This window comes from Mesorhizobium sp. USDA 4413, from assembly GCF_056280365.1.
In genome coordinates, this window is the sequence record NZ_JBVPRP010000001.1 from 4,768,137 (window position 1) to 4,823,396 (window position 55,260).

General features: G+C 62.8%; 54 protein-coding genes (2 of these 54 running past the window's edge). 24 read left to right on the forward strand and 30 right to left on the reverse strand.

Annotated elements, in window-relative coordinates; genetic code table 11:
• From ACVMIM_RS23490 to ACVMIM_RS23520, 7 genes are all read right to left on the reverse strand, one after another.
• Positions 1-1,592, reverse strand: partial view of a hypothetical protein gene (locus ACVMIM_RS23490; RefSeq protein WP_476114840.1) — the 5' portion only. Its footprint begins 223 nt before the window's first position; only the first 1,592 of its 1,815 coding nucleotides appear in the window; it begins with the start codon at positions 1,590-1,592; its stop codon lies off the left edge, out of view.
• A 2-nt stretch (positions 1,593-1,594) separates the two neighbouring features.
• The gene (locus ACVMIM_RS23495) at positions 1,595-3,493 is read right to left on the reverse strand and encodes a hypothetical protein (protein ID WP_476114841.1); all 1,899 of its coding nucleotides are present in this window, start codon (positions 3,491-3,493) and stop codon (positions 1,595-1,597) included.
• 1 nt (position 3,494) lies between these two features.
• Positions 3,495-3,686 (reverse strand): hypothetical protein, encoded by a 192-nt coding sequence (locus ACVMIM_RS23500; RefSeq protein ID WP_476114843.1) that lies wholly within the window; start codon positions 3,684-3,686, stop codon positions 3,495-3,497.
• Positions 3,687-3,688: 2 nt separating this feature from the next.
• The gene (locus tag ACVMIM_RS23505; protein WP_476114844.1) at positions 3,689-4,078 is read right to left on the reverse strand and encodes a hypothetical protein; all 390 of its coding nucleotides are present in this window, start codon (positions 4,076-4,078) and stop codon (positions 3,689-3,691) included.
• 201 nt (positions 4,079-4,279) lie between these two features.
• Positions 4,280-4,786 carry a hypothetical protein gene (locus tag ACVMIM_RS23510; RefSeq protein WP_476114846.1) on the reverse strand — a complete coding sequence of 169 codons (507 nt, stop codon included), beginning with the start codon at positions 4,784-4,786 and terminating at the stop codon, positions 4,280-4,282.
• 332 nt (positions 4,787-5,118) lie between these two features.
• The gene (locus ACVMIM_RS23515) at positions 5,119-5,673 is read right to left on the reverse strand and encodes a hypothetical protein (RefSeq protein ID WP_476114847.1); all 555 of its coding nucleotides are present in this window, start codon (positions 5,671-5,673) and stop codon (positions 5,119-5,121) included.
• A 2-nt stretch (positions 5,674-5,675) separates the two neighbouring features.
• Positions 5,676-6,515: a hypothetical protein gene (locus tag ACVMIM_RS23520; RefSeq protein WP_476114849.1), complete on the reverse strand. Its 840-nt coding sequence runs from the start codon at positions 6,513-6,515 to the stop codon at positions 5,676-5,678.
• A gap of 127 nt (positions 6,516-6,642) precedes the next feature.
• Here ACVMIM_RS23520 and ACVMIM_RS23525 point away from each other — a divergent pair, with 127 nt between their 5' ends.
• Positions 6,643-6,822 (forward strand): hypothetical protein, encoded by a 180-nt coding sequence (locus ACVMIM_RS23525; protein ID WP_476114850.1) that lies wholly within the window; start codon positions 6,643-6,645, stop codon positions 6,820-6,822.
• A 226-nt stretch (positions 6,823-7,048) separates the two neighbouring features.
• Here ACVMIM_RS23525 and ACVMIM_RS23530 read toward each other — a convergent pair whose 3' ends face one another.
• The 5 genes from ACVMIM_RS23530 to ACVMIM_RS23550 form a co-directional block, all read right to left on the reverse strand.
• A complete protein-coding gene (locus ACVMIM_RS23530; RefSeq protein WP_476114851.1) occupies positions 7,049-7,573 on the reverse strand; it encodes a hypothetical protein in 525 nt (174 codons plus the stop codon).
• A gap of 543 nt (positions 7,574-8,116) precedes the next feature.
• The gene (locus ACVMIM_RS23535; RefSeq protein WP_476114852.1) at positions 8,117-8,416 is read right to left on the reverse strand and encodes a helix-turn-helix transcriptional regulator; all 300 of its coding nucleotides are present in this window, start codon (positions 8,414-8,416) and stop codon (positions 8,117-8,119) included.
• 116 nt (positions 8,417-8,532) lie between these two features.
• Positions 8,533-8,985, reverse strand: coding sequence for a hypothetical protein (locus ACVMIM_RS23540; RefSeq protein WP_476114853.1), 453 nt, complete (start codon positions 8,983-8,985; stop codon positions 8,533-8,535).
• On the reverse strand, positions 8,982-10,172 hold the full coding sequence (locus ACVMIM_RS23545) for a tyrosine-type recombinase/integrase (RefSeq protein WP_476114855.1): 1,191 nt from the start codon (positions 10,170-10,172) through the stop codon (positions 8,982-8,984). Before ACVMIM_RS23545 ends, ACVMIM_RS23540 begins: the two co-directional genes overlap by 4 nt.
• A gap of 314 nt (positions 10,173-10,486) precedes the next feature.
• Positions 10,487-11,065 (reverse strand): NUDIX domain-containing protein, encoded by a 579-nt coding sequence (locus tag ACVMIM_RS23550; RefSeq protein ID WP_476114857.1) that lies wholly within the window; start codon positions 11,063-11,065, stop codon positions 10,487-10,489.
• Between the two features lie 185 nt (positions 11,066-11,250).
• Between ACVMIM_RS23550 and ACVMIM_RS23555 the strand changes: the two genes are divergently transcribed.
• The 3 genes from ACVMIM_RS23555 to ACVMIM_RS23565 all read left to right on the forward strand — a co-directional run bounded on the left by ACVMIM_RS23555 (position 11,251) and on the right by ACVMIM_RS23565 (position 13,062).
• Entirely contained in the window at positions 11,251-12,354 is a 1,104-nt protein-coding gene (locus ACVMIM_RS23555) for an NADH:flavin oxidoreductase/NADH oxidase (RefSeq protein WP_476114859.1), read from the forward strand.
• A gap of 164 nt (positions 12,355-12,518) precedes the next feature.
• Complete coding sequence (locus tag ACVMIM_RS23560) at positions 12,519-12,797, forward strand: DUF982 domain-containing protein (protein ID WP_476114861.1); 279 nt, start codon at positions 12,519-12,521, stop codon at positions 12,795-12,797.
• Between the two features lie 25 nt (positions 12,798-12,822).
• Entirely contained in the window at positions 12,823-13,062 is a 240-nt protein-coding gene (locus tag ACVMIM_RS23565) for a DUF2188 domain-containing protein (RefSeq protein WP_040995552.1), read from the forward strand.
• 189 nt (positions 13,063-13,251) lie between these two features.
• Here the strand turns inward: ACVMIM_RS23565 and ACVMIM_RS23570 are convergent, their stop codons facing one another.
• Both ACVMIM_RS23570 and ACVMIM_RS23575 read right to left on the reverse strand, forming a co-directional pair.
• Positions 13,252-13,524, reverse strand: coding sequence for a hypothetical protein (locus tag ACVMIM_RS23570; protein ID WP_476114862.1), 273 nt, complete (start codon positions 13,522-13,524; stop codon positions 13,252-13,254).
• 183 nt (positions 13,525-13,707) lie between these two features.
• The gene (locus ACVMIM_RS23575) at positions 13,708-14,682 is read right to left on the reverse strand and encodes an alpha/beta fold hydrolase (protein ID WP_476114863.1); all 975 of its coding nucleotides are present in this window, start codon (positions 14,680-14,682) and stop codon (positions 13,708-13,710) included.
• A 138-nt stretch (positions 14,683-14,820) separates the two neighbouring features.
• On the opposite strand from ACVMIM_RS23575, the gene ACVMIM_RS23580 reads away from it, so the two are divergent.
• From ACVMIM_RS23580 to ACVMIM_RS23595, 4 genes are all read left to right on the forward strand, one after another.
• Positions 14,821-15,561 (forward strand): competence/damage-inducible protein A, encoded by a 741-nt coding sequence (locus ACVMIM_RS23580; protein WP_476114865.1) that lies wholly within the window; start codon positions 14,821-14,823, stop codon positions 15,559-15,561.
• An 84-nt stretch (positions 15,562-15,645) separates the two neighbouring features.
• Positions 15,646-16,479: a universal stress protein gene (locus tag ACVMIM_RS23585; RefSeq protein ID WP_040995557.1), complete on the forward strand. Its 834-nt coding sequence runs from the start codon at positions 15,646-15,648 to the stop codon at positions 16,477-16,479.
• 207 nt (positions 16,480-16,686) lie between these two features.
• Positions 16,687-17,187 carry a xanthine phosphoribosyltransferase gene (gene gpt / locus ACVMIM_RS23590; protein WP_040995559.1) on the forward strand — a complete coding sequence of 167 codons (501 nt, stop codon included), beginning with the start codon at positions 16,687-16,689 and terminating at the stop codon, positions 17,185-17,187.
• 199 nt (positions 17,188-17,386) lie between these two features.
• Positions 17,387-17,875, forward strand: coding sequence for an NUDIX hydrolase (locus ACVMIM_RS23595; RefSeq protein ID WP_476114867.1), 489 nt, complete (start codon positions 17,387-17,389; stop codon positions 17,873-17,875).
• A gap of 432 nt (positions 17,876-18,307) precedes the next feature.
• Here ACVMIM_RS23595 and ACVMIM_RS23600 read toward each other — a convergent pair whose 3' ends face one another.
• The 5 genes from ACVMIM_RS23600 to ACVMIM_RS23620 form a co-directional block, all read right to left on the reverse strand.
• Positions 18,308-19,474 (reverse strand): hypothetical protein, encoded by a 1,167-nt coding sequence (locus ACVMIM_RS23600; protein WP_476114868.1) that lies wholly within the window; start codon positions 19,472-19,474, stop codon positions 18,308-18,310.
• 386 nt (positions 19,475-19,860) lie between these two features.
• A complete protein-coding gene (locus ACVMIM_RS23605) occupies positions 19,861-21,666 on the reverse strand; it encodes an ABC transporter ATP-binding protein (protein ID WP_476114870.1) in 1,806 nt (601 codons plus the stop codon).
• Between the two features lie 375 nt (positions 21,667-22,041).
• Positions 22,042-22,449 carry a GNAT family N-acetyltransferase gene (locus ACVMIM_RS23610; RefSeq protein ID WP_476114872.1) on the reverse strand — a complete coding sequence of 136 codons (408 nt, stop codon included), beginning with the start codon at positions 22,447-22,449 and terminating at the stop codon, positions 22,042-22,044.
• Positions 22,450-22,456: 7 nt separating this feature from the next.
• Complete coding sequence (locus ACVMIM_RS23615) at positions 22,457-24,136, reverse strand: NAD+ synthase (RefSeq protein ID WP_476114874.1); 1,680 nt, start codon at positions 24,134-24,136, stop codon at positions 22,457-22,459.
• Between the two features lie 113 nt (positions 24,137-24,249).
• Positions 24,250-24,963 carry a DNA-3-methyladenine glycosylase I gene (locus ACVMIM_RS23620; protein WP_476117341.1) on the reverse strand — a complete coding sequence of 238 codons (714 nt, stop codon included), beginning with the start codon at positions 24,961-24,963 and terminating at the stop codon, positions 24,250-24,252.
• Between the two features lie 92 nt (positions 24,964-25,055).
• Here ACVMIM_RS23620 and ACVMIM_RS23625 point away from each other — a divergent pair, with 92 nt between their 5' ends.
• Together ACVMIM_RS23625 and ACVMIM_RS23630 are read left to right on the forward strand one after the other, a co-directional pair.
• Positions 25,056-25,619, forward strand: a complete 564-nt coding sequence (locus ACVMIM_RS23625) for a DUF1003 domain-containing protein (protein ID WP_476114875.1) — start codon at positions 25,056-25,058, stop codon at positions 25,617-25,619.
• Positions 25,616-26,215 (forward strand): DedA family protein, encoded by a 600-nt coding sequence (locus ACVMIM_RS23630; protein WP_278048976.1) that lies wholly within the window; start codon positions 25,616-25,618, stop codon positions 26,213-26,215. The genes ACVMIM_RS23625 and ACVMIM_RS23630 overlap by 4 nt, the downstream gene beginning before the upstream one ends.
• A gap of 12 nt (positions 26,216-26,227) precedes the next feature.
• Here ACVMIM_RS23630 and ACVMIM_RS23635 read toward each other — a convergent pair whose 3' ends face one another.
• Both ACVMIM_RS23635 and ACVMIM_RS23640 read right to left on the reverse strand, forming a co-directional pair.
• A complete protein-coding gene (locus ACVMIM_RS23635; protein WP_040995573.1) occupies positions 26,228-26,587 on the reverse strand; it encodes a diacylglycerol kinase in 360 nt (119 codons plus the stop codon).
• A gap of 77 nt (positions 26,588-26,664) precedes the next feature.
• Positions 26,665-27,084 carry a GFA family protein gene (locus ACVMIM_RS23640; protein WP_476114877.1) on the reverse strand — a complete coding sequence of 140 codons (420 nt, stop codon included), beginning with the start codon at positions 27,082-27,084 and terminating at the stop codon, positions 26,665-26,667.
• Positions 27,085-27,404: 320 nt separating this feature from the next.
• Between ACVMIM_RS23640 and ACVMIM_RS23645 the strand changes: the two genes are divergently transcribed.
• The 3 genes from ACVMIM_RS23645 (at position 27,405) to ACVMIM_RS23655 (ending at position 29,643) form a co-directional block, all read left to right on the forward strand.
• On the forward strand, positions 27,405-28,475 hold the full coding sequence (locus ACVMIM_RS23645; RefSeq protein ID WP_040995577.1) for a GGDEF domain-containing protein: 1,071 nt from the start codon (positions 27,405-27,407) through the stop codon (positions 28,473-28,475).
• Positions 28,476-28,538: 63 nt separating this feature from the next.
• Complete coding sequence (locus tag ACVMIM_RS23650) at positions 28,539-28,916, forward strand: antitoxin Xre/MbcA/ParS toxin-binding domain-containing protein (protein WP_476114878.1); 378 nt, start codon at positions 28,539-28,541, stop codon at positions 28,914-28,916.
• Complete coding sequence (locus ACVMIM_RS23655) at positions 28,876-29,643, forward strand: RES family NAD+ phosphorylase (protein WP_476114880.1); 768 nt, start codon at positions 28,876-28,878, stop codon at positions 29,641-29,643. The genes ACVMIM_RS23650 and ACVMIM_RS23655 overlap by 41 nt, the downstream gene beginning before the upstream one ends.
• A 149-nt stretch (positions 29,644-29,792) precedes the next feature.
• Here the strand turns inward: ACVMIM_RS23655 and ACVMIM_RS23660 are convergent, their stop codons facing one another.
• Entirely contained in the window at positions 29,793-30,497 is a 705-nt protein-coding gene (locus ACVMIM_RS23660; RefSeq protein ID WP_476114881.1) for a hypothetical protein, read from the reverse strand.
• A 256-nt stretch (positions 30,498-30,753) separates the two neighbouring features.
• On the opposite strand from ACVMIM_RS23660, the gene ACVMIM_RS23665 reads away from it, so the two are divergent.
• Entirely contained in the window at positions 30,754-32,334 is a 1,581-nt protein-coding gene (locus ACVMIM_RS23665; protein ID WP_476114882.1) for a glycosyltransferase family 39 protein, read from the forward strand.
• Between the two features lie 89 nt (positions 32,335-32,423).
• On the opposite strand, the gene ACVMIM_RS23670 is transcribed toward ACVMIM_RS23665, so the two are convergent.
• The 3 genes from ACVMIM_RS23670 to ACVMIM_RS23680 form a co-directional block, all read right to left on the reverse strand.
• On the reverse strand, positions 32,424-33,797 hold the full coding sequence (locus ACVMIM_RS23670) for a class II 3-deoxy-7-phosphoheptulonate synthase (RefSeq protein ID WP_040995583.1): 1,374 nt from the start codon (positions 33,795-33,797) through the stop codon (positions 32,424-32,426).
• A 213-nt stretch (positions 33,798-34,010) separates the two neighbouring features.
• A complete protein-coding gene (gene mfd / locus ACVMIM_RS23675) occupies positions 34,011-37,508 on the reverse strand; it encodes a transcription-repair coupling factor (RefSeq protein WP_476114883.1) in 3,498 nt (1,165 codons plus the stop codon).
• A gap of 13 nt (positions 37,509-37,521) precedes the next feature.
• The gene (locus tag ACVMIM_RS23680; RefSeq protein WP_040995585.1) at positions 37,522-37,809 is read right to left on the reverse strand and encodes an FAD assembly factor SdhE; all 288 of its coding nucleotides are present in this window, start codon (positions 37,807-37,809) and stop codon (positions 37,522-37,524) included.
• Between the two features lie 93 nt (positions 37,810-37,902).
• Between ACVMIM_RS23680 and recG the strand changes: the two genes are divergently transcribed.
• The gene (gene recG / locus ACVMIM_RS23685) at positions 37,903-40,011 is read left to right on the forward strand and encodes an ATP-dependent DNA helicase RecG (RefSeq protein ID WP_476114884.1); all 2,109 of its coding nucleotides are present in this window, start codon (positions 37,903-37,905) and stop codon (positions 40,009-40,011) included.
• Here recG and ACVMIM_RS23690 read toward each other — a convergent pair.
• A complete protein-coding gene (locus ACVMIM_RS23690) occupies positions 39,963-40,718 on the reverse strand; it encodes a DUF502 domain-containing protein (RefSeq protein ID WP_040995587.1) in 756 nt (251 codons plus the stop codon). The two genes, recG and ACVMIM_RS23690, sit on opposite strands and share 49 nt — an antisense overlap.
• A gap of 106 nt (positions 40,719-40,824) precedes the next feature.
• Positions 40,825-42,648 carry a glutamine--fructose-6-phosphate transaminase (isomerizing) gene (gene glmS, locus ACVMIM_RS23695; RefSeq protein WP_476114885.1) on the reverse strand — a complete coding sequence of 608 codons (1,824 nt, stop codon included), beginning with the start codon at positions 42,646-42,648 and terminating at the stop codon, positions 40,825-40,827.
• A gap of 340 nt (positions 42,649-42,988) precedes the next feature.
• On the opposite strand from glmS, the gene ACVMIM_RS23700 reads away from it, so the two are divergent.
• Complete coding sequence (locus ACVMIM_RS23700) at positions 42,989-43,363, forward strand: ADP-ribosylation/crystallin J1 (protein WP_278048985.1); 375 nt, start codon at positions 42,989-42,991, stop codon at positions 43,361-43,363.
• Positions 43,364-43,367: 4 nt separating this feature from the next.
• Here ACVMIM_RS23700 and glmU read toward each other — a convergent pair whose 3' ends face one another.
• Both glmU and ACVMIM_RS23710 read right to left on the reverse strand, forming a co-directional pair.
• Positions 43,368-44,738 (reverse strand): bifunctional UDP-N-acetylglucosamine diphosphorylase/glucosamine-1-phosphate N-acetyltransferase GlmU, encoded by a 1,371-nt coding sequence (glmU, locus tag ACVMIM_RS23705; RefSeq protein WP_476114886.1) that lies wholly within the window; start codon positions 44,736-44,738, stop codon positions 43,368-43,370.
• A gap of 144 nt (positions 44,739-44,882) precedes the next feature.
• On the reverse strand, positions 44,883-45,629 hold the full coding sequence (locus tag ACVMIM_RS23710; RefSeq protein ID WP_476114887.1) for a cytochrome c biogenesis CcdA family protein: 747 nt from the start codon (positions 45,627-45,629) through the stop codon (positions 44,883-44,885).
• Positions 45,630-45,793: 164 nt separating this feature from the next.
• Between ACVMIM_RS23710 and ACVMIM_RS23715 the strand changes: the two genes are divergently transcribed.
• From ACVMIM_RS23715 to rpmG, 8 genes are all read left to right on the forward strand, one after another.
• The gene (locus ACVMIM_RS23715; protein ID WP_476114888.1) at positions 45,794-46,171 is read left to right on the forward strand and encodes a COG4315 family predicted lipoprotein; all 378 of its coding nucleotides are present in this window, start codon (positions 45,794-45,796) and stop codon (positions 46,169-46,171) included.
• 276 nt (positions 46,172-46,447) lie between these two features.
• Complete coding sequence (topA, locus tag ACVMIM_RS23720; protein ID WP_476114889.1) at positions 46,448-49,015, forward strand: type I DNA topoisomerase; 2,568 nt, start codon at positions 46,448-46,450, stop codon at positions 49,013-49,015.
• Between the two features lie 6 nt (positions 49,016-49,021).
• Positions 49,022-51,331, forward strand: coding sequence for a ribonuclease R (gene rnr, locus ACVMIM_RS23725; RefSeq protein ID WP_476114890.1), 2,310 nt, complete (start codon positions 49,022-49,024; stop codon positions 51,329-51,331).
• On the forward strand, positions 51,331-51,777 hold the full coding sequence (locus tag ACVMIM_RS23730; RefSeq protein WP_476114892.1) for a DUF983 domain-containing protein: 447 nt from the start codon (positions 51,331-51,333) through the stop codon (positions 51,775-51,777). Before rnr ends, ACVMIM_RS23730 begins: the two co-directional genes overlap by 1 nt.
• Positions 51,778-51,865: 88 nt before the next feature.
• Positions 51,866-52,606 (forward strand): NUDIX hydrolase, encoded by a 741-nt coding sequence (locus ACVMIM_RS23735; protein ID WP_476114894.1) that lies wholly within the window; start codon positions 51,866-51,868, stop codon positions 52,604-52,606.
• Positions 52,607-52,626: 20 nt separating this feature from the next.
• Positions 52,627-53,802 carry an MFS transporter gene (locus tag ACVMIM_RS23740; RefSeq protein ID WP_476114895.1) on the forward strand — a complete coding sequence of 392 codons (1,176 nt, stop codon included), beginning with the start codon at positions 52,627-52,629 and terminating at the stop codon, positions 53,800-53,802.
• A gap of 93 nt (positions 53,803-53,895) precedes the next feature.
• A complete protein-coding gene (locus ACVMIM_RS23745; RefSeq protein WP_476114896.1) occupies positions 53,896-54,354 on the forward strand; it encodes a YqfO family protein in 459 nt (152 codons plus the stop codon).
• 155 nt (positions 54,355-54,509) lie between these two features.
• Positions 54,510-54,677, forward strand: a complete 168-nt coding sequence (rpmG, locus tag ACVMIM_RS23750) for a 50S ribosomal protein L33 (protein ID WP_040995604.1) — start codon at positions 54,510-54,512, stop codon at positions 54,675-54,677.
• Positions 54,678-55,210: 533 nt separating this feature from the next.
• On the opposite strand, the gene ACVMIM_RS23755 is transcribed toward rpmG, so the two are convergent.
• Positions 55,211-55,260, reverse strand: the end of a protein-coding gene (locus tag ACVMIM_RS23755; protein ID WP_476114898.1) for a PleD family two-component system response regulator. It continues 1,324 nt past the right edge of the window; the window shows 50 of its 1,374 coding nt (coding positions 1,325-1,374); its start codon lies beyond the right edge, outside the window; the stop codon is at positions 55,211-55,213.

Consider the following 55,260-nt stretch of genomic DNA (forward strand, 5'->3'; position numbering starts at 1 on the left):
AATCCCCCACCATGGACCATGAGGTCCGTCAGGAAGTCAGAAAGCAGACGATGCTCTCCGTCGCTGGCAATGATGCGCAGCCGGACAGGCTTTCCCGTGGCGCCAACCGTCAGTACCGTGTCGGTCTGGCCATCATAGACGAAGGCGCTTACGGCACTGTTCGCTCCCGATATCTGCCGGGTTGCGCCGGTCTTCAGGTCGGTGAAATATGACACTCCGCCAGTGGTGAAATACAGTTCGTCGGTGAGGCGCTGGAGGTCAGGATCGCCCAGATCCCGAGTAGCGTAATCCTCGATCTGGTAGGGAACCGTCTTCGTATATTCCAGTGCACCGGTTGTCCCGTTGACACGGCTCACGGTGGCCGCGTCTGTCCAGACCACCAGGTCGCCATCATCGTCGTAGACGGCATAGCGTAGGTCATCGCTGAAGGAAGAAAGCACCGAGGTAAGCTTGATGACGCCCGTGCCGGTGAGCGTCACCTTTACCAGGTCGCCATCGGCGCAGAGGTACACATCAGCTTCGCTGCCCCGGTTTTCTCCCGGCGTGACGCATTGAAGGCTCGCATAGCCGCTCCATGACGCGGTTGATTGATACGTGCGAGTGACGCTGTCATCGGTGCCGATGAGATAGACGAAGATTTGCTGGTTCCCTGCAAAGCCGAGGACAAGCGCGCCGCCGCTGACATCGAGAAGACAACCGCCGCCCATGGTCGAACTGGCTGCCGCGTCACTAGAACTGCCAACCAGTGCCCCGGTCGAGCCGTCCAGGAGGACGGGGAGCCATCCGCCGGAGCCGGTGAACGAGCCGAGATAGAACAGCCTATCGAGGGTTCGGCTGTATCGGAGGAGCCCGTAATAGTTGAATGCGTCGGCCGGGAGGAAAAAGTCGAAATACTGACGTGTCGCCGGGATCGAATAAAGGAAGATCGAACTGTTCCATTCGAGGCCATAGAGTTTGCTCTGGTCCCAGACAGGAACGATGTCACCGAAGGAAATGCCGCCGGCCGAATAGGTGGTGAACGTGTCGTAATCGTGGGTGGTGGCCCCGTTCTCAATCCACTCCGCCTCGAAGACAGGCGGCGCGCCAATGCCCTGGATGTCGAAGTCGACTAGAACGATATCGAGATAGCCACGATGGGCGGAGACGTTGTTCGTTCCCTCTTCCCTGGTCATGGTCGGGTCGCGCGGCTGGCTGCTGCGGCCGTCATAGGCGCGGAATTTCAGGCCCTTTGCCCTGTAGCCCTGGCTAGCATCATAGATCAGCTTGCCGTTGGAATAGAGCTTCCTCAGCGTCCATGTCGAATTTGGAACCAGCGGCCGAGCAAATCGAAGCCGACACGACATGAAGCTTGTCGTGGTGGTGATGGTGTCCCACCACTCCGTATGCGTAGAGGTCACTGTAGCTATAGGTGGAACCCAGATATACGCGGCCGGCAGCCGGCATTTTCCCCACACGACTGGGATCGTCTGTCCGTAGGCAGATGTCGGCAGCGTCGTCTGGATCGCCGACGCCTCGGGAACGGTGGGCGCAGTCGGCGGTGTTCCCCATCCGCCCCATGAGCCGAGCTGGCCGCGATCGCGAAGACCCGTCATTGTTAAGCCCTCGATGCCTGCAAGGTGAGTTCGTTGAACATGTCGCGGGCGCGCTGTTTTGCGGTCTCTGCGCTTTCGCCTGGGGCCGCGTAATAATTCAGGGTGATGTCCGAGCCGGGCTGCGCAACCGAAACCTGAGTATTGGACGTGCCATCATCAGCATAGGACGAAAGGCTATAATGTCCGATCTTGCCGAGTTTGCCGCCGTGGGGGCCCAAATTGATAATGTTTCCGACATGGGAGCCATGCTGTGGGTCCCATTGATCGCCGAATAGGTGTTCTTCGCCCTGGCCGGTGCTGATTGCGCTGCCGTTTGCCGACAGGGCGGCAATCAGGTAACTCGGAAGCTGGCCGAACTCGTTGCCGATCAGGTCGGCTAATGTGCTGACTGAGTGGCTGATCGTGGTCGCGCCGCTGGTCACGGTGTCGCCGAGGTCGCGGAAATAGCCGTGGGTGTTTCGGTCCAGAGTGTCGATATTGTCGGCTGTGTCGCGGGCGTATCCGGCGGTCTGCTTTGTGTTGTCCGCTGTATCCGCGTTGTATTTGGTGACATTTACTCCAGAGCCGTTGACGTTCGTCTGAACGGTTCTGCTTTGGTCGGGCAGTGTGATCTGGTTCGGGTTGCCGCCATAGCGCGTGACAGTCGGAAGCGAGCCAGGTGCCTTTGCGCCTTGGAATGAAGCCAGGGCATCCATCGAGGCGTTCTCGGCCGCCCGAAATGCTTCGGCAAAGTTGGCGCGGATTTCGTTCGCGGCCGAGACGCCGACGCCTTGGATCTGGCGCAACCGAAGCTCAAGATCGTTAAGGCTCTGCTGGGCATCCTCAAGCTCGATATGAACATCGATTCCCTGCGCCGCTTGGGCTTGAAGCTCGGCGATCTTCTGCTTCAAGAAGTCAATGCCCTTGGTGACTTCCGAGATGTCGGATGCACCAGGCGCGACCAGCGTGCCATTCACGAGGCGATCGAGGATGCTGTCTTTGCGGAACGGTTCGCCGCCAATAGCAACGATCAGCTTTTCGAGGGTTGCCCAGCTCGGGTCATTGACGAAATCCGTCAGCGCGCCGGCCGCGACATTCACCTCCTTAGAAAAGTTGGCGAAGCCGGTTGTTGCCTTTTCAAGGACCGGCGCCAGGTTGATCACGGCTTCGCCGAGCTGAACGTGAATTATCTTGCTCAGAACATCGAGCCGGTCATCGAGTTCGCCGGCACGCTGTAGCAAGTCATCGGGAACGATGATGCCCATGTCCCGTGCCGATTTCTTCATAGCCTCGATCGAAGCCCGGCCCTGATCGAGGAAGCGGGCCATCTCGACGCCGCTCTTGCCAAAGACAGATGCGGCAAGTGCTGCCTTCTCGGTCGCGTCATTGGTCTGCGCCAGGGCATCAGAAACGAGCTTCAGACGCTCTTCCTGATCCTTGGCGTTGATGATGTTTTGCAGCAGTTGAGGATTGAGCTTTTTCAGGCCGGCATAGAGCGCGCCCGTGCCCTTTTCCGCCAAACCGGCATTTTTGGCGAAAATGCTGAGGGATGAGTTGAAGCTTTCCTGCTCGACATTTGCCTGCTTGGCCGCGAACTGTAGGGCCTGGAACGTCTCCGGCTTGAGACCCGCCTGCTTCGAGTTCGTGGCGATCTCGTCATATTCCGAGATGGTTTGCTTGAGGGTGTCGAATGCTCCGCTCAGCGACGCAATGGAGGCGATGCCCGCGCCGGCCGCCAAGCCGCCGACGAAGGTCTTGAGGGTAGAGCCGATTCCGGCAACGCTCCTCTCCACCGCTGCGACGCTCTTCGCCATGCGAGCAGACTGGCTTTCGACCGTGGTCGCAGCGCTCTTGAAGCCCGTCGCGAACTTAGAGGCGTTGGTTGAAAGATCGATCGAAATGCTACCGACGGTTGCAGGCATATCAGGCAGTCCCTTGGGTTTCTAGGCCGGCGATCTCGGCCGCTGTTTCCGCGTTCCGAATAGCTAGGAATCGGCCCATCGCGATTTCGACCTCCTCCAATGCTGAGAGGGGCGAGCCAGTGATGAGGAAAGCCGCGTCGATGCCGGCTGTGATCAGATTTCTGGCGACTTCAAGTTGCTCTTCTCTGGTCATGATCATTCCCACGGCGGCCGAAAATTCGGACCGTTCGCTGCCTTGCGGCCGGCAGTCTTCGGATCGAGCGATTGAACAGTGATGCGAAGGGAGCGCGCGGCGGCGAGTGCCGATCGGGACTCCCGTTCCCGCATCTTCAGCAGGCGGTCATACCGCTCCAGGCCGCCCGTTTCCTTCAGCCAGTTCGGCTTGAATTCGGCGATGAGTTTCGACAGGTCACGAGCGCTGCAAGCGTGCCTGGCATAGGCCGCGAGCTGCTCGGCATTTTCCGGCCGGATCCAGCCCTTGGGCATCGCCGCAAGAACATCCATCCACACGGCCACTTCAGCCTCAGAAAGGCCCTCGGCCGGAGCGACATCAGCTTTTGAGCCGACCTTGACGACCGATGCCACCGCGAAGCTTGCCGCTGATCGTCTACCGCGTGCTGCCATTGTTACGTCGATCCTTTCAGATCAAAAATTCTGGTCATTTATGGAAAGAAAGCTGCCCGAGCGGTCTACGAGGCGATCGACTTTCGGACGCGATGGCCCCCCCTGGGGATATGGCCGATCGGCTTCGTGCTCGATGAACCACGCCACCGGCTTCAGCCAGGTTCACCACATCCGCCTCCATGGTCCCGGAGGTTCGACAGCATCGGCGAGCGCTTGCGGGTAATAATCCTTCACCTCAATGCCCGCGCCGTAATCCACGGCTACGGCCTGCAGCGCATCAGCCCAAATGGCAGGATCGAAGTGCTTGTAGAAGTCCGACGAGGCCCAAAGCATTGGGTCTTCTGGCTCTGCGAAATCGACGTGCATCAGCACCGTCATGCCATCTTCGGCGCGGGCTACCGCAATGTATTCGACACTCAGGCCAGCGCTAATCGCTTTCCGGACATCGGGAAGCAAATACGCCCACATGGCTCGCACAGTCACCAACTCGTCCGACTGAGTAGGAGCCGCAAGATCAACTCTGATTGGGTTGGTTGCCTCAGCCTTAATGCATTCCCGGATCGCCCAGTCGCACAGTTCCTTGTGCCGCGTCTCGATCATCTGACGGCCAGCGCCACGCGCCTGAAGAGCGGCTAGCTCTCCGGCTATGTGCGTATCCAAGTCAGCCATGAACGCCTCCACGCTACCCATAGGTGTTGCTTATTTCGACGCCTGCCGTGTCTCACGGCGCCGCTTCGTTTCGAGGCTGAAGTCTCGTGTGATGTATCCACCCCTGACGAAATCAGGCGCTTGCCGCTGTTCAAGGTCAGTCGCTCGCTTCTGCATCTTCTTGGCCGGCGACTTCGGAACCGCGATGGTTGGCACGCGCCGCCAAAACTTCTCGCTATGAAGCCCGGATGGTCTAAGCCCGCGACACAGATCGAAACGCGCTTGATACAACTTGCCCTCATAGAGACAGCGTTCGCCTTCCAGATAGGTGACAAGCCTGTTCCATGGTTCGGTCAACGTCGTGATCCTTTCTCGATCATTTTGTTAATGGTAGCGGCGACAGGTTCGAGCAGCCGCAGAGCGATCGATGCCTCGCGGATGAGTGTCGGCATCATTTCAACTTGCGCCTCGCGCACCTGGGCATTGAGGGCTTCGGCAATTTCGAGCAATTCGCGAATTTCTTGGAGGCGCTGGGCGATGAGTGAGCCAAGGCCCTTGATGTCATCATTCAGGACAGCGTGGGCATGATCGCGATAGGCCAGGCGCAGGCGCCCCAGATCGGCAGAAGCTTCGCGGTCGCGCTCGGTGGCCGCTCGTATCTCTGCCTCCAGGTCATCAAGCCTGGAGTGCAACGTGTGGGTTGCAAGCCTGTCGTGGCACGGATTCTCGACGCACGCCTCAATCTGAAGCGCCTCCCGGCGAGTTGTCAGCGAGCGAAGATTGGAGGATGCGCGGCGCGCTTCTTCCTTCGCTAGCAGATATTCCGCGCTCGGCTTCGGCAAGCGCAATGCTGCCCGGAAAAAGGATGCATCACTTGCGATGGGGATGATTTTGCTGATCAGGTTCATGATCATTTTATGCGGCTTGAAACGCGATGCGTCTCGTCGCGATTGTCGCGTTTGGCGAAATAGGTTCGAAGCGCTCCGATGTCGGCTTGCCAACGCCCTCCACGCTTCCGGCCGTAGCCCTTTTGGCGACAAAGGTTTCTGACGCTATCGAGCGGGATGCCGAGCGCCTCGGCTGCCACTCCGGTCTCTACCCAGGTAGGGTTCGAGGATTTCTCCTGCTCTGCCTCCACCTCGATTTCGGCGACGAGCGCGCTCACCTCTGCGAGCATGCGCCTTATCCGGGCGAGCTTGCCTGCGGTGCTCACACGCTGCCCTCCAGTGGGGGGGAGGATCGATGCTGGCGAGCATTGCGAGAAAGACCGCTCGGGCAGCGCAACGCGAGTTTCCGCGAAACTCTGAAAGTTTTTTCGGATGGGCCAAGGAGCCATATTGGCCGCCAGAACATCAATCTGGCTTTTTGCGCATTTTGGGTCGGCAAGCGGTCTAGGCTGATGCGCATGGCTGTCTTCACCGCCCCCGGCCGCACCCTCAACATTTGAATTGCGGACGGGTGCAAAAAGCTGCGGGGCCGGTCCGCTGAGCTTGGGAGCTATCGCCTTCCATACCCGCCCCCTGTGCGCCTGCGCCGCAGGAACAATTGCTGCCGGCGCCTGTTGACCTTTGGAAGGGACCAAACCCCGGAAAGAAACGGGATGGTCGACGTTACTGTTCTGGAAATGGCGGCTGCGCGCCAGCACGCGAAGCGCGCGGAACTCTCCCTGCAGGAAGCCGAGGCAATGCTCGATGAGAATTGCGGGATCGCCGTCGCCATCGCACTTTGCGACCGCATTCGAAACGGACAAGCGCGAGCGAAAGCAGCTCGGCGGCGGCTGAGGAAGATCAGCGAGCCCGGAAGGTAGACCTATCTGCGATTGACCCCACCGTCCCAAGAGATACGTTGGCCTCGACGGCTGATGAGGGAGATCAACAATGATCGCCGAATACCAGGGGAACGATCTGACGACGGTCTCAACTAAACCCCTCTTGGGCAGCGTTGAACTCATTGGGGAGGATGACGAGGTGATCGAGCTGCACCTTGATGCCGAAACGGCTGAAGAGCTGATTTCGGCTCTGGTGCAGTTCTTCAATCTGGGAACGCCAGTTTCCTGACAGACCTTGGAAGGAAGGGCGCCAGCGTTGCTTCCAGGATCCTCTTCCTTCCCAAGCCCTGCACCGCTGGCGACAGCCGCGAACTTTTCCGATTGGCGAAGGTCTAAGTTCTTTTTCTGTTTTTTTTCTCTTTCTGTTTCGGGTCTATGTTCTGGTCCGTGTTCTGTTCCTTCTCGGTCTCTGTATCTGTGTGTCGACACTCTCCCGACAGGCTCTCGACAGGCTGTCATCTTGATGACCTCATCAATCGAGAGTTGGCCAGCGCAGACGTGATCGGCGTAGCAACAGGGTCGCTTTCGAACCACTCGCGCACCTCGGCATCGTCGCCAGGTTTAGGCGGGGGGAAGGTTTTTCTTCCCCACTCAGTCTGAAGGAAATCGGCCTCGGCAAGCTCCCTGATCTCGTCGCTATCGATATTGGAGATGATTTTCATCGTCCCCTTGGCGTGGTCCTTGTTGGTGGGGATGTTACCTTTGTGCCTGAACCACTTCTTGACGTAAGTTTCTTCGGTCGCGTGGTCGTGCAGAACCAGGTCGGCGCCCACGACACTGGCAAGCGCCTCGCGGTACTGCTGTGAAGTCCAGCCCAGATCTGCCAACGCATATCCTTCGCGGATGCGGCAGCAGCCCGCACTGGTCTGGTGCGGCGAAGAGATGAAGTAGAGGTGCAACTGCCGGCCGTCACCGTCGAGCGACAGGAAGGCCGGAGAGGTCCAGAGATTCGGTGAGATGGGTGCGAAGTCGCGGCTCATCCGGCACCTCCTTCCAGCCGTAGGCGCCGGTGCTCAGCCTGGTGATGTCGGCGACATAGCCAGGTGCCTTTGAGAGGCTGGTCATAAAATCGCGGGTCGTGGTGGAAATCAGTCTTTGGCGAGCCGCAGACTGCGCAGCATTGCCGGACCAGAATGCCTTTCCTGATGGCGTTGGTAGTGGCGCAGTGAGCCCAGCGAGCCAAGGGGTTCGCATTCTGCCATCGCTGTTGCGGGGTTAAACCATCTTGAGCTTTTTGCCCTCTTTGTTTAAGCTCGGCTTGTTCTACTACCTCGATTTTGAAAGCCGGTTCCGTTCGCAGCGGGCCGGCTTTTTCGTTCGTGATCTCCATCAGCCAGCCCTCGCAAGTTGCAAGTTGTGAAGGCGGATGGCTTCACAGGCTTCCTTAGCCGTGAGGCCAAGACGCTTGAGAGCTGGCACCGATGGGCCGCGAATGTGACGCGGCGTCTCTTCCAAGAACCTGACGCCGAGTTCTACGTTCGGATCGAGGCAGGCGTGATCTTCAGTTTCGGGGCGGCCGGTCATTATGCGGCCCTCCGAACGAATTTGCTGGCCAAGTGCCGGCAGAAGTCGGCGCGCGGGTATCTCACCACCTTCGCCGTGAGCCTCATGAAATCGGGACCAGTTCCCCGGTTCCGATGCTTTTTGACGGCCGAAGGCTTCACGCCTTGGATGGCAGCAAGGTCTTCCGGATCGAAAAAAGCGGGGAGAGTTTCGTCGGTAGCAAGAGCTTCATAGAGCGCGGCACCGCTGAGGCCGGATGCTGCCCAGAAGCTTAGCCGGGCATTGAACGCCCTAGCCGTGGCCGTGTCAGTCTGTTCCATTTCGTCACCCTTGGGTTGTTTCGGGTGACGCCCAATTTACTCACGAAAACTCCAAGCGCTACAAGATCTTGTTTCGCAAAATGCCTGTGTTTCTGACTGTCAGAAATTCGCCGACTTTATGAAACCGCAGCGTTCAAGGCTGACATGTCGCCATTGGGAAAAGCCGCCTTATACTGGTTCCAGGCCCGTCTCACTGTTGAGGTGCTGACATTGGCATCCTTGGCCACACCGGCTACGGCAAAGTCGTCTTTGTCGCCAGCTTTTATCCTGGCGTGAACGTTCATCCCATAGACCAGCCACTTGCCGCGATACTTCGAAGCGGCAGTTCCCCTGCCCCTGCTATCGAGCAAGAAAGCTCCGGCAACGGCCTTTGCGAATTCCTTTTCATTGGCTTGTTCCCCAATCGCGAAGAGGCGTCTGGAACATAGGTCCAGGTAGGACAGAACCCAATCCGGTATGGGCATCGACGCCGCCCGAGCCAGCCGAAAGGCAGCCCAAACGTGCATGGCGTTGTTGGTCGCCATGAAGCTCCGGCGTTCCACCTCGATAAAGTCGCCATTGCCGGTCATCGGGATATCTCCTTTACGTCGGCCATCGGCTTCTGCAGAACGTTCATGGCATCAGCGGCACGTTGGGCACCGCGCCGGCCAAGGCTTTCGGCTTTCGAGACATAGCGGTTGGTCATCGCCAGCGTTTTCCAGCCGAACGCCTCGCGCAACTCATGCGCCTCGGCGCCGGAAACCGCCGCCCATGTCGCCGCCGTGTGACGGAGCCCGTGAGGCGTGATCTGATCAATGCCGGCCGCCGTGCAAATGGCATGGAGCACTTCGCGAAGTCGCTTGTAAGAAACCGGCTTCGAGCCTTTACGGCCGGAGAACACAAAGCCGATGCGATGCTTCTGCCGATCGATGAGGGTGGCGGCATCAGTCGAGAGCGCACGGACAGAAACGCCGCTTTTGGTATCGGGAAGCCGCGCGACCATCTTCTGAAGATCGACCATATCCCATGTCAGCAATCGCGCCTCGCTGACACGCCAGCCTGAGACGGTGAGGTACCGGATGAGATCGCCGCACTCGCCCTCGACATCGGCCAGCGCCCTTATGAACTGTGGAAGGTCTCGCTCATCAAGCCAGTCTTCCCGAGCTGTTTCCGTGTTTTTCTTGATTCCGATGCAGGGGTTGTCCTTCCGCCAGCCAAGCTCGATCGCTCTGCCCATCATCACCGACAGCACGGCAAGGGAGCGGTTCGCGTCGGTCGGGTTCGCGCGCTTCTTGCGGTGGAAGTCCCGCACCATCTCGGCAGTGATGTCTGCGACTCGCTTCCCCTTGAAGTAAGGCAGGATGTTCCGCCTGATCCGGCCGCGATAATCCTTCTGTGTTTCAGGCTTCTTTGCGGCGATATGCGACTTCTCGAAGTCATCCACGAGATCTTCGAAAGGTGGTTGCGCTTTCTTAGCAGCCCTGGCGGCAGCGGGGTCATCACCCACTTTCACTGCCTGGAGGATCGCAAGCGCTTCCGCCCTCGCCTTCTCGGCTGGGAAAACTGAATGGTCGCCAATGATGATCTTGCGGCGCTTTCTGACTCCGTTCCGCACTGGCAACTCCTGAAACACCAGGAAGGTCTTGGCGGGCTTGCCATCGGCCTTCCGACGCAGCCGGATAGCGAAGCCAGCAAGCTTGCTGTCGCGGACGATCAGTTCATCCCGGCCGGCGGGCAGAGTGGCAGACTTGACGTAATTGTCGGAAAGAATGGGCATGGTCGTTCCCCCTTGGGGTAGCCGTGCGGGTAGCCGCGACGTGTCTACCCTTGTCACCTTATTGGAACAAACAGAGACTGTAAACCCTCGATCTTTCCTTATTTCACAAGGGTTTCAGGTGACATGGATACCCAAGGGAGGACGGGCAGGAATTGACTTAAAATCCCTCGATCTCTGATCGTACGGGTTCGATTCCCGTCGTCCGCACCACCCTTCGCCCTTCGAGCTTCGGGTGGCGCGCCATCGGAAGCTTAAAACGAAGGAACGTCCTCTCAAGCCTTGGCGAAGAGGTATCGGCGTGACCAAAGACAGGCTCAAGCCTTCATCGGATTGAGCTTCAGGTGCTGGATCAGGATGATGGTCTTGGCGTCGAGGATGCGGCCGTCGGCGATGCCGGCCAGCGCCTCGTCCAACGGCATTTCCAGAACCTCGATGTCCTCGCCTTCCTCCGGCGAGCCGCCGCCGTCGGAAATGCGGTCGGACGGCGAATAGCGCGCGGTGAAGAACCAGAGCCGCTCCGTCACGCTGCCCGGGCTCATGAACGGCGCGAACAGGCGCTCGACATTTTTCAGGTGGTAGCCCAGTTCCTCTTCCGCTTCCTTGCGGATGGCTGTTTCGGGATCGTTTTCGTCGAGCAAGCCTGCGCAGGCCTCGATCAGCGGCTCGCGATGGCCCACGGCGTAAGCCGGGAAACGGAACTGCCGCACCAGGAGCACGGTCGAGCGCTGCGGATCGAAGGGCAGGATCACCGCGCCGTCGCCGCGATCGTAGGTCTGGCGGATCTGCGTCTCCCATCGCCCGTCGCGACGCCGATAGTCGAGCACCGTCTTCTTCAGCACCGCCCAGTCGTCCGAAAGGACCTCCTCCGAACGGACGCGAACGCGATCTTCCATGACGACCTCCATACTGGCGGCAAAGGGGTAACGATGAAAGCTGGCGCGCGCAATCCTGGGAACCAATTGGCCTGGAAACCGACTGGCCTGGAAACCGACGGGTCCAGCGACAGTTTCACCGGCTCGTGTCTGGCGCCAAGCGCCATGACTGCCTAGATAGCGGTATCTCGCCAGGAGCCCGTTTCATGACGTCATCGCTTTTCCAGCCGATCACCCTCGGCGGCCTCACCTTCCCCAATCGCATCGCGGTTGCCCCCATGTGCCAATATTCCGCCGAGGATGGCTCGGCCAGCGACTGGCATCTCCATCACTGGATGAACCTGGCGATGTCGGGCGCCGGCATGGTGACCGTCGAGATGACCGATGTCGAGCGGCGCGGCCGCATCTCGCATGGTTGCCTCGGCCTCTATTCCGACGACAACGAGGCGGCCGCCAAACGCACGCTCGACGCCGCCAGGCGCGTCGCCGCGCCCGGCACGAAGTTCGGCGTCCAGCTTGCCCATGCCGGCCGCAAGGCCTCCAACCGCAGACCCTGGGAAGGCGGCGGTCCGCTGCAACCCGGCGAGGATCCATGGCAGACGGTTTCTGCCTCGGCCATCGCCTACGACACGGGCTGGAATGTGCCGCACGCGTTGGAAGAAGACGAGATCCTGGGGCTCATCGCGCGCTTTGCGCAGTCGGCCGTGCGCGCCGAACGCGCCGGCTTCGACTTTGCCGAATTACACGCCGCGCATGGCTATCTGATCTTCCAGTTCCTCTCGCCGCTCTCCAACCAGCGGACGGACCGCTGGGGCGGCTCACTCGAAAACCGCATGCGCTTCGCGGTTGAAATTGCCAGGGCAGTGAGAAAGGCCAGTCCGTCCATGATGCTGGGTGCGCGCCTTTCGGTGAAGGAATGGGTCGACGGCGGTTTCGACGTCGAGGACGCGATCGAGGTGGCCAAGGCGCTGAAGGCCGAGGGCATCGCCTATATCTGCTGTTCCAGCGGCGGCAATTCGCCCCTGCAGCAGGTGCCGCCCGGCCCCGGCTACCAGGTGCATCTGGCGGAAGCCGTGCGCAACGGCGCCGGCATTCCGACGCGCGCCGTGGGGCTGATCGACGACCCGAGCCAGGCCGAGGCGATCGTCGCCGACGGCCGTGCCGACATGGTGGCGCTGGCGCGTGCATTCCTCGCCGACCCGCGCTGGGGCTGGCGCGCGGCGGCTGCTTTCGGCAAGGAAATCCATCCCGCGCCGCAGCTGGCACGTTCGGTGACGACGATGCGGCATTGGATGAAGGCCGCCAGCTAGTGCAATTCCAGGAAAAGCGTGAACGGTCAGGCTCGGCGACTTCGCCGTAGCCTTCCGTCCGGAATTGCGTCGAACCAAACCGGAAACTCAACGGGTCCTGAGACGTTTGGGCGCAGGATCCTCGTCACAACTGCAACCAATTTGGCCGCTTTACGTTGGCGGCCATGATAGACAACAAACCCTTTGAAAAGCCGGTGGTGGTCGAGCTCGGCCATGTCGGCAAGTATCGCCAGATCCGAAGCACCCGCGAGGCCGCCGAGTGCCTGATGACCGTTTGGCCGCTCAATCGCGGCGAGCGCCATCGTGATGCTCTCGACATTTGCCTCAAAGCGCTGGAAGGTTATCGTTCGACAGCGGACGCGCGTCGCGCCCTCGTCGAGGCGGCCAGGGAATCGGAAGTGCTGGTCCCCGAAGACAGGCTGCCCGACGGAAAGCTGCATTGAGCAGACTTCTTAACTGGAGGATTCCATGGCGAAGCTGACTTACAAGATCGTCGAGCATGATGGCGGCTGGGCCTATAAGGTCGGATCGACATTCTCTGAAACTTTCCGCACGCACCAGGAAGCGCTGCGCGCCGCCGAAATCGCCTCAGCCGAGCAACAGGTCGCCGGCACGACCGACGGCATCCAGTATGAGGATGCCGAAGGAAACTGGCACGACGAACTGGCCGACGGCCGCGACCGCCCGCAGACCGAAGTATCGGACTAAGGCATTCCAGAACATGAGTGGTCAGGCGCGGCCCCTTCGCCGCCGCCTTCCGTCCGGAACTGCGTGAGAACAAAGATTAGGCGTTTCGCCGATTTCCGTGAAACGGTGAAACGCCCTGCACTAACTGGGGCGCCTTCGCGACCGGCAAAGCCCAAGGCTTTCATGCCGGCCGCCGGCGATTGTGCGGCGCTATTTGCCGCAGTAATTGTCGTTGACGTTCTGCTGTGAGTTGGCATCCGGACCAGGCGTGGTGTCCGCACACGGCCCGATAGCACCGGTATTGCCGTAGGTGGTCAGTCCGGAGCCACCATTGATGCTCCCTGTGGTATAGGGGTCTACCTGCTCGCTCGCCGCGGGACGATGGTCGCGGTGCCACCACCACCAGTCATCGGATGACTGCGCCATGGCCGCGCCACCCATGGCCAGCACCAGCGCCGAAGCTGCGATAAGTCTTGTAAGCATCGGAGTTTCTCCATTCTCTCGATCGCAAAAAATATGTGGGACGGAAGCCCCACAGCGATACGAACGAAACCCTGCGGCAGGGGCTAAAGTTCCACCAGAAATTGCGGGTGGGACGGAATGTCCGACACTTTTGTGTGACGCTTCGTGAACGGCCGTGGAACGCGCGCGGGGCGCCAGCAGAAATCATCTCGCATCGGCGAAAGCGCGCGCGGCGACCCGTTTTATGAAAGCGACGACCCGCTCGGGGGCCACGAATTGGGGCATGTGGCCGAGACCGTCGGCCCGTTCGAAGTCGATGCCCTTGACCTTATCCAGCATCGGCTCGCCATGAACGGCCTCGCCGATCACCTGATCAGCGGTGCCGAACAGGATGCCTGCCGGCATCGCTATGTCGCGGTAACGGCGTTCGATTTCGCCAAGATCCCGCTCCATCGACACGACATCGGTGGACGTGGCGAAATAGTGGGACGGACGCAACCCGAGCCATCCCCCGCCGGCGACCATGTAGTCCGCGGGAACCGCTTGCGGCGCGAAAATGAACCTCAGCGTCGGCTGAGCGTAACGAAGGCTGAATGGTATCGCCACCGTATGGGCCAGGACGCGGCGCAGCAGCGGCGATGGAACATAGAGCAGGTCGAACCGCTGACGTGTCCTCGCTTCGAGATGCGTCAGCGGCGAGAGCAGCGCAATGCCGCAAATCGGTGTCGGATGCCCGGTTGCCAGAGCAAGCGCGACGGCCCCGCCGAGCGAATGGCCGACGATCAGCGGCCGCTCCAGGCGCAGTTCCCCGATGAAGCGTCGCACGATGTCGGCCTGTTCGGGCAGTCGGCCGGTGGCGCCCCTTGCCCGAACCGAATAGCCGGAGCCCGGCCGGTCGAGCGCGATCAGCCGGTAACCAGGGCCGAAGCGCCCGAACAGCGTGTGGCGGAAATGGTGGAGCTGAGCGCCGAGTCCATGGACGAAGATGATCGGCCTGCCCTCGCCCTCTTCCACATAATGGATGCGGTTGCCGTCGATCTCGATGAATTTCCCGCAAGGCGGCACCAGTTCTTCGGCCTTTGCCGCGATCCGCCAGGTCGCAAGCATCAAGGCGAGCACGGCAAGGACGACGGCGGCAAGCAAGCCGGCAAGCAGCCACAAGGCAATCGATATCGGCATGTTTTCACCCCGACCGGACCGACCGCACCATATCCGCAATGGCCGCCGCCACAAGCGCGCATCCGACACATCGGCGTTTCGCATTGCGGCCGGCCGCCGGCCGCGTTATCTCAGGCGACCTTTGTGCCGGAGCCCGCCATGCCTGAAATCGTCACCGCCGCCATGCTCGTCATCGGCGACGAGATCCTCTCCGGCCGCACCAAGGACAAGAACATCGGCCACCTCGCCGACATCATGACGGCGATCGGCATCGATCTGAAGGAAGTGCGCATCGTCCCCGACGAGGAGGACGAGATCGTTGCGGCGGTGAATGCCGTGCGCGCCCGTTATACCTACGTCTTCACCACAGGCGGCATCGGCCCCACGCATGACGATATAACCGCCGACTCGGTCGCCAAGGCCTTCGGTGTGCCTTGCGAATACGATGCAAAAGCCTACGCACTGCTCGAAGCGAGCTATGCCGGGCGAGGCATCGAATTCACCGAAGCGCGCAAGCGTATGGCGCGCATGCCGCGCGGCGCCGACCATATCGACAATCCCGTCTCCGTCGCGCCGGGCTTCCGCATCGGCAATGTCCACGTCATGGCCGGCGTGCCGTCGATCTTTCAGGCCATGCTCGACAATGTCGTGCCGACGCTCAAGGCCGGCACGAAGATGCTGTCGGCCACGGTGCATTGTCCCGTCGGCGAGGGCTTGATCGGCGGGCCGCTGGCCGAGATCCAGAAGGCGCATCCCGACACGATCATCGGCTCCTACCCCAAATATGGCGACGGCAAGTTCTGGACCGAACTCGTCGTGCGAGCCCGCAGCGAGGAAGCGCTCGAGGCCGCGCGCAAGGACGTCGAGGCGATGGTGGCGGGCTTAGCCAAGGCAGGCTGACCGGCGTTCGGCTGGAACCAGTAAACGCGCTGAGGCGTTCCTTCGCTGCGCGCACGCGTAGCGCAAACAATTGAGGGACCGGTCATGCGCTTCAGGACAATCGTCGCCATTTTGCAGAATGAACAGGACGCCGAGCGTGTTCTCGATTGCGCCCTACCGCTCGCCGAGAGGTTCGAGAGCCACCTCGTCGGCATCCATGCCGAGGCGCTTCCCGTGCCCTATACATCGGCCACCGGCTTCCCCGATACTGAATTCCTCCAGGTCTCGGCCGAGATGAACAAGGAACGCGCCGACAAGTTGCAGGCCTATTTCCTGAAGCGGATCGAGGAATCCGGCCTGTCTTTCGAGTGGCGGAGCCTTGAAAGCTTCTCCGGCGACAGCGCGCTGACCGGTATATCGAGCGTGCGCGCCGCCGATCTGATCATCGCCGCGCAGCGCGACGCCGGCGGCGACCCGAGCGCCGATGTCGACACGCTGGTTTACGACGCCGGCCGGCCGGTGCTGGTCGTGCCACATGCCGGGCCGCTGGTCACGACTTTCAGACGTGTGCTGCTTGCCTGGAACGGCAGCAAGGAAGCGGCTCGCGCCGCGTTCGATGCCCTGCCTTTCATTGCCGAGGCCGACAAGACGGACATTCTGGTCATCGACCCGCCGGAGTCGCTCGATGAATCTCCGGAAGCCGCCGGCGCCGAGATCGCGGCGGCGCTGTCGCGCCACGGCGCCAACGTCAGCGTCTCCGTGCAGAAATCGGGCGGCGCCTCGGTCGACGATATCATCCAGTCGCGGATAACCGAGTCCGGCGCCGATCTTCTGGTCCTCGGCGCCTACAGCCACTCCTGGTTGCGCCAGCTTCTGTTCGGCGGCGTCACCCGCACGGTGCTGCGCACGACGAATGTGGCGGCCTTCCTGTCGCGGTGAGCGCGGGTTTCGCAACCGCAAGCGGTTTCGACGTCACGACCTGCGTCAAGCTGAAGCGTGTCGCTTCAATTCGTCTCAGCGCGACGCGCTTGGGTTCCACAGCCCTCGCCGGCCCTCCCCTTGCCAAGCCCGGCGCTTTCCGGCTAATTCCGCCTGCATTCCAGTGTTTCTGCGCGCCGACGGCGCGCCTTGCGGAGTGCGCGAACCATGTCCCTTCCCGAAAAAGCTTTTCCCGTCTCGTGGGACCAGTTCCACCGCGATGCCCGGGCGCTTTCCTGGCGGCTTTCCGGCACCAGCAAGGGACAATGGAAAGCGATCGTCTGCATCACGCGCGGCGGCCTGGTGCCCGCCGCCATCATCGCGCGCGAACTCGGCATCCGCGTCATCGAGACGGTGTGCGTCGCCTCTTATCACGACTACACCAGCCAGGGTCAGCTGCAGGTCCTGAAGGAGATTTCGCCTTCGCTGCTTGCCGATGACGGAGCCGGCGTGCTCATCATCGATGATCTGACCGATACCGGCAAGACGGCGGGCATTGTGCGCGCCATGATGCCGAAGGCGCATTTCGCGACCGTCTACGCCAAGCCGAAGGGGCGCCCGCTGGTCGATACATTCGTCACCGAGGTCAGCCAGGACACCTGGATCTACTTTCCCTGGGATATGGGCTTCACTTACCAGAAGCCGATCGCGGATGATCACGCCGGCTGAACGGCCATCATATCGTCCAAAGAATCTCACTCAAACCTGCACCGTGTAGCCGCGCCGGTAGGCCCGACTACTTTGGGACATTGACTTTTTCTGGTTGGATTTTCCGACGGAGTGAAGTTTTTTACTTTTAAAGTCCATAATTCGCCCTAAGATTCGTGAGGTGGCAAACGATTCTGGAGGCTTTGGGGCAGCTTCTACCATGTTGACGAGGGCGACGACGCACAACCAGATGGCCGAAAGAGTCCGGCGGCTCTTCGGCGTCGCGCCTTGTCGCGTGCAGGTCGCCGCCTTGCCCTGGCGCGAGGGCGAGAACGGCGTGGAGATCATGCTGATCACCAGCCGCGACACCGGGCGCTGGGTGCTGCCCAAGGGTTGGCCGGAGGCCAGGGAGCCGCTTTGCGAGGCCGCCGCCCGCGAAGCGGGCGAGGAAGCAGGCCTGCGCGGCACCGTCTCGCATCTCGAGGCCGGCCGCTATTTTTATGCCAAGGTCCTCGCTTCAGGCGAGGAAGTGCCTTGCGAGGTGCTGGTCTTTCCGCTGCATGTCGACCGCGTCGCGGATCGCTGGAAAGAGAAACGCGCGCGCACCCGCAAATGGGTCGGCCCGAACGAAGCCGTTCGCATGGTCAACGAACCCGACCTTTGCCAGCTTATTGCTGACTTCTGCGCCGAGCCGCACAGGTTCGCCTGATTCAAAGCAGGATTTTCCGTTCCTTTCCTTGAAATCAGCGTAAACGCAGGGGATTGGTCGAAGCCGCCCCAACCTCGTCATTCTATGGCGAAGCAAGGAGCGAAGCGACGCGGCGCAGACCATAGAATCCATGCCGTGACTTGGAAGCGTTGCTACGGTGCAGAGTTCTGCTCCGCCGCACGCCTTGGCGAAGGTAACGGCGTGGATTCCAGGGGCTTCGCGACGGAGCTTCGCTCCTGCTCCGCCCTGGAATGACGATCGCGATGGGCGTTTCGGCCAATCTCCAACGCATGCCGCCTGCCAATGCAAACGGAGCGACCGGTCAAAATCCCTGCGCAGTGCTACTAGAGCCATTCCAGGAAAGCGCGAACGGCCAGGTTCGGCGGCCTCGCCGTGGCCTCCCCTCCGGAATCGCCTCACATCGCAAGATCGTCAGGCGCGGCCAAAGTCGTCCGAACTGAGACGGGTCCAGCGGTCGCCCATCACCCCGCCGATGAAGATGTCGCCGGAGCGGACCGCTTCCGTGACCTCGGCCACGCGTGAACGCACCATCGTGCCTCCGGCATAGTGGAAGAAGACGTTCTTGTAACCGAACAGTTGAGACATGAACCTGCTTTGGGTCTGGCCGGTAATGCCCACGCAGCCCAAATCCCGCGCCGTCGCGATGAGGGCATCCAGCGTTGCGCCCCAGTGGGATCCGGACGACTGGATCTGCAGCAGGTTCGCGATGCCGCCGGTCTGGCCATAGAAGGCATAGCACCCCAGCATCCTGCCCGTTTCGTCGTAAATCCCGCCGAAACGAAGCGGCCCATCGGCCTGCTTCTCAGCCGCCAGCGCGAGCAACCGCGGCAACTCGCCGTCGTTCCAGCTCGGCCGAAGGGCATAATCGGACGCCAGGGTAGGCAGCCATTTTGCAAACTGGGCGGCATCAATCGGTTCGCGATGGATCCGCTGCGATGAGGAAGGTTGGACCGGAGGCTCGAACCTTTTTCTTGAAAGGGCGTCGAATGCTCGCGCGCAGGGATCGAGCGCCAGGCGAGGCAGTCCCGGCCATTTGCGGCGCAGCATGGCGGCGGCCATGGCGCCCGGCCGGAAAATACAGGTCCATTCCAGACAATGCACCGGCAGGAGCTGATATTTCATCGGACGCGCGAAGGCCAAGGATGTCCGGTTGGCGGAATCGGTCAGGTACAGGTCGAATTCGCCTTGATGCAGGGTACGCAGCAATTGCGGCCCGGCCCAACCGTGATCGATGCTGGAGTCGGTCATGAATGGACCGATGATTGCGGCGTTCAATGCCCTTCCGTTGAGCTCATAGCGGGCTTTCAGAACGCCCATGAAGCCGCCCAATCGGCCCTGCGGATCGATCTGGACAAGAGCCTTGCTCTCATCCCCGTCAAGGTAAAGCTCCCTCATATAGTCCGCTGTCCGCGCGATCGCGCGATCGCGCTGCCGGCGAGGATGGCGAAACTTCATCAGGAAGAGCGCGGCGACGCGCTCGAGATCCTCGGCGGCCAAAGGCCGAACCGAGCCATGGGATTCCAGCGCCGACGACCCAGCCACCTTGCCCGGACCCGCTTTTGCGGAAACAGGATTCATGGTGGATGCCTATGCGAAAACGCTAAAGGCAGCCGTTCGTCCCAAGAAAATCTCCATCCGGTCGGATTCCTGTAAAAAGTCTTCTAGGCTCTATTCTGCCACTCTCGATTTTCTTTTCTGTAAATCCCTCAAGACAATTTCTTCACGCCGTGAACCTTGATCAAATCTAAAATAGAAACTCTAAATATTATATAAATATAAAGTGATTTTGACGGTATATTGAGGCGCTCTAACCGCATAACGGGGGAGCGGTTGCAAATGCAGGACGGGGTCGGACATAAAGCCCCGCGGCCGTGTTCCTGAAACGGTGAAGCGCCCTAGGGAGATCAATCCCGGGCCGCATTGCGGCTGACGGCGCCCGGCTGAGGCCGGGCGCCGTCCTTTCCTCAGGCAACGAGGCCCTTGGTCAATTCGAGTGCCTGACGCTCGAACAGCCGCCGGTAGATGCCGCCGTTCAGCCGGATCAGGTCGTCATGCGAGCCTTCCTCGGCGATACGTCCGCGATCGAAGACCAGCAGGCGGTCGAGCGCCCGTACCGTCGAGAGCCGGTGCGCGATCACCAGGGTCGTGCGCCCGACCATCAGCCGCTCCATCGCCTTCTGGATCAGCACTTCCGATTCGGAATCGAGGCTCGATGTCGCCTCGTCCAGGATCAGGATGCGGGCGTCGGCCAGGAAGGCGCGGGCGATCGCCACGCGCTGGCGCTCGCCGCCCGACAGTTTCACGCCACGCTCGCCCACCAGCGTTCCATAGCCCTTGGGCAGGTTGCTGATGAAATCATGCGCGCTGGCGAGCTTGGCCGCATGCTCGATCTCGGCCTGGCTGGCGCCGGGCCGGGCATAGGCGATGTTCTCGGCCAGCGACCGGTGGAACAGGATCGGCTCCTGCTGGACGATCGCGATCTGGCTGCGCAGTGACGCCTGCTCGACTTGCGAGATGTCCTGCCCGTCGATCAGGATCCGCCCGGCATTCACGTCATAGAGCCGCTGGATCAGCTTGACGAAGGTCGTCTTGCCCGAACCCGAATGCCCCACCAGTCCGATGCGTTCGCCCGCCGCGATATCGACCGAAAAATCGCGGTAGAGCGGCAGAAGGTGATTGCCGTAGTGGAACGTCACCTTGTCGAAGGCGATGCGTCCATCGGTGATCCGGATCGGCCGAGCGCCGGGCCGGTCCTCGATGCCGAGCGGCTCGGACTGGAAGTCGACCAGTTCCTCCATGTCGTTGATCGAGCGCTGCAGGTTGCGGATATGCGTGCCGATGTCGCGCAGATAGCCCTGCAGAACGAAGAACGAGGTCAGTACAAACGCGACATCGCCGGCGCTCGCCTGGCCCCAGGCCCACAGCATGAGGGCAAGACCGATAACCGCCGCCCGCATCACCAGCAGCAGCACCCCTTGCGTGGTGCCGTTGGCGGTGCCGCGCATCCAGGTGCGGCCGGTGCGCAGGCGCCATTTGGCGACCACGCGCGCCAGCCGCGCCTCCTCGCGGGCCTCCGCGCCGAACCCCTTGACGACGGCGTTGCAGCTCACCGCGTCCGCCAGGGCGCCGCCCAGCCGCGTGTCCCAGCTGTTGGCGAGCCGCGCGGCGGGCGCGACATAGCCGAGCGACAGCATCGCCGTGACGGCGATGAACAGCACCGAGCCGGCCGCCACCACGGCTCCCATCAGCGGCCAGAACCAGCCGAGCAGCAGCGTCGATCCGAGCAGCATGACCACCGATGGCAGAAGCGCGATCAGGATCGTGTCGTTGAGCAGATCCAGCGCCCACATGCCGCGCGTTATCTTGCGCACCGTCGATCCGGCAAAGCTGTTGGCGTGCCAGTCCGTCGAGAAGCGCTGCACCCGATGGAAGGCATCGGCGGCGATGTCCGACATCATCTTCAGCGTCAGCTCGACGATCCATAAGAAGGCGGCGTTACGCAGCACGACGCCTGCCAGCGCCAGCGCCATCAGGATCGAGAACGCCAGCATCGCCGCATTCCAGGCGACCTCGTCGGTTCCGGCGCCGCTGGCGACCGCATCGACCAGGCGGCCGGAATAGAAGGGTGTCAGCACGTCGGCCAGCGTCGAGAGCAGGAATGCGCCCATGATGAGCGCAAGCCGCCACGGCTGGCGCCGCCAGTGGCTGAACGTGAAGCCAAGCACGCTGCGAAAGGCGCTCGCGCGCAGATCGATCTTGAAACGAGCCATGATGTCATCCGGGGCGCAAACGAGCCCGGTCCCGGTAAAATCGAATTGGAAAACCCGCATTCCGCGCCTTGCGGCGACCCAAAAGAGCGGGAGGTTCAGTATGGTGGGCCGCCTGCCCTGAGGCGGCGACCGGCAGCGGCCGATGCCTGTCCTGCGCCCGGCTCTCCGAAAAACCTTCGGAAAGCCCGAGCAGACCTAGGCTTCGCGGCCTCGCATAACGATGTCAAATTCTGCCATACGGTCCTCCCGGAAGGGAATCGCGGAGAGGCCGTTATAGGGAGGCATCAGCCGATCGCCAAGCCGGCCGGTCGCCAAAACGACATCTGGCCCAAGCACTGAGACGAATTTGCAACAACGGCGGGTTGTGGCCGAGCCTCAGGCAGCCGGTGAGCGATCCAGTCGCATGTAGCGCCCTTCCGTCCGGAATCCGAACTTCTGGTAGAGGCTGTGAGCGTCGCTGGTCGTGAGGCTCCAATGAGAAACGGTTTTCATATCGGGATGATCGAGGAGTGCCTGCACAAGCCGTTTGCCGATGCCATGCCCGCGATGCTCCGGCCAGACGATCACGTCGGCGAGATAGGCAAAGACCGTATAGTCGGTGATTGCGCGCGCGAACCCGACCTGCTCGCCGTCGAGATAGGCGCCGGCGCAAAGCGAGTTGTCGAAGGCACGGCGATTGGCCTCGTCGGTGCGCGACGCTCCCCAATAGCTTTGCATGAGCAGATCGGAGGTCGCCCGGAAATCGATCCGAGACCGGTCGAAACTGATTTCAATGTCCGGCATGTGGAGGCTAACCGCGGTCCCGGAACCGGTTGGTGATCGGGTATCGGCGGTCGCGGCCGAAATTCTTCTTCGTGATCTTTACGCCGGGCGCCGCCTGGCGGCGCTTGTATTCCGCGATGTAGAGCAGGTGCTCGACGCGCGTCACCGTCGCGCGGTCATGGCCGCGCGCGACGATGTCGTCGACGCTCATCTCGTTTTCGACCAGGCATTCCAGGATATCGTCCAGCACCGGATAGGGCGGCAGCGAATCCTGGTCGGTCTGGTTTTCCCGCAGTTCCGCCGAAGGCGCCTTGTCGATGATGTTCTTCGGGATCACCTCGCCGGACGGGCCGAGCCCGCCCGGCGGCACATGCGCATTGCGCCAGCGCGCGAGCGCATAAACCTGCATCTTGTAGAGATCCTTGATCGGATTGAAGCCGCCATTCATGTCGCCATAAAGGGTGGCGTAGCCGACCGACATCTCGCTCTTGTTGCCCGTGGTGACGACCATCGAACCGAATTTGTTCGAGATCGCCATCAGGATCGTGCCGCGCGCGCGGCTCTGCAGGTTTTCCTCGGTGATGCCTGCCTGAGTGCCTTCGAAGAGCTGCGTCAGCGCATGCTTGAAGCCTTCGACCGGCTCGGAGATCGGCACGATGTCGTAGCGACAGCCGAGCGCGCGCGCGCAGTCCTCGGCGTCCTTCAGCGAATCCTTCGACGTGTAGCGGTAGGGCATCATCACGGTGCGCAGCCGCTCTTCGCCCAGCGCGTCGACGGCCAAAGCCGCGCAGATCGCCGAGTCGATGCCGCCGGACAGACCGAGCACCACATTCTTGAAACCGTTCTTGTTGACGTAATCGCGCAGGCCGAGCATGCAGGCTCGGTAGTCAGCTTCTTCGCGTTCGGGGATTTTCGACATTGGGCCTTCCGAGCAGACCCAGCTATCTCCCTTCCTTTTCCAGGTGGTGACGTCGACCGCCTCCTCGAACTGGCTCATCTGGAAGGCGAGCGTCTTGTCGGCGCCGATCGCAAACGAGGCGCCGTCGAAGATCAGCTCGTCCTGGCCGCCGAGCTGGTTGGCGTAAATCATCGGCAGGCCGGTTTCTATGACCTGCCGGATAACGATCTGGTGGCGGACATCGATCTTGGCGCGGTAATAGGGTGAGCCATTCGGCACCAGCAGGATCTCGGCGCCGCTTTCAGCCAGGGTCTCGCAGACGGCGATATCGCCCCAGATGTCCTCGCAGATCGGAATGCCGATGCGCACGCCGCGGAAATTGACTGGACCCTGCAGTTCAGGCCCGGCCTGGAACACGCGCTTCTCATCGAACTCGCCATAATTGGGCAGATCGAGCTTGTAGCGCTCGGCGATGATCTTGCCGCCGTCGGCGAAGACGATGGAGTTATGCGTGCCAGTCTTGCGCTTCAGCGGCGTGCCGATGATGACGCCGGGCCCGCCATCGGCCGTATCTTTCGCGAAATCCTGCGCCGCCTTCTCGCAAGCCTTAAGGAAGGAAGGCTTAAGCACCAGGTCTTCCGGCGGATAACCGGCAAGGAAGAGCTCGGTATAGAGCACCAGATCCGCGCCCTGGCGCGCCGCGTCCGCCCTCGCCTCGCGCGCTTTGGCCAGATTGCCGGCGACGTCGCCGACGGTTGGGTTGAGCTGGGCGACGGCGATGCGCAGGATATCGGGAGCGGTCTGGGTCATGGAACGGATGTAGCGTGGCTCAAATCGCCCCGCAATGGCGTTTGGTTGTACCAAATAGGATCGATCGAAGATCGTATCAGGGCTGATCCGCAGAGCCGATCAGTCCTGATCACCTAGTCGCCCATATACTCGCGCAACGCCTCCGCCGAGCGGTTCTCGCCGATCGACATCGCCAGAATGCGCGAGATGTGGCGGCGCGGCAGGCCGGTCTCGGCCGACCATCGGTTGATCTGCGCCTGGATCTTGTCGAGGTCCCGCTTCGAGGTCGGGTTCTCGGCGATATCGAGGCCGGCATCGCGCAAGGCCGCCGCCATGTCGGTCGAGACGACGAACGTGTCCCATTCCAGCCAGCGCAGGAAATACTGGCCGGTGTTGCCGCCGAGCCGGCTGCCATGCTTGGCGAGATAGGCGGTCAGGCCGACCTGATCGTCCGCCGGCCAGCCGGCTATGAATTTGCCGAAGCTGCCATGTTCCTTCGAGACGCGATCGACGAAAGCGGCGTTGTCGCGCACCGACTTGATCTTCTGCGGGTTGCGCACGATGCGGCTGTCGGAGGCCAGCTCGTGCCAGAAATCGTCCGACTGGAACAAAAGCCGCTTCGGCTCGAAGCCGAGGAATGCTTCCTCGAAACCCGGCCATTTCTCTTCGATGACGCGCCACACGAATCCGGCGGCGAAAATGCGCTCGGCCATGGTGGAGAGAATGCGGTCGTCGGGAATTTTCGCCACCGCCGCATTGTCCGGGGCCGGACCAAGCAGCGGAGCAAGCACCGCCTCTCCGCCCTTGCGCTTTGCCGCCCGAGCGTGGATTTTCTGGAAGTCGAGCATCATTGTCCTCGCCTGTTCGCCGCAATCTAGCACTTCACGTCCGGCCCGGCAGCCTCTACGTCTATCGACGCCCCGCGCGAAGGAGAAGACAGATGAGCAAGATCGTCGAGGACGTGGCGAACCGCCTGCTCAAGCGAAAGCCGGAAGGTTTCGGTCCGCTCGAGAGCCGCGTGCTGCAGTCGACGCTTGAGCGCACCACCATCACGCGCGATACCAACAAGGCCGTCGCCTTCCACGAGACCTATGGCGACAGGATCGCCGACACCATCGCCAGGATCGGCGGCTCCTGGTCCTTCATCCTCGGCTTCCTGGCCTTTCTCGCCATTTGGACCGTCGGCAATGCCTGGCTGCTCACGCGCGACGCCTTCGACCCCTACCCTTTCATCTTTCTCAACCTGGTGCTTTCGATGCTGGCGGCGATCCAGGCGCCGGTGATCATGATGTCACAGAACCGCCAGACCGAGCGCGACCGCATCGACGCAGCGCATGACTACGAGGTCAATCTGAAGGCCGAGATCGAGATCATGGCCCTGCATGAGAAACTCGACGAGCTGCGCCACAGCGAGATTATTGGCATGAGGGAAGAGATCCTGCGCATGGCCGAGCAGATCAGGCGTATCGACGAGAAGCTGTCGGCGCGGTCCGCAACGGAATGAGCGAGACCATCCACCATCTCATCGAGCAATACGGGCTGATCGCGGTCTTCCTGGGTTGCGTCGCCGAAGGCGAAAGCGCTGCGATCCTTGGCGGCTTCTTCGCCCATCAGCATGTCTTCGTGCTGTGGCAGACTTTCCTCGCGGCCTTTCTCGGCGCCTTCGCCGGCGACACCTTCTTCTTCACCCTGGGGCGCAGCTTCGCCGAACATCGCTATGTGAGAAGGTTGCGCAGGCGTCCAGGCTTCAGCCGCGCCTACCGCCTGCTCAACACCCATCCCAACATCTTCGTGCTGACCAACCGCTATATCTACGGCATGCGCCTGGTCGGCGGCATCGCCGCCGGCCTGTCGACCGTGTCCGTGCCGCGTTTCGTCATCCTGAATGCCATCTCGTCCGCGGTCTGGGCGGCTCTGTTCAGCGGCATCGGCTATGTCTTCGGCCTGGGCGCGGAGGAAATGGTGGGCCAGGCGTTCGCACGCCATGAGCGCCTGCTCATTGCCCTCGGCATCGGCATCGTCATCGCCGTTGCCGCCTGGTTGGTAGGCCATCGCTTCGCAAAGCGTGAGCGCGCCAGGGAAGACCGGGCAGGATCGTGATCGATCGCGCGATCAGATCGGCGCGCCGGTAAGGCGCTCGATCAAGGCAATGGCCCAGACGCCGCCGGCGATCACGATCGAAATCAGCACGGCCAGCGAACCGCAATCCTTGGCGAGCTGGATGTCGATGTGGAATTCGCGCGAGATCGCGTCGCAGGCCGCCTCGATGCCGGTGTTGAGCACTTCGACCATGATCAGCAGCAGCACGGCGCCGATCAGCAGAGCGTAGCCGCGCCAGGAGACCGAGATGAACCAACCGGCCGGCAGGGCGAGCGCAAGCAGCATCAGCTCCTGCTGGAATGCCTTCTCGTGTGCGGCGAGCTTGCGGAAGGCCCGCACTGAATTGATGAAAGCGTCGATCAGCCGCTGCATGCCCAGCCCCGTTTCGAATCACCGTCAGGGGATATCGCAACGACCGGATCAAGGGAATAAGGCAGCCGTGGCAAAAATCATTCGTCCGCGACCTTTATCGAAGGTGTCGACTTCTCGAACTGGGGCAGTCCATCGTCGATCGAATAATAATCGCCCTTGTCGCCGACGAAGATATGGCACTCGCCCTGCAGGCTCGTCGGTTCGTCGAACGACCCGGCCAGAACCGATACATATGCGTTGTCCCTCGGCTTCCAGAACAGCGCTGATCCACACGTCCTGCAAAAGCCGCGTCTGGCAAAAGGGGAAGCTTCGTACCAAGTGAGGTTTTCCGCCCCGGTAATCGCGATATTGGCATCTAGAACATTGGTCGCGGCGTAGAAATGCCCACTCTGCTTCCGGCACTGCGAGCAGTGGCAATAGACGACGCCGCGCAATGGCCCGCTCGTCCTGAAACGCACTGCCCCGCACAGGCACGATCCGCTGTGGTTGTCGTCCATTCCGGCCTCCTCCGACCATCTGCCCGATCCATTGCCGGGTAGAATTTCAGGTTTGAAATGGCCGGGCGCAGGCAAATGCGACACCGAAGCGACGTGTTTCAAAAGCCGAGCTAGACGGCTCTCTACATCCTGCGGTAGCAGAGACATCGAGGAAATGCAGGCTATTAAGGAAACTTTAGCGCAACTGCATCTATGATTCCTGCAAGCGAAGGTCGTGTTGGGGACACGCCGTCGCATTTGGGTTCCGATTCAAATCCCCGCATGCGCGACACCCGGCGGTGGCAGGTCTCCGGTCGCACTGAAGGGATAATGAACAGAACATGCAGCCGGCAGCCGTTCCGACCGACAGGAATACCGACATCGCCAGCACCGTCGTGGCGACGATGCGTCAGCTCGGCGTGCTCGGACTGCCCCGCAATTACGAAATCTTCTACGAGGCGCTCAGCGGCAGCAATCACGAGCTCAGCCTCGCCGTCGTCTCGTTGAGCAATCGCCCGACCCAGGAGGACCTCGACGGCATTGGGCGCACCTTCTTCCCCCAGCATCACGGTCCGGCCATCGTCGAGCACGCCCGCGAGATGGTCGCCAACGAGCTCGAGGAAATCGCCGCGCTGTTGCGCAGCGAGCGTTCGCATATCGAAAAATATGGCCGTATTCTCGATGAGACCTCGGTTGGCCTGAGCAACCGCAGCCTGCTTTCGCAGGAAATCCTCCAGAAGATCGCCGGCGCCATGTCTGCCGCCACCAGCTCGACGATCGACCATGGCCGCCAGATCGCAAGCACGCTCAGCGAAAAGACGGCCGAGCTCGAAAGCGTCAAGTCGAAGCTCGAAGAATACAAGCGGCTTGCCGACACCGACCCGCTCACGCACCTGTGGAACCGTCGCGCTTTCGACAAGGAGATCACCCGGATCTACAACAGCAATCGCGGCATCCTGTTCAATGCCTTGATCCTCGCCGATATCGATCATTTCAAGGACATCAACGACCGCTACGGCCACCCGGTCGGCGACAGGATCCTGCAGATCATCGCCGAGATCTTCCAGTCCAGCGTCCGTTCCGACATGTTCGTTGCGCGCACCGGTGGCGAGGAGTTCGCGTTTATCGTCGAGGGCGCCAGCGAGGACGCCACATACGAGATTGCCGAGCGCATCCGCGTGCTGATCGAGCATACCCCGTTCACCAGCAGCCAGACCGGCATGAACTACGGCGCCGTTACCGTGTCGCTGGGCATCTGCATGGCCTCGGAAGCGGAAAACCCCGACGATCTCTATGCCAAGGCGGACCGGGCGCTTTATCGCTCCAAGGTCGGTGGCCGCAACCGGGTGACGAAGCACTCGGCCATGGCCGGCCGGGCCGGCAAAGGCTGGCTGCTTTACAAGAAAGACTGACACCACCCTTTCCAGAAGAATTTTTGTGGACTATATTTTCCACAGAAATGAAAGGGTGCGCTCATGCAACGTCCAGTCGCGGCCGCGACGGCGGCCGAAAACGCCGTTATCACCAAGGCGACGCTGCGCGCGGCCGATCTGCTCGACATCACCGCCAGGACACTTGCTTTGATCATCGGCGTGTCGGAAGCAACCGTCTCGCGCATGCGCCGGCAGGAATTCCTGCTTGAACGGGGCACCAAGCCGTTCGAGCTGGCGGTGCTCTTCGTCCGCCTGTTCCGCTCGCTCGACGCCATCGTCGGCGGCGACGAGACCGTTGCCCGGGCCTGGCTGAAGAGCCCCAACACCACGCTCGACGGCACGCCGCTTGAGAAAATCCTGACGATTGCCGGACTGGTCGATGTCATTGCCTACCTGGACTCCCGGCGCGCTCTCGTCTGAGGCCGTCAGGCTCGAAGGCAAGCACTGGCGCATGGTCGAGGCGCAGCATCGCGTCTCGACCCTCAAGCTCGTCGACACGCTCGACGAGCAGTCGCTGCTGGAGGACCTTATCGAGGACACCAAGCCGCATATCCCGCTGGAGTGCCGCCACCTCCACTATCTTTTGGCGACGCCTTTTCGCTATGGCTCCGTCTATCCGTACGGTTCGCGCTTCCGCCGCGCCGGCAAGACCAAGGGCGTCTATTATGCCGCCGAGACGGTGCTGACGGCGGTGGCGGAAATGGCCTTCTACCGCTTGCTGTTCTTTGCGGAGTCGCCGACGACGCCATGGCCGAACGACGCCGCGGAATACACTGCCTTCGCCGCCGCGATAAAATGCGACCGCGCGATCGACCTGACACGCCCGCCGCTCGATCGCGACGAGAATGCCTGGACACAGCCCACTGATTACACCGCCTGTCAGGCGATCGCCGATGTCGCGCGCGAAGCCGAGATGCAGGCGATCCGCTATCGGTCGGTGCGCGATCCCAAGGGCGCCAACATCGCGCTGCTGACCTGCAAGGGCTTTGCCAAGGCCAGGCCGCTGGAGCCGCAAACCTGGCGCATCCGGATCGGCTCTTTCGGCCTGCAGGCGATCAGCGAATTCCCGGAGAAGAGGCTGGAATTCTCGCGCACCGCCTTTGCCGATCCGCGACTGGCCGGCATGCGCTGGCAGCGCGAACAATGAACTCGGAAAACTGTATCGAGATTCGGGTCAGGCCGAGCCGAGAATGGTGGCTACCGAGAACCGGAGCGGAGCGTACTTAAAGTACGTGAGCACCGGAAGCGCAGGAAGCCGCCATTCGCAGGCCGGCCTCACCCGAATATCGATACAGTTTAGGCCAGGATGTTGACCGCCCGCGCCGCCACCAGCGCGATCGTCAACAGCGAGATCATCGCTTCGGCCATCATAAGGAGCTTCGCGCGTTGCGTGAGCGGCAGAGTGTCGGTCGGCGAAAAGGCCGTGGCGTTGGTGAAGGCCAGGAAGACATAGTCGACGAAGCCCGGCAGCCAGCCCTGTATTTCGCGATCCGGCAACGTCATCTGCGGGAACAGGAAGTCGGCATGTGCGCGCTTGACCAGGCCGCAGGTCGGCGGACCGCCCCGGTCGGTGCTCCAGAACCACAGCGCAAAGACAATCACATTGGTGACCCAGATGTTGAGCGCGTCGACGAGCAGCGTCGTGCCGGCACCGGCATGCCCTTCCAGCAGCGCCCGCACCAGGAAGACCAGCGATCCGCAATTCATGATGCTGATGACGCCGGTCATCATCAATGCCGTGCGGCGGATGTAGAGGCGCAGCCGACCGATCGCGTACCAGTGCTCATGATCGACCGCCTTCTGCGTCTGCATCTGCGTCCAGGCCGTTGCGATCGACAAAGGCGCCAGCAGCGCCGCCTCGACCGTCGGGGCCAGCCAGCGCGGACCGAAGGACAGGTTGTTGATGACCAAAAGCTGCAGGCAGATGATGACGAGAACAGCCGCGCGCGCCGACCAGAAGTCGAGCCCACGGTGATGGATGACGGCGTGTTCGTGACGCATGGTGGACCCTGGATGACTGGAGCATGATGCCGAAAAGCGTGGAGCGGTTTTCGGACGGCATCATGCCCTGCCCCTGGAACCGCAGCGCTCCGAACAGCGGGCCGGCTCAGGCAATGATCAGCCGGCGGGTCCTGCCCGAAGCGCCGGCGATGGGTTCCGCCGCAATCTTGGTTTTACAATGTTGCGGAAGGATACATTTTCGTAAGCTTTTGCTATCGGACTGTTCAGCAGTCCACCCGTGTGATTTTAGGCCCGCATGTCGAGAACCAGCGAATCCGTTCATCTTTGGCCGTCGGCAATCGCCGCGGAAGGCAATCTGCCTTCGATCTGGAACAGCCTGGTCCGGCACCCATGGCGATTACTGGCGCTTTTATGTCTGGCCCAGACCGCTTGCTGGACCGTCATGCCGGCGATCGTCAATGTTGGGCCGCCCCGCGACGTCGTCGAGGGGTTCATGTGGGGCCGCGAATGGGCGCTGCTGACCTACAAGCACCCGCAGCTCCCGTGCTGGCTGCTCGAGATCAGCCATCTCCTGACCGGCTCGTTCCGCTGGCCACAATACATGCTGTCGCAATTGATGGTCTCGACGACCTTCGTCCTGGTCTATCTGCTTGCGCGCGACATCATGGGCTCGACCCGCGCGCTCGCCGCCGTGCTGTTGATGCCCTCGATCTATTTCTTCGGCTGGCCGACCCCGCAATTCAATCATGACTACGCGCAGATGCCTTTCTGGGCCGGCATATCATGGCTGCTATGGCGCTCAGTGCGCGACGGACGGCCGGGCTGGTGGCTCGCCCTCGGCCTCGTTTCCGGCCTGGGACTCTATGCCAAGTTCTCGACGGCTTTGCTGCTCGCCTTCGGCGGCATCTGGATCTTGTACGACGCCCGCGCCCGAAGCCGGCTTGCCACCCCATGGCCATGGCTCGGCCTCGCGGTTTTTCTTGGCGTCGCGGCGCCGCTGGCGGTGGAGCTTGTCCGCCTCGACTTCCTGCCGTTGACCTATGCCGCGCACCGCAACGCCTGGGTGCTCGCCAACCGCGCCCGGCTTTACTACATCGGCGTTCAGCTTGCCGGGCTCGCTGCCGTTCCGGTCGTGCTCGCTCTTTCCGGCCTTTTGCAACGGCAGCCCAGCCCGGTGCAAGACCTCTCGCCGGCACACCCCGCCCCCGAGCGGCGCGCGGTAATCTACCTGGCATGGATGGGCCTGGGGCCGGCGCTCCTGGTGATGGTCGCCTCGCTCTTTACCGGCACCGGGGAGTCCTGGGGCGCGACGATGTACAATCTCGTCGGAGCCCTGGCGATCGCGCTCCTGGGCCAGCGACTGGGACCCGCGGAATTGCGTCGACTGACGGTGCTGGCGCTGCTTTGCGTGGTCGGCGTATCGAGCGCCTATGCGGCGACCCGCTGGACAGGCTGCAACGTCCTCGGCCGCCTGCAGCCGATGTGTTGGCCGGCAAGGTCGATCTCGCAGACGGCCGAGGCGATCTGGCATGAGACGGTGCCCGGGCCGCTGGGCATTGTCGGCGGCGAGGACGGCGTGGCCCAGCTTGCCGGGTTGGAAGCTGCGGACCAGCCCTCCATCTTCACGGCTCTCGACAGGCGCCTTGCCCCCTGGATCACGGACCAGCGCCTGCGGGATCAGGGCATGCTGCTCGTATGGCCAACAGGCTGGAAACTCACGCCGCTGCAGCAGGCCTGGATCGCCGGCCTGCCGGTCAAGACGGTGCCATTCGACTGGTCGCTCAAAGCGCCGCCCCTGGAGATCAGCTTTGCCGTCATTCCGCCCGGCAGAGCCAGTTTTCCGGGCAACCCGCCCGGACCGCCGGATCCAGAATGACATCAGTCGTGAATTGAACTTGTCCACCTGAATTGAAAAGGCGCCGGCGTCGCCGCCAGCGCCTCCAATGATGCGCGTCCGGGCTTCGCTCAGGCGTTGGCGGCCTGCTTGTGCTGCACCGGATGGCTCTTCTTGAGCAGGTCCGAGACCAGGAAGGCGAGTTCGATCGCCTGGTCGGCGTTGAGGCGCGGGTCGCAATGGGTGTGATAGCGGTCCTGCAGGTCTTCCGCCGTGATGGCGCGGGCGCCGCCCGTGCATTCGGTGACGTTCTTGCCGGTCATCTCCACATGGATGCCGCCGGGATGCGTGCCTTCGGCACGGTGCACCTCGAAAAAGGTCTGCACTTCCTTCAGGATACGGTCGAACGGACGCGTCTTGTAGCCGGCTGCCTCGATCGTGTTGCCGTGCATCGGATCGGACGACCACACGACGTTGCGGCCTTCCTTCTTCACCGCCCGCACCAGCTTCGGCAGGTGCTCGGCGACCTTGTCGGAGCCGAAGCGCGCGATCAACGTCAGCCGGCCCGGCTCGTTCTCGGGATTGAGCAGGTCGATGAGTTCCAGCAAACCATCCGGCGTCAGCGACGGCCCGCATTTCAGGCCGAGCGGATTCTTGATGCCGCGGCAATATTCGACATGCGCATGGTCCGGCTGGCGGGTGCGGTCGCCGATCCAGATCATATGGCCCGAGGTCGCGTACCAGTCGCCGGAGGTGGAATCGACGCGCGTCAGCGCCTCTTCATAGCCGAGCAGCAGCGCCTCGTGGCTGGTGTAGAAATCGGTCTCGCGCAGCGCGAAGTTGGTTTCGGACGTAATGCCCACCGCACGCATGAAATCCATCGTCTCGGTGATGCGGTTGGCGAGCGATTCGTATTTTTCTCCCTGTGGACTGTCGGCGACGAAGCCCAGCATCCAGCGATGCACATTCTCCAGGCTGGCATAACCGCCCTGCGCGAAGGCGCGCAGAAGATTGAGCGTCGCGGCCGACTGGCGATACGCCATTTCCTGCCGCGCCGGATCCGGAATGCGCGAGGAGGCGTCGAACTCGATGCCGTTGATGATGTCGCCACGATAGCTCGGCAGCGTCACACCGGCCTTGGTTTCGCTGTCGGAGGAGCGCGGCTTGGCGAACTGGCCGGCGACGCGGCCGACTTTCACCACCGGCTGCGCGCCGGCAAAGGTGAGCACCACCGACATCTGCAGGAAAACGCGGAAGAAGTCGCGGATGTTGTCGGCGCCGTGCTCGGCGAAGCTCTCGGCGCAGTCGCCGCCCTGGAGCAGGAAGGCTTCGCCGGCGGCAACCGCCGCCAATTGCTTCTTCAGCTTGCGCGCCTCACCGGCAAAGACCAGCGGCGGGTAGGTGGCGAGCCGCGCTTCCGTGGCCTGCAAAGCCCCAAGGTCCGGGTAGGCCGGGACCTGCTTGATCGGCTTTGCTCTCCACGAATTCGGCGACCATTTCGTCATCGCTGCACCCAAACGCCCTTCCAGAGCAACCCCGGGAAGAGCGCAAACGGCTTTCCGGAATTGCATCAAACAAACCGGCGAGCGCGCTTGCCCGCCATTCCAGCCTCGACACGAGGTCGCGGCTCCTTACACGAAGCCGACTGCCTATTCTAGCCGGGAATTTCAGCAGTGGCGAATGCCTCGAACTGTTCGGCAGCCCGATGTGAAAAGCCGTTATGCAGCCTTCTCGACGAGCCGCGCCAGCTGTGTCATCACCACGGCCGAGCCGGCGAGCCGCTTCTCCGCATTCGGCCAGTCGCGGATGAAGACGACGCTGTGGTCGGCCCTGATCTTGGCCTGCGAGCCCTGTTCGCCGATGAATTTGACCAGCCCGACCGGATTGGGGAATTCGCGCTTGCGGAAATGGATGACCACGCCCTTGGGGCCGGCATCGAGCTTTTCGACATTGGCCTTGCGGCAGAGCGCCTTGATGAAGACGATCTTCAACAGATGCGTGACCTCTTCCGGCAGCGGCCCGAAGCGGTCGATCAGCTCGGCGCCGAAGCCATCGATCTCCTCGGTGGTTTCGAGATCGCCGAGGCGCCGGTAGAGCGCCATGCGGAGCTGCAGGTCGGGCACGTAGCTTTCCGGAATCATCACGGCCGTGCCGACCGCAATCTGCGGCGACCATCCGCCGTCCTGAACTTCGCCGGTGTCCTTCACCTCGGCCACCGCCTCTTCCAGCATCTGCTGGTAAAGCTCGAAACCGACCTCCTTGATATGCCCGGACTGCTCTTCGCCGAGCAGATTGCCGGCGCCGCGTATGTCGAGATCGTGGCTGGCGAGCTGGAAGCCGGCGCCGAGCGTATCGAGCGACTGCAGCACCTTCAGCCGCCGCTCGGCCGTGTCGGTCAGCTTGCGGTTGGCCGGCAGCGTGAACAGCGCGTAGGCGCGCACCTTCGAGCGGCCGACGCGGCCGCGCAGCTGGTAGAGCTGCGCCAGGCCGAACATGTCGGCGCGATGGATGATCAGCGTGTTGGCGGTCGGGATGTCGAGACCGGATTCGACGATGGTGGTCGACAAAAGCACATCGTACTGGCCGTCATAGAAGGCGTTCATGATGTCGTCGAGCTCGCCCGGCGGCATCTGGCCGTGGGCGACCGCGACCTTCAATTCCGGCACGGATTCCTTCAGGAAATCATGGATTTCGGCCAGGTCGCTGATGCGCGGCACGACATAGAAGGAATGGCCGCCGCGATAGCGCTCGCGCAGCAACGTTTCGCGGATCACCAGCGGATCGAAGGGCGAGATGAAAGTGCGTACCGCCATGCGGTCGACGGGCGGCGTGGCGATCAGCGACAGTTCCCGCACGCCGGTCAGCGCCAACTGCAGCGTGCGCGGGATCGGCGTCGCCGAGAGTGTCAGCACATGCACGTCGTTCTTGAGCTCCTTCAGCCGCTCCTTGTGCTTGACGCCGAAATGCTGCTCCTCGTCGATGATCAACAGTCCGAGATTCTTGAACGAGATCGAGCTGCCGAGCAGCGCATGCGTGCCGACCACGATGTCGACCGTCCCCTCGGCAACGCCTTTCTTTGTTTCGGCCAGTTCCTTGGAGCCGACCAGGCGCGAGGCCTGGGCGATGCGGATCGGCAGGCCAGAGAAGCGCTGCGAGAAGGTCTTGAAATGCTGGCGCGACAGCAAGGTCGTCGGCACCACGACCGCCACCTGGAACCCTTCCATGGCCGCGATGAAAGCGGCGCGCAGCGCCACTTCCGTCTTGCCGAAACCCACATCGCCGCAGACCAGCCGGTCCATCGGCTTGCCGGCGCCGAGATCGTCCATGACGGCATCGATCGCGGTCTGCTGGTCGTCGGTCTCCTCGTACGGGAAACGCGCGGCGAACTCGCCATAGAGTCCCTCGGCCGGGATCATGGCGGGCGCAGAACGCATTTGCCGCTCGGCGGCGATGCGGATCAGCTGCCCGGCCATGTCGAGCAGGCGTTTCTTCAGCCGCGCCTTGCGCGCCTGCCAGGCGCCGCCGCCCAGCTTGTCGAGCGTCGCTTCGGCCGAATCCGAGCCATAGCGCGACAGAAGCTCGATGTTTTCCACCGGCAGGAAGAGCCGGTCGTCGCCGGCATAGTGGATCTCGAGGCAATCATGGGGCGCGCCGACTGCTTCGATGGTGCGCAGACCGATGAAGCGGCCGATGCCGTGATCGGCATGCACGACGATATCGCCGGCGGACAGCGACGAGGCCTCGGCGATGAAATCGGAAGCCTTCTTCTTGCGCTTCGAGCGGCGGATCAGCCTGTCGCCCAAAATGTCCTGCTCGGCGACGACGACGATGTCGTCCGTCTCGAAGCCGGATTCGAGCGGCAGCACCGCAAGTCCCGCTTGCCCGGGCTCGAGCTTTTCGACTTCGGCAAGCGTGGCGACGGTCTTCAGATTGCCGAGATGATGCTCGGCCAGGATTTGCCCTAGCCGGTCGAGCGAGCCTTCGGTCCAGCCGGCGACGATGACGCGGCGGCGTGCCGCGCGCTCGTCGGCAATGTGCTTTACGACGACGTCGAAGACGTTGATGTTCGGATCGGCGCGCTCCTCGGCGAAACTGCGGCCCTGCCGCGAGCCGCCATGGAAAACCTTCTTGCCTCCGACATCCGGGGCATCGAACACGGTGAAGTCGATATCCTCACGCGGCCCGAGCGAGGCTTTGAGATTCTCCGGCGACAGATAAAGCAGATCAGGCGCCACGGGCTTATAGGGCACGGCGTCCTTCAGCGCGCTGTCGGCCTGCTTCCGGCGCGCCTCGTAATGGTCGAGGATCAGCTTGTGCCGCTCCGACAGCGCCTCGTGCGCCAGATGGTCGAAGACCACGGGCGCGTCCGGCAGATAGTCGAACACAGTTTCCAGCCGCTCGTAGAAGAAGGGCAGCCAGTGCTCCATGCCGGCAAAACGGCGCCCTTCGCTGACCGCCGCGTAGAGTGCGTCGTCGCGCGATGGCGCGCCAAAGGCTTCGATATAGGAGCGGCGGAAGCGGCTGATCGTCTCCGGCGTCAGCGCCACCTCGCTCATCGCCTGCAGCGACATCGACTTGCGCTGGCCGGTCGTGCGCTGGGTCGCGACATCGAAGACGCGGATCGATTCCAGCGTATCGCCGAAGAAATCGAGCCGCAGCGCCTCGCTCCAGCCAGGCGCGAAAAGGTCGAGAATGCCGCCGCGCACCGCGAATTCGCCCAGTCCGCGCACGGTCGGTACGCGTTCGAAGCCGGACGTCTCCAACCGCGCGATCAGCGCGTTCATGTCGATCTGGTTGCCGGGCTTGGCGTGGAAAGTCTGCGCTTCGATCAGATCGGCCGGCGGGACGCGCTGCAAGAGCGCATTGGCGGTGGTCAGGATGACGGCGCGATGCGGTTTCTTCGCCAGCGCTATCATGGCGGAAAGCGCGTCGAGCCGCCGCGCCGCGGCGTCCGCTCCGGGCGACACGCGATCGTAAGGCAGGCAGTCCCACGCGGGCAGTTCCAGCACCGGCAGGCCGGGCGCCGCAAAGGCGAGCGCCTCGATGATCGCCGGCAGCCGCTGGCCGTCGCGCGCGACGAACAGCACCGGCTTGTCGGGCGCGATCTCCTGCGCGGTCTGTACCAGCGCGAAGGCTTCGTAGCCGTCGGCGACGCCGTCGACGATGAACTGGCCGGCGCGGCCCTTGGGCAGGCCGATTGTGGGGATGAGGCTCATGAATAGGCGTTTTTCAAAATGTCATGGTCCGGCGCGATGCCAGGATCTTTTGCAGCACCGCGCAATCGATATCGGGCGGAACCGGGCGCTCGCCGGTGATCATCGGCAGAAATTCGGTGTCGGGGATTTCGAGAAGTCTCTCATATTGGTCGATTTCATTGCCGGTCAAGGCGCCGATCTCGGCATCGGCGAAGGAGCCAAGGATCAGATCCATCTCGCGCATGCCGCGATGCCAGGAGCGGAACAGGAGCTTGCGGCGGCGGGCGTCCAGCCCCTCGCTTGATCGCTGTGTTCCGGTCATGGCGCCGCATCCCTGTCCAAAGCGGCGCATATAGCGTGGATAGAGAACGGTGTCAGCCTTTGCGCTGCCGTCGTCGCGACATAAGCTGACAGGATGCGTCCCACCATCCTCGATCCCCTGTTCGTTCCGATCACCTCGCTTGCCGGCGTCGGCCCGAAGGTTGGCTTGCTGATCGAACGTGTGGTGCCGGCCGATCTCGGCGATCGCGCCGCGCGCGCCGCCGACCTCTTGTTCGTGCTGCCCAACACGGTGATCGACCGCCGCAACCGGCCCGGCATCGCGCTGTCGGCCGAAGGCCAGATTGTCACGCTCGAAGTGCGGGTCGACCGCCATCAACCGCCGCCGCGCGGCAACAGGTCGGTGCCCTACCGGGTCTACGCCCATGACGACACCGGCGAGGTCGCGCTGACCTTCTTCCATGCCCATGCCGCCTATCTGCAGAAGATGCTTCCCGAGGGCGAACGTGTGGTGATCTCCGGCCGCATGGAATGGTTCAATGGCCGCCCGACCATGGTCCATCCCGACCATATCGCGCCGATCGACGAAGCCGAGGGCCTGCCGCTGGTCGAACCGGTCTATCCGCTCACCGCCGGCCTGTCGGCAAAGGTGCTGCGCCGCGCCATCGGACAGGCGCTGGGCCGTCTGCCGGAAATACCCGAGTGGCAGGACGACGCCTTCATGCGTCGCCATACTTTCCCGTCCTTCGGCGACGCGCTTGCCCGCATCCATTATCCGAAGGACCCGATCGACGTCGCCGTCGAGGGATCGGCCTGGCGGCGCCTTGCCTATGACGAATTGCTGGCCGGTCAGGTTTCGCTGGCGCTGGTTCGGGCCAGAATCCGCCGCTTGTCGGGCCGGCCGCTTATCGGCGACGGCAGCATCGTCGAAAAATTGCGCGCCGCCCTGCCCTACAAACTCACGCCCAGCCAGGAATTCGCACTGGGCGAAATAAACGCCGATCTCGCCGATCCCGAACGCATGCTGCGCCTGCTGCAAGGCGATGTGGGCTCCGGCAAGACGGTGGTGGCGCTGCTTGCCATGGGGCGCGCTGTCGAGGCGGGCGGCCAGGCGGCCCTGATGGCGCCTACCGAAATCCTGGCGCGCCAGCATCTGGCGACCATCGCGCCGCTGGCGGAAAAAGCCGGCCTGCGCACCGCTATCCTTACCGGGCGCGAGAAGGGCCGCGAACGCACCGAGACGCTTGCAGGTCTCGCCAGCGGCGCGATCGACATTGTCGTCGGCACGCATGCGCTGTTTCAGGAGACGGTGACGTTCCACGACCTGGTGCTTGCCGTGGTCGACGAACAGCATCGCTTCGGCGTCCACCAGCGCCTTGCCATCACCGCCAAGGGCGACGCGCCGGATATGCTGGTGATGACGGCGACCCCCATCCCGCGCACGCTTGTACTGACCGCCTTTGGCGACATGGACGTCTCGAAGCTCACCGAGAAGCCGGCCGGCCGGCAGCCGATCCGCACCGTGACCTTGCCGATGGAGCGGTTGGACGAACTGGTCGGACGCATGCGTGACGCAGTTGCGGAGGGGCAAAAGATCTACTGGATCTGTCCACTGGTCGAGGAATCGGAGGAAATAAAACTGATGTCGGCGGAGGACCGTTTTGCGTCGCTGAAACCGCTGTTCGGCGACCGGATCGGCCTGGTGCACGGCCGCATGAAGGGTGCGGAAAAGGACGAGGCGATGCGCGCCTTCAAGGAGGGCGAGACGCGCATCCTGATAGCGACCACCGTCATCGAGGTCGGCGTCGACGTGCCGGATGCGACGATCATGGTCATCGAGCATGCCGAACGCTTCGGCCTTGCCCAATTGCACCAATTGCGCGGCCGCGTCGGGCGCGGCGACAAGCCGTCATCCTGCGTCCTGCTCTACAAGGACCCGCTCGGCGAGACGGCGAAGCGCCGGCTTTCGGTGATGCGCGAGACCGAGGACGGCTTCAAGATCGCCGAGGAGGACCTGAAGCTGCGCGGCGAAGGCGAATTGCTGGGCACAAGGCAATCGGGCACGCCCGGATTCCAGGTGGCGCGCCTCGAATTCCATGCCGATCTGCTCGAAGCCGCGCGCGACGATGCGCGGCTGATCCTGTCGCGCGACCCGGAACTGCAGTCCCAGCGCGGCGAGGCGCTGCGCTTGCTGCTTTATCTGTTCGGGCGCGACGAGGCAGTGCGGCTGCTGCGCGCCGGCTGAGCCGCGCCGATCGCCGGATTGGCAAGGCCGCCTTCGACGGGCTCGCCGTTGAGCGTCACCAGCTTGGCCTTGACCTCCGGTGCCACCATGCCAGCCGAGACGATCAGCTTGGCCCCGTCCTCGATCGACATGTCGAGCGGCACGATCTCGGATTTGTGCACATACATCAGGAAGCCGGTGGTCGGGTTGGGCGTGCAGGGCATGAAGACCGCGATCAGCGGATCGCCTTCCCGGTCGAGCTTCTGGTTGATCTCGGTTTCTTTCTCGCTGGCGACGAAAACCAGCGACCAGACGCCTTTGCGCGGATATTCGACCAGCCCGACCTGGCGGAACATGTCGCCCTTGTTCGACAGCACGGTCTCGAAAATCTGCTTCAGCGAGCCATAGATGCCGCGCACCAGCGGCATGCGGCCAAGCAGCCGCTCGCCGAAATTGACGATGGCGCGGCCGACGATGTTCGCCGCCAGGAAGCCGATCAGCGTGATCAAGACCAGCGCCACGATCAGGCCGAAGCCTGGAACCGGGAACGGCAGGTAGGTGTCCGGATTGTAGCGGACCGGGATGTAAGGCTTCACCCAGGAATCGACCCAGCCGATAAGCGACCAGGCGATATAGGCGGTGATCGCCAGCGGCGCGCAGACGATGAACCCCGTCAGGAAATAATTCCTCAGCCGGGTCATGCCAGAGGTCTTCAGGGCGTCGGACATGGGTCACCGCGGCGCAGGTTGCAACGCTGAGATTAGTGAACCGCGAGCCGGTTTGGAACTGCGAAGTTTTTAAAGAGTGCCCTTCCTAAGAAGGCTGCATACCCCGCTATTCCACCGTCACGGACTTCGCCAGATTGCGCGGCTGGTCGACGTCGGTGCCCATAAACACCGCAGTGAAATAGGCCAACATTTGGATCGGCAGCGCGTAAATGATCGGCGCGATGATCTCCGGCACCTCGGGCAGGATGATGGTCTCCATCGTCTTGATGCCGGCCTGCGCCGCGCCCTTTTTGTCGGTGATCAGGATGATCTTGCCGCCGCGCGCCGCCACTTCCTGCATGTTCGACACAGTCTTTTCGAAGATGCGGTCATGCGGCGCGATCACGATCACCGGCATGTTCTCGTCGATCAGCGCGATCGGCCCGTGCTTCAATTCGCCGCCGGCATAGCCTTCGGCGTGGATGTAGGAGATTTCCTTGAGCTTCAGCGCGCCTTCCATGGCCAACGGGAAGTTCGTGTCGCGGCCGAGATAGAGCACGTCCTTGTAGCGCGACAGCTCGCGCGAGATGCGCTCGATCTGCTCGTCGAGCTTCAGCACCTGGGTGGCGTAGCGCGGCGCTTCGGAAAGCTCGCGCACCAGCTGCTTTTCCTGATCGGGCGAGATCGTGCCGCGCGCCACGCCCGCGCGGACGGCAAGCGCAGCCAAGACCGAAAGCTGGCAGGTGAAAGCCTTGGTCGAGGCAACGCCGATCTCCGGGCCGGCAAGTGTGGGCAGCACGACATCGGATTCGCGCGCCATGGTCGATTCGCGCACATTGACCACAGCGCCGATCTTCATGCCGGCCTTGCGGCAATAGCGCAGCGAAGCCAGCGTATCGGCGGTCTCGCCCGACTGCGAGATGAAGAAGGCCGCGTCATTGGCCGAAAGCGGCATCTCGCGGTAGCGGAACTCGGAGGCGACATCGATATCGACCGGCAATCGCGCATAGCGCTCGAACCAATATTTCGAGATCAGCCCGGCGAGATAGGCGGTACCGCAGGCCGAAAGCGCCAGCCGGCCGATCCTGGCGAAGTCGAAGGGCAGCGCGAGCGGCTTCGACTTGCCGGAAACGAAATCCACATAGTGCGCCAATGTGTGCGAGATCACCTCCGGCTGCTCATGGATTTCCTTTTCCATGAAATGCCGGCGGTTGCCCTTGTCGACCATGAAGCTGGTCGACAGCGACTGCTGGCGCTTGCGATCGACCTTGTTGCCGTCGATGTCGTAGATGCTAACGCCATTGCGACGCACGACCGCCCAGTCGCCGTCTTCCAGATAGGTGACCGCATTGGTGAACGGCGCCAGCGCGATCGCGTCCGACCCCAAAAACATCTCGCCCTCGCCATGCCCGACGGCCAAAGGCGGACCATTGCGGGCGCCGACGATCAGGTCCTCATCCCCCGTGAACATGATCGCCAGAGCGAATGCGCCGTGCAGCCGCCTCAGCGCGTGGTGCGCGGCTTCGACCGGCTTCAGCCCCCTGGCGAGTTCGCGCGCCACCAGATGCGCGACGACTTCGGTATCGGTCTGCGAAGCGAAAGAGTAGCCGTCCCGGGTGAGCTCGTCGCGCAGTTCGGCGAAATTCTCGATGATGCCGTTGTGGACGATGGCGACACCTTTGGAAAAATGCGGATGCGCATTCGTCTCGTTGGGAACGCCATGCGTCGCCCAACGCGTGTGGCCGATGCCGATCGTGCCGTCGAGCGGCTCGTCCTTCAGCCGGCGTTCGAGATTAATGAGCTTGCCTTCGGCGCGGCGCCGTCCGAGCTCGCCCTTCTCGATGGTGGCGACACCGGCCGAGTCGTAGCCGCGATATTCGAGCCGCTTCAGCGCATCGACGATGAGCGGCGCGACTTGGCTTCGGCCGACGATTCCAACGATACCGCACATGGCGCTTGCCCCCGATTCCCAGCGGAAAACCCGGCGTTATCTAGGGGTTGCCGGCCTGCCGCGAAAGTCACTTTGCGTTTCGTTCCATGTCACCGGGAACGCTCTTGAACAGCTGGACATTCTCAAATCGTCCTTGCAATCCGGTTACCGCAACTGCTCGTCTTGTCGCATCTGCAGCTTGCCAGCTCTCACCACCATTTAACCAGTTGTGGCTCGAGCATGTCATCCTTCGAACGATGAGCACCACACAGCCGTTGACATATAGAGCCCCACCTGTTGGCGAATGTGCCCGCTCCCTGGAGGCTTGTCTTTGGCCCGACTTTGGGCGCTTATTCGATCTATGAGCCAAACGAAGGATACCGTAACGCTCTGGCGTCCGGTCGGACCGAAGGAACTGGAACTGATCAAGGCTTCGGGCATGCGCGAATTTCCACCGCGCCTGCCCGATCAGCCGATTTTCTATCCCGTGCTCACCGAAGCCTATGCGGTCCAGATCGCCCGCGACTGGAACGTTCCGACGAGCGGCTCCGGCTTCGTTACCCGGTTCGAGGTTCTGAGAAGCTTTCTGGATGGCTACCGAATCGAGCACGCCGGCAGCAAAGCGCATCTCGAATACTGGATACCCGCCGAGGACCTGCCTCAATTCAACAAGGCGATCGTCGGCAAGATCGAGGTGACGGCGGCCTTCGGCAAAACCACCGAAAGCACCGCCTGAAACGCTATTCCGCCGCTGCCTTCTTCCTTGCCGCGGCGGCCGAGGCGAAGCGCTCGCGCAACTCCTTGCCTTTGCCGGGGATCGTCTTCTGGCGGGCACGGCCGAAGGCCAGCGCGTCGTCGGGCACGCTTTCGGTGATCACGCTGCCGGAAGCGATGTACCCGCCCTTGCCGATCGAGACCGGCGCCACCAGCGCGGAATTCGAGCCGACAAAGGCGCCCTCGCCGATATCGGTGAAGAATTTCGAATAGCCGTCATAATTGCAGGTGATGGTGCCGGCGCCGATATTGGCCGCCGCCCCCACGCGCGCATCGCCGATATAGGTCAGGTGGTTGACCTTGGCGCCCTCCTCGATCGTCGCCTGCTTGACCTCGCAGAAATTGCCGACCTTTGCCTTGTTTCGAAGATCGGCGCCCGGCCGCAGCCGCGCGAACGGTCCGACATCGCAATTGGACGCGATCGTTGCGCCCTCGATATGGCTGAAGGCGTGGATCTTGGCGCCCGACGCGATTCTGACGCCCGGCCCGAACCAGACATTCGGCTCGACGATCGTGTCGGCGCCGATCTCGGTATCGTGCGAGAAATAGACGGTTTCAGGCGCGATCAGCGTAACTCCGGACAGCATCGCCTCGCGCCGCCGGCGCGTCTGCCAGATCGCTTCCGCCTCGGCAAGTTCGGCCCGGTTGTTGATGCCGAGCGCGCTTTCGAAACTCGCTTCCGTCGCCACCACGTCGAGCCCTTCCGCGCCGGCGATCTCGACGATGTCGGTCAGGTAGAATTCGCCCTTGGCATTCTTGTTGCCGACCTGGTCGAGCAGCCGAAGCGCATGCTTGCCCGCGACCGCCATCATGCCGGCATTGCAGAAGCCGATCTTCTTTTCCTCGTCGGAGCAATCCTTCTCCTCCCGAACAGCAATGAGATGGCCTCCCCTTTCGATCAACCGGCCGTAGCCGGTCGGGCTTGGCGGGCGGAAGCCGATGACCGCGACGGCAGCGCCCTCCGCCAGCTTCTGCCGCGCGGCGGCCAACGCCTGTGCATCGATCAGCGGCGTATCGCCGAACATGACGAGGATGTCGTCATAACCCGTGGATATCGCTTCGCGAGCAGCGAGCACGGCATGCGCGGTGCCGAGCCGCTTCTCCTGCACGAAAGTCTCCGCCTCCGGCGCGAACTTCTGCGCCGCCTTGCGCATCTCTTCCGCCCCGTGCCCGATCACCAGCGCCACGCCGGTAGCGCCGGCAGCCTCAGCGGCCTTCACGACATGCGCCACCATCGGCAAGCCGGCAATGGCGTGCAGCACCTTGGGCATCGCGCTTTTCATGCGCGTGCCTTCGCCCGCGGCGAGGATGACGGACAGGCAGGATCTCTGGCTCATTTAAGGACAACCATGTGAAAGAGCTTGAATCAACGCATGCTAGCAGCCGCGTGATGCTGCACCAATGCGGTTAAATTCCGGTGAGGTGACCGACCAACCGACTCTTAATCAGCAGGTCCACAGTTCGATCCGCGCGCATGAAGACTATCCCAGCCTTCCCAGCACCGGAAAATTCTCCAGCAGCCAGTACGAAACGCTCTGTACGCCGCCGGTCAGGAAAAACACGCCGGCGACGACCAGAAGCGCGCCGATCGCCTTCTCGACGCGGCCGAGATGGACGCGGAACTTGCCGAGGAAGCGCATGAAGGCGCCGGAAAACAGCGCCGCGATCAGGAACGGGATGCCGAGGCCGAGCGAATAGGCGGCAAGCAGCAACGCGCCCTCGCCCACCGTCTCCCGCCCGCCGGCCAGAGTGAGGATCGGCCCCAGCACCGGGCCGATGCAAGGCGTCCAGCCGAAGGCGAAGGCAAGCCCCATGACATAGGCTGCAACCATGCTGGCCGGCTTGCCCTGCGACTGGAAGCGCGCCTCGCGCGACAAAAGCGGAATGCGCAGGATGCCGAGGAAGTTCAGGCCCATGATGATGATCAGTGCGCCCGCTGCCATCGCCAGCGGTTCCTGCCAGACGCGCAGCAGCCGCCCGATGGTCGAGGCACCGGCGCCGAGCGCCACGAAGACGGTCGAGAAGCCGAGCACGAAGGCCAAGGAGGCATAAAGCAGCGCGCCGCGCGCGCCTTCCTTCGCCGTGACGCTCTGATTGCCTCGGAAATCCTCAACCGAAACGCCGGCCATGTAGCAGAGATAGGGCGGCACCAGCGGCAGCACGCAAGGCGACAGGAACGAGATCGCCCCTGCCCCGACCGCGCTGACATAGCCGATGTCCAATGCCATCCAATGAGTTCCGATTGTGCAGGCGTGGATATAGCGATGCGACCGCGCGCCTGCCAATCACCATTGTGTGGCACGTCGCCGCTTCGCAGCCGGAAGAAACAGGCTTCCCAACGCGTTGACCGAATGAGCGCGCGACTGCCGCGCTTGTTTCAGGGAGATTTATCATGAAATCGATTGCACTCGGGCTTGCCGTCCTTCTGCTCGGCACCGCCGCATCCCAGGCCGCCGAAGCGTGGAAGGAAGCCGAAGTCGGTGGCACCAAGATCTACACCGACGCCAAGGGCATGACGCTCTACACCTTCGACAAGGACGAGAAGGGCAAGTCCAATTGGTACGACAAATGCGCCGCCAACTGGCCGCCGCTGAAGGCCGAGGCAGGCGCCAAGGCCGACGACGAATGGACGGTCGTCGACCGTACCGACGGCACCAAGATGTGGGCCTATGACGGCAAGCCGGTCTATACCTTCGTCAAGGACAAGAAGGCCGGCGACATGACGGGCGAAGGCGTCGCCGGCGCCTGGCACGTGGTCAAGGCTGACTGAACTCACGCTGTTGACGCTCCGGCTGCCGGCTCCCTTGATCCGGTAGCCGGTCGTCTTTACCGGTCGTCCGCCCGGTTCGAGGCGCGAACCCCGTCATCCCCAAAAATGTGATCTTTGCCATACACTCTAAGAGTGTATCGTCCGCGGCCGCTTCCCAAATCGGCCGCTTCCCCTTGACCGATTGCAAAAGCACGGCCATGTGAGCGACGAAAAGAGTGGGATTTCGTCGTGCGTCGCGGAGCTCTTCCGCCACCTCACAGCTGATTAAGAGACCTCATGGACGTCGTCGTCGTCGAATCGCCGGCCAAGGCGAAGACAATCAACAAATATCTGGGCAAGAACTATAAGGTCCTGGCCTCGTTCGGGCATGTCCGCGATCTGCCGGCCAAGGACGGCTCGGTGCGGCCCGACGAGGATTTCGCCATGTCCTGGTCGGTAGACACCGCGTCCGGCAAGCGTCTCGCCGACATCGCCAAGGCGGTCAAGGATGCCGACGGCCTGATCCTCGCAACCGACCCGGATCGCGAGGGCGAGGCCATTTCCTGGCACGTGCTGGAAGTCCTGAAGCAGAAGCGCGCGCTGAAGGACAAGCCGGTCAGCCGCGTCGTCTTCAACGCCATCACCAAGGCCTCGGTGCTCGATGCGATGGCCAATCCGCGCCAGATCGACGCGCCGCTGGTCGACGCCTACCTCGCCCGCCGCGCGCTCGACTATCTCGTCGGCTTCACGCTGTCGCCGGTGCTGTGGCGCAAGCTGCCGGGCGCCCGTTCCGCCGGCCGCGTGCAGTCGGTGGCGCTGCGCCTCGTCTGCGACCGCGAATCCGAGATTGAGCGCTTCATCCGCGAGGAATACTGGCAGATCGCAGCCATCCTCGACACGCCGCGCAACGACAGTTTCGAGGCGCGGCTGACCGCCTATGCCGGCAAGAAGCTGCAGAAGCTCGACATCGCCAACAAGGCGCAGGCCGACGACGTCAAGGCGATGCTCGAGGGCGCGACCTTCAAGGCGCTGTCGGTCGAAGCCAAGCCGACAAAGCGCAACCCGGCGCCGCCCTTCACCACCTCTACACTGCAACAGGCCGCCTCTTCGCGGCTCGGCTTCTCGGCCAACCGCACCATGCAGGTCGCGCAAAAGCTCTATGAGGGCATGGATGTCGGCGGCGAGACCGCTGGCCTCATCACCTATATGCGTACCGACGGCGTGCAGATGGCGCCGGAGGCGATCGAGGCCGCCCGCAACGCCATCGTCAGCGAGTTTGGCGCAAAATACCTGCCGGAGAAACCGCGCTACTATTCGGTCAAGGCCAAGAACGCCCAGGAAGCCCACGAGGCGATCCGCCCGACCGATTTCAAGCGCACGCCGGCTTCCGTTCGGCAATATCTCGACGCCGATCAGGCCCGCCTCTACGAGCTGATCTGGAAGCGCGCCATCGCCAGCCAGATGCAGCCTGCCGAAATCGAGCGCACCACGGTCGAGATCGAGGCGGTCAACGGCGCCCGCACCGCGGAGTTGCGCGCGATCGGCTCGGTAGTCCGTTTCGATGGCTTCATCGCCGCCTACACGGACCAGAAGGACGAGGACGCGGAGGACGAGGAAAGCCGCCGCCTGCCCGAGATCCGCTCCGGCGAGCAGCTCGCCCGCCAGGCGATCAACGCCACCCAGCACACCACCGAGCCGCCGCCGCGCTATTCCGAGGCCTCGCTGATCAAGAAGCTGGAAGAGCTGGGCATCGGCCGGCCGTCGACCTACACCGCGATCCTGAAGACGCTCGAGGATCGCGACTATGTCACCATCGACCGGCGCAAGCTGGTGCCGCAGGCCAAGGGCCGGCTGCTCTCGGCCTTTCTGGAAAGTTTCTTCGAGCGCTATGTCGAATATGATTTCACCGCCTCGCTCGAGGAGAAGCTCGACGAGATTTCCGACGGCAAGCTCGCCTGGAAGGACGTCCTGCGCGACTTCTGGAAGGATTTCTCCGGCGCCGTCGACGACATCAAGGAACTGCGCGTCGCCGACGTGCTCGATGCGCTCAACGAAGAGCTCGCGCCGCTTGTCTTCCCCGAGCGCGAGGATGGTTCCAATCCGCGCATCTGCCCGAAATGCGGCACCGGCAATCTCTCGCTGAAGCTCGGCAAGTTCGGTGCCTTCGTCGGCTGCTCGAATTATCCGGAATGCTCCTACACCCGCCAGCTCGGCGACGCCGCCAACCCCAATGGCGAGAACGGCAATGGCGAGGACGGCGTCAAGCTTCTCGGCAAGGACCCTTACACGGCCGAGGAAATCACGCTGAGGAGCGGCCGTTTCGGCCCTTATATCCAGCGTGGCGAAGGCAAGGATGCCAAGCGCTCCAGCCTGCCCAAGGGCTGGACGCCCGAGTCGATCGACCACGAGAAGGCGCTGGCGCTGCTGGCCCTGCCGCGCGATGTCGGAAAACATCCCGAAACCGGCAAGATGATCTCGGCCGGCCTCGGGCGCTACGGCCCGTTCGTGCTGCATGACGGCACCTATGCCAATCTGGAGAGCATCGAGGACGTGTTCTCGATCGGCCTGAATCGCGCCGTCTCGGTGATCGCCGAGAAGCAGCAGAAGGGCAAGGCTGGCCGCAACGGCGCCACGCCGGCGGCGCTGAAGGAGCTTGGCGACCATCCCGACGGCGGTGGCAAGATCGTCGTGCGCGACGGCCGCTACGGGCCCTATGTCAACTACGGCAAGGTCAATGCGACGCTGCCCAAGGGCAAGGACCCGCAATCGGTGACGATGGAAGAGGCGCTCGCCCTGATCGCCGAAAAGGAAGCCAAGGGCGGAGGCGGCAAGAAGCCCTTCCGCAGGGCGGCGAAGAAGGGGTAGCAGGACGTGGCGCGCAGGATCTCCGGAAGAAGCCACGGCGATCCGCGCCACGCCGATACGAGGGCCAAGGTGGTCAAGGACGATTACCGGCCCTCGCGCGACGAGATCCTGCGCTACATCGCCGAGAATCCGGATCGCTCCGGCAAGCGCGAAATCGCCAAGGCCTTTGCGCTGCGCGGCCAGGATCGCGTCTGGCTGAAAGACATGTTGCGCGATCTGCAGGATGAGGGTCTGCTGACCAAGGAGCGCAAGCGCCTCAGCCGCGCGGGCGCCGTGCCTCACGTCGCCGTGCTCGATATTTTCGGCCGCGACGACGACGGCGTGCTCCTGGCCAATCCGAGCGAATATACCGGCGCCGGTTCTCCACCTGTCATTGCCATCCGCATTTCGCGCGGCGCCAGCGGCCCTGTGCCCGGCATCGGCGACCGCGTGCTGGCAAAAACCTTCCCGACCGACGATCCGTCAGGCCCTGCCTATACCGGGCGGGTGATGAAGATCTTCGAGAAGCGCAGCGACGCGGTGCTCGGCGTTTTCCGCGTGCTGAAGGACGGCACTTTCCGCATCGAGCCGGTCGAACGGCGCCAGCCGGAGCTGATCGTCGACAAGGAATTCCAGAACGGCGCCAGGAACGGCGACCTCGTCGAGGTCGAGCCGGCGCGGGCATCCCGTTACGGGCTGCCCAGGGCAAAAGTGCTGGCGGTGCTGGGATCGTTGACCAGCGAAAAGGCGGTCTCGATGATCGCCATCCACGCCCACGACATTCCCCATGTCTTTCCGGCGGACGTGATCGCCGAGGCCGAAGCGGTGAAACCGGCGACGCTCGATCACCGCGAGGATTGGCGCGACCTGCCGCTGGTGACCATCGATCCGGCCGACGCCAAGGACCATGACGACGCCGTCTTCGCCACGCCCGATCCGGACGAGAAGAATCCCGGCGGCGTCGTTGTGACCGTGGCGATCGCCGATGTCGCGGCCTATGTGCGCTACGGAAAGCCGCTCGATCGCGAGGCCCTGAAGCGCGGCAATTCGGTCTATTTCCCGGACCGGGTCGTGCCGATGCTGCCCGAACGCATCTCCAACGACCTCTGCTCGCTGCGCGAGGGCGAGGACCGGCCGGCCATCGCCGTGCGCATGACCTTTTCCTCGGAAGGCCGCAAGCTCAGGCACTCCTTCCACCGCGTCATGATGAAGTCGGCGGCCAAGCTCGCCTATCCGCAGGCGCAGGCCGCGATCGACGGCATGCCCGACGACAAGACGCGGCCGATCCTCGACAGCGTCCTGAAGCCGCTCTGGGACGCCTATGCCGTGCTGAAACGCGGCCGCGACGCCCGCCAGCCGCTGGAGCTCGACCTGCCGGAGCGCAAGATCCTGTTGAAGCCGGACGGCACCGTCGACCGCGTCGTCGTGCCGGAGCGTCTCGACGCGCATAAGCTCATCGAGGAGTTCATGATCCAGGCCAATGTCGCGGCCGCAGAGACCTTGGAGGGCAAGAAAGAGCCGCTCGTCTACCGCATCCATGACGCGCCGTCGCTCGCCAAGCAGGAATCGCTGCGCGACTTCCTGCGAACGCTTAGCCTGTCCCTGGCGCGCGGCGCGCAGATGCGGCCCAGCCAGTTCAACGGCATTCTGGAGCGGGTGCGCGGCGCCGACAACGAGGCGCTGGTCAACGAAGTGGTGCTGCGTTCGCAGAGCCAGGCCGAATATTCGCCGAAGAACATCGGCCATTTCGGCCTCAACCTCAGGCGCTACGCGCATTTCACCTCGCCGATCCGCCGTTATGCCGATCTGGTCGTGCACCGGGGGCTGATTGCGGCACTTGGTCTGGGTTCCGGCGGCCTGACGCAACAGGAGGCGGACCGGCTGGAAGAGGTCGCCGCGCTGATCTCGGCCACGGAGCGCCGTGCCATGGCCGCCGAGCGCGACACTGTCGACCGGCTGATCGCCGCCTATCTCGCCGAGCGCGTCAACGATACGTTCGACGCGCGCATTTCCGGCGTCACCAAGGCGGGACTTTTTGTCCAATTGCCGCAGTACGGCGCCGACGGTTTTATTCCGGTGTCAAGTTTGGGCGGCGATTACTATATCTATGACGAAACCGCCCGATCGCTTTACGGCGAACGCACCGGCAGAGGCTATCAGCTTGCCGACCGCGTCGAAGTCCGGCTGGTCGAGGTCGCGCCGATGGCCGGCGCGATGCGTTTCGAGATGCTGACCGACCCGAAGCCCCTGCCCGGCTCGAGGCGGTCGTTCCACAAGGCCAAAGGCCGCGCCCGCGCGTCGCAATCGCGTGTCGGTCCGCGCGGCAGGAGACGATAATGCCAGGCAATTTCCAGGTGGAAGAACAGGTTTTCGGCGGCGAGCATCATTCGGGCCGCGTCGCGCGTCCGCTGTGGACGGCGATGAAGCGCGGCTTGCTTGGTCGCTGCCCGCATTGCGGCAAGGGAAAGCTGTTCCGCGCCTTCGTGAAGCCCGTGGACAAGTGCGAGATCTGCGGCGAGGAGCTGCACCACCACCGCGCGGACGACCTGCCCGCTTATCTGGTCATCGTCGTTGTCGGCCATATCGTGCTTGGCGGCTTCATGGCCGCCGAGGTCACGTCGACGCTATCGACCTGGCAGCACGCGCTGATCTGGGTGCCGCTGACCATTGTTCTGGCCGTCGCGCTGCTGCAGCCGGTCAAGGGCGCCGTCATCGGCCTGCAATGGGCGCTCTATATGCACGGCTTCGGCGGTGAGAAGGACGACTTCGAAAGCCATTCATAAGCCAGGGTGCACCGCTATCGGCCCTGGTTCAAAAGCCGCGACACGCAAGCCACTTTCGCGTCAAGGAAGTTTCCGCTAGGTCGAGCGCATGGAAGGAATGACCAAGGCGGATGTCGACAAGCTCGATAAAGGCCTGGCCGTGCGCAGCGGCCGGGCGTTGCGTCCGCGTGACGCCGCGACCCTCATTCTGCTCGATCGCCGGGAAAAGGACGTCCTGGTGCTGATGGGCAGGCGCCATGCCGGGCACACTTTCATGCCCGGAAAATTCGTCTTTCCCGGCGGCCGCACCGATCCCGCGGACAGCCGTATTCCGGTCGCCGCGCCTCTGCGCGGCGAAGAAGAGAAAAAGCTGGTCGCCGGCCCCGGCCGCGCCAGCGCGGCGCGGGCACGGGCGATCGCCCTGTCGGCGCTTCGCGAGACCTATGAGGAAGCCGGCCTGCTGATCGGCCGCAAAGGCGCCTTCTCGACCGCGAGGCGCGACTGGCAGGGTTTCGCCGACCACGGCGTGGTCCCCTCGCTGGACGTTCTCCGCTTCGTCGCCCGCGCCATCACCCCGCCCAATCGCGTGCGCCGTTTCGACACGCGTTTCTTCAGCGCCTGGCGCCACGACGTTGCCGTGGAACTGCCCGGCGGCGGCCCGACCAACGAGCTGGAGGAACTCGTCTGGCTGCCGCTTGCCGATGCCCGCAAGGCCGACATTCCCGACATTACCGGCATGATCCTGGAAGAACTGGAAGGCCGGCTTGCCGACGATCCCTTGCTGCGGCCGGGGGGCCCGGTGCCGTTCTTCCGGCTTGTCCGCAACCGCTTTGTCCGCGAAGTCCTTTAGAAGCAGAGCATTTTGATCCCATGACGGTCGATACCCAACAAAAGGGCGACGAACGCGTGCACTGGCTGCCGATGGTCGCGGCAATCTCCTCGATCAGCGTCGTCGGCATCGCCATCGGCCTCGGCATGCCGCTACTCAGCGTCATTCTGGAAAGCCGCGGCCATTCCGCTTCGATGATCGGCCTCAACACCGCCGTCGCCGGCCTCGCCTCGATCGCCGGCGCGCCTTTGGCCACGCCGCTTGCCATGCGGCTCGGCGTCGCCTGGACCATGCTTTTGATGATTGCCATCGGCGCGCTCGCCTTTGTCGGCTTCCATTTCGCGCCGGATTTCTGGATGTGGTTCCCGCTCCGCGTCGCCCTGCACATCTCGCTGACGGTGCTGTTCATCCTGTCGGAATTCTGGATCAGCACCTCCGCCCCTCCCAGCCGCCGCGGCCTTGTGCTTGGCATCTATGCCACTGTTTTGTCACTCGGCTTTGCCGCCGGCCCATGGCTGTTTGCCCATCTCGGCAGTTCGGGCTTCCTGCCGTTCGGCGTCACCATAGCGCTGGTGACGCTTGCCGCCGTTCCGGTGCTGGCGGCGCGCAACGAGAGCCCGACCATCGTCGCCGAGAGCGAGACCAGCCATTTCCTGCGCTACATCTGGCTGGTGCCGACCGCGACCTTCGCGGTGCTTGTCTTCGGCGCGGTCGAGACCGGCGGTTTCTCGCTGTTCCCCGTCTATGGCAGCCGGATCGGCTATTCGGAGGCGGACGCCGCGCTCCTGCTGACGATGATCGGGCTCGGCAACGTGCTTCTGCAGATCCCGATCGGCATGATCAGCGACCGTGTCTCGGACCGCCGCTACCTGCTTCTGGCCTGCGCCACCGTCGGCCTCGTCGGCACAGTCTTCATGCCGTTCTTCGCGCAGAACTGGCATCTGATGGCGGCCCTTCTGTTCGTCTGGGGCGGCGTCGTCGCCGCCATGTACACGATCGGGCTCGCCCATCTCGGCTCGCAACTTTCCGGCCATGAGCTGGCATCGGCAAATGCCGCCTTCGTGCTTTGCTATGGTGTGGGGATGGTGATCGGTCCGCAGGCGATCGGCATCGGCATGGACGCCTTCGGCCCCTCGGGATTCGGCTGGTCGCTCGCCCTTTTCTTCGCCGCCTACATGCTTCTGGTCCTGGTCAGATTGATACGCAAGATTCTCTAGGCACATGTTCCTGAACATCGAGCAATCCTGACATCACCGTGTCAGCAGCACCCCTGCTATACCCTGCCTCCAACGCGAGGCAGGAGAATTGCGATGATCGACAGCGGCTTTGAGACCAAATCCCTCAGGATGGAACTGCTTTTGCTCGTCACATTCCAGGCGCCGGCAGCCGATGTCGAGCGCATCATGGAGGCGGTGGTGGCGATCACGCCGCTGCGCATGGGCAAATATGACGCCAACGCCTTTCAGTCGGCGCAGGGCATCGAGCGCTACCGGCCGCTCGAAGGCGCCGCCGCCGGCGCCGAGACGGAACTGCGCCGGCGGCCCGGCACCGTCGAAGTGTCGTTCGAAATCGCCGACGACCAGGCGCTCGCCGCCCGTGTCGTCGAGGCGATTTTCCAGGCCCATTCCTATCAGGAACCCGTCATCCGCATCCAGCCGCTGCTCGCCAGCCGCTCCAAGGGCCTGGACGACCGCGCCAATCCGAACCGCTGGTGGAACACGACGGGCGACTGGAAAAAGAAAGGGCAGTTGATCGAACATAGCGCTTGAAGCGGTGAAATCCGCCATGCCGAAATGAGGCAAGGACGGCGCCGGGCTTGACTTTCCGGGCGCGTTCTTTATGTGTCGCGCCAAGTTTCCCGCGTCCGGGTGTTTTCCCCGTGCTCCAGCGGCCAAAACTCCACGAACATTAACGGACGAACATCATGGCCAAAGCCGCAAACATCAAGATCAAGCTTCTGTCGACCGCCGACACCGGGTTCTTCTACGTGACCAGCAAGAACAGCCGTACCAAGACGGACAAGCTCTCGTTCCGCAAGTACGACCCGATCGCCAAGAAGCACGTCGAGTTCAAGGAAACCAAGATCAAGTAATCTGGTTATCCTGGGAATCGAAGCGCCGCCCTTTGGGCGGCGTTTTTGTTTTTGAGGCAAAATTCCAGGCAAAGTCCGGCCCGGTTTCCGGCAGGAATTGCGTGAGGCAAAGAATGGGAAAGACCGGACGGCAGAGAAGCCGAGAAAAGGGGGCCGGTCGGCGTTTGGCAGCGGTACGAGGAGGCCACTATGTGCCAGCGCCGGCCGGCCGACCCCACGGACCCAGGAGATGCGGCGGACCTGAGCATCATGGGGTATTTTTGGATCGAGCCGGCTAGTCTACCCTCGTGCCGGCCTCGTGTTCTGTCTATGCGTCGCAGATTTGCGCAAGACCTTATAAAAATCAACCATTTCTTAACCACCGTTCGCGAATCGCTTGGGTTAAGGTAAATTTGTAACCTTGTTCAGAGCGCCGGGAATCGGCGCCTTTTCCCAAGCATCTCTCCCGAAATAGCGACCGGTATCGGGACAAAGACATGCGCAAGGTTGAAATCCAAAGCGTATGAGCAAACCCTGAAAGATCGCGGCGCGCTTCAGGCAGCCTTGGCGACGACCCGGTTGCGGCCACCGCTTTTGGCTTCAT

Bases quoted from the DNA above. Each gene is read 5' to 3' on its own strand.
- rpmG (WP_040995604.1), top strand. From the start codon at position 54,510: ATGGCCAAAGCCGCAAACATCAAGATCAAGCTTCTGTCGACCGCCGAC.
- ACVMIM_RS23745 (WP_476114896.1), top strand. From the start codon at position 53,896: ATGATCGACAGCGGCTTTGAGACCAAATCCCTCAGGATGGAACTGCTT.
- ACVMIM_RS23605 (WP_476114870.1), bottom strand. From the start codon at position 21,666: ATGGCTCGTTTCAAGATCGATCTGCGCGCGAGCGCCTTTCGCAGCGTG.
- ACVMIM_RS23555 (WP_476114859.1), top strand. From the start codon at position 11,251: ATGACGTCATCGCTTTTCCAGCCGATCACCCTCGGCGGCCTCACCTTC.
- ACVMIM_RS23630 (WP_278048976.1), top strand. From the start codon at position 25,616: ATGAGCGAGACCATCCACCATCTCATCGAGCAATACGGGCTGATCGCG.
- glmU (WP_476114886.1), bottom strand. From the start codon at position 44,738: ATGAGCCAGAGATCCTGCCTGTCCGTCATCCTCGCCGCGGGCGAAGGC.
- ACVMIM_RS23550 (WP_476114857.1), bottom strand. From the start codon at position 11,065: ATGGAAGATCGCGTTCGCGTCCGTTCGGAGGAGGTCCTTTCGGACGAC.
- ACVMIM_RS23655 (WP_476114880.1), top strand. From the start codon at position 28,876: ATGTCATTGCCTACCTGGACTCCCGGCGCGCTCTCGTCTGAGGCCGTC.
- ACVMIM_RS23665 (WP_476114882.1), top strand. From the start codon at position 30,754: ATGTCGAGAACCAGCGAATCCGTTCATCTTTGGCCGTCGGCAATCGCC.
- ACVMIM_RS23730 (WP_476114892.1), top strand. From the start codon at position 51,331: ATGCCAGGCAATTTCCAGGTGGAAGAACAGGTTTTCGGCGGCGAGCAT.
- ACVMIM_RS23545 (WP_476114855.1), bottom strand. From the start codon at position 10,172: ATGCCCATTCTTTCCGACAATTACGTCAAGTCTGCCACTCTGCCCGCC.
- ACVMIM_RS23615 (WP_476114874.1), bottom strand. From the start codon at position 24,136: ATGACCCAGACCGCTCCCGATATCCTGCGCATCGCCGTCGCCCAGCTC.
- ACVMIM_RS23700 (WP_278048985.1), top strand. From the start codon at position 42,989: ATGAGCCAAACGAAGGATACCGTAACGCTCTGGCGTCCGGTCGGACCG.
- ACVMIM_RS23570 (WP_476114862.1), bottom strand. From the start codon at position 13,524: ATGCTTACAAGACTTATCGCAGCTTCGGCGCTGGTGCTGGCCATGGGT.
- ACVMIM_RS23595 (WP_476114867.1), top strand. From the start codon at position 17,387: ATGTTGACGAGGGCGACGACGCACAACCAGATGGCCGAAAGAGTCCGG.
- ACVMIM_RS23680 (WP_040995585.1), bottom strand. From the start codon at position 37,809: ATGACCGGAACACAGCGATCAAGCGAGGGGCTGGACGCCCGCCGCCGC.
- ACVMIM_RS23585 (WP_040995557.1), top strand. From the start codon at position 15,646: ATGCGCTTCAGGACAATCGTCGCCATTTTGCAGAATGAACAGGACGCC.
- ACVMIM_RS23510 (WP_476114846.1), bottom strand. From the start codon at position 4,786: ATGGCTGACTTGGATACGCACATAGCCGGAGAGCTAGCCGCTCTTCAG.
- ACVMIM_RS23670 (WP_040995583.1), bottom strand. From the start codon at position 33,797: ATGACGAAATGGTCGCCGAATTCGTGGAGAGCAAAGCCGATCAAGCAG.
- recG (WP_476114884.1), top strand. From the start codon at position 37,903: ATGCGTCCCACCATCCTCGATCCCCTGTTCGTTCCGATCACCTCGCTT.
- ACVMIM_RS23715 (WP_476114888.1), top strand. From the start codon at position 45,794: ATGAAATCGATTGCACTCGGGCTTGCCGTCCTTCTGCTCGGCACCGCC.
- mfd (WP_476114883.1), bottom strand. From the start codon at position 37,508: ATGAGCCTCATCCCCACAATCGGCCTGCCCAAGGGCCGCGCCGGCCAG.
- ACVMIM_RS23560 (WP_476114861.1), top strand. From the start codon at position 12,519: ATGATAGACAACAAACCCTTTGAAAAGCCGGTGGTGGTCGAGCTCGGC.
- ACVMIM_RS23580 (WP_476114865.1), top strand. From the start codon at position 14,821: ATGCCTGAAATCGTCACCGCCGCCATGCTCGTCATCGGCGACGAGATC.
- topA (WP_476114889.1), top strand. From the start codon at position 46,448: ATGGACGTCGTCGTCGTCGAATCGCCGGCCAAGGCGAAGACAATCAAC.
- ACVMIM_RS23740 (WP_476114895.1), top strand. From the start codon at position 52,627: ATGACGGTCGATACCCAACAAAAGGGCGACGAACGCGTGCACTGGCTG.
- ACVMIM_RS23565 (WP_040995552.1), top strand. From the start codon at position 12,823: ATGGCGAAGCTGACTTACAAGATCGTCGAGCATGATGGCGGCTGGGCC.
- ACVMIM_RS23625 (WP_476114875.1), top strand. From the start codon at position 25,056: ATGAGCAAGATCGTCGAGGACGTGGCGAACCGCCTGCTCAAGCGAAAG.
- glmS (WP_476114885.1), bottom strand. From the start codon at position 42,648: ATGTGCGGTATCGTTGGAATCGTCGGCCGAAGCCAAGTCGCGCCGCTC.
- ACVMIM_RS23525 (WP_476114850.1), top strand. From the start codon at position 6,643: ATGATCGCCGAATACCAGGGGAACGATCTGACGACGGTCTCAACTAAA.
- ACVMIM_RS23710 (WP_476114887.1), bottom strand. From the start codon at position 45,629: ATGGCATTGGACATCGGCTATGTCAGCGCGGTCGGGGCAGGGGCGATC.
- ACVMIM_RS23735 (WP_476114894.1), top strand. From the start codon at position 51,866: ATGGAAGGAATGACCAAGGCGGATGTCGACAAGCTCGATAAAGGCCTG.
- gpt (WP_040995559.1), top strand. From the start codon at position 16,687: ATGTCCCTTCCCGAAAAAGCTTTTCCCGTCTCGTGGGACCAGTTCCAC.
- ACVMIM_RS23515 (WP_476114847.1), bottom strand. From the start codon at position 5,673: ATGAACCTGATCAGCAAAATCATCCCCATCGCAAGTGATGCATCCTTT.
- ACVMIM_RS23535 (WP_476114852.1), bottom strand. From the start codon at position 8,416: ATGGAACAGACTGACACGGCCACGGCTAGGGCGTTCAATGCCCGGCTA.
- ACVMIM_RS23650 (WP_476114878.1), top strand. From the start codon at position 28,539: ATGCAACGTCCAGTCGCGGCCGCGACGGCGGCCGAAAACGCCGTTATC.
- ACVMIM_RS23610 (WP_476114872.1), bottom strand. From the start codon at position 22,449: ATGCCGGACATTGAAATCAGTTTCGACCGGTCTCGGATCGATTTCCGG.
- ACVMIM_RS23540 (WP_476114853.1), bottom strand. From the start codon at position 8,985: ATGACCGGCAATGGCGACTTTATCGAGGTGGAACGCCGGAGCTTCATG.
- ACVMIM_RS23620 (WP_476117341.1), bottom strand. From the start codon at position 24,963: ATGCTCGACTTCCAGAAAATCCACGCTCGGGCGGCAAAGCGCAAGGGC.
- ACVMIM_RS23530 (WP_476114851.1), bottom strand. From the start codon at position 7,573: ATGAGCCGCGACTTCGCACCCATCTCACCGAATCTCTGGACCTCTCCG.
- ACVMIM_RS23495 (WP_476114841.1), bottom strand. From the start codon at position 3,493: ATGCCTGCAACCGTCGGTAGCATTTCGATCGATCTTTCAACCAACGCC.
- ACVMIM_RS23645 (WP_040995577.1), top strand. From the start codon at position 27,405: ATGCAGCCGGCAGCCGTTCCGACCGACAGGAATACCGACATCGCCAGC.
- ACVMIM_RS23575 (WP_476114863.1), bottom strand. From the start codon at position 14,682: ATGCCGATATCGATTGCCTTGTGGCTGCTTGCCGGCTTGCTTGCCGCC.
- ACVMIM_RS23690 (WP_040995587.1), bottom strand. From the start codon at position 40,718: ATGTCCGACGCCCTGAAGACCTCTGGCATGACCCGGCTGAGGAATTAT.
- ACVMIM_RS23500 (WP_476114843.1), bottom strand. From the start codon at position 3,686: ATGACCAGAGAAGAGCAACTTGAAGTCGCCAGAAATCTGATCACAGCC.
- ACVMIM_RS23660 (WP_476114881.1), bottom strand. From the start codon at position 30,497: ATGCGTCACGAACACGCCGTCATCCATCACCGTGGGCTCGACTTCTGG.
- ACVMIM_RS23635 (WP_040995573.1), bottom strand. From the start codon at position 26,587: ATGCAGCGGCTGATCGACGCTTTCATCAATTCAGTGCGGGCCTTCCGC.
- ACVMIM_RS23600 (WP_476114868.1), bottom strand. From the start codon at position 19,474: ATGAATCCTGTTTCCGCAAAAGCGGGTCCGGGCAAGGTGGCTGGGTCG.
- ACVMIM_RS23640 (WP_476114877.1), bottom strand. From the start codon at position 27,084: ATGGACGACAACCACAGCGGATCGTGCCTGTGCGGGGCAGTGCGTTTC.